Consider the following 55,593-nt stretch of genomic DNA (forward strand, 5'->3'; position numbering starts at 1 on the left):
CGGTATCCTTGGAAAAGGTCAGCCGCGACAGGGCGAAAAGCATGAAGAGCATCATCACCGCCTCGCCGGTGACGCCGACCTGCGCCTCGGCCACGCCGCCGATGGGCGAAATGCCCGAAGTTGCCATGACCGACATGGCATGGCAAAGCGCCACCAAGGCCGTCTCTCCCCCGATGACGAGCAAGAGCCACAGCAGAAGTGTCAGCCCGAAGTAGATCGGCAGCAGCGCTTGGGTGGTGCGCAGCAGCCGTTGGCGCGGGGTGATCCGGCCCATCCGCGTGTTGATCCGGTCGTCGGGCCGCCCCGGTTCGGCCTGCGCCGTAACCTCAAAGCCCCCCAAATGCAGCGGGGCAAGGATGGCCGAAGCCGTGACCCACATCAGCAGCCCGCCCATCCAGCCAACCTGCGCGCGCCACAGATGCAGCGTGTCGCTCAGCCGTTCGGGGTTGAACATGGTGGCCCCGGTGGTGGTCAGGGCGCTGACCATCTCGAAATAGACATTCACGAAACGCGTCGTCGGCAGCGCCTCAAGAAAAGGCACCGCAAAAAAGACCGGCAACAACACAAAGGCCGAGAGCAGCGACAAAAGCGGCCCGAGCGCCCCGTCCAAAGGTTTGCGCCCGGCATGGGCGATGGCGATGAGCGTAAAGGCCACAAGCCCTAGAAGCCCGGCATAGAGAAAGGCGCGGCTGGCCAGATGATCGTTCATCACCAACCCGTGGATCGACGGCAGGATCATCGACAGGGCGGAGACGCCGAACAGCTGCAAGAACAGCGGCAGCTGCACGATCTCCCGGCGGATGCCGGTCGGGCCTATGCGGGTCGGTTGCGTCACAAAGGCGCTCCTGCGCTTAGAAAAAGTCGATCGAGACCTGCAAAAGCTGTTCGACCCGCGGCACATCCTCGGCCAGAGCAAAGAGGGCGACCACATCGCCTTCGTCGATCCGCGTGCTGCCCAAGGGGCGAATGACCTTGCCTTCTTTGCGCAGCATGCCGATCAAAACCCCTTCGGGGAAGTCGATTTCCGAGACTTTCTTGCCCGCAAGGGGCGAGGTTGACAGCACTTCGGCCTCAATCACCTCAGCCTCGGCGTCGCCGATGGAATAGACCGCCCGCACCCGGCCATGGCGGATGTGACGCAGGATCGAGCTCACGGTCGTGGCGCGCGGGTTGATATAGGCGTCGATGCCAAGGTGGGTCATCAGCGGCACCAGCGTCGGGTCGTTGATCAGCGCGATGACATAGGGGCAGCCCTCGGCCTTGGCCCGGACGCAAGACAGCATGTTGGTCTTGTCGTCGTCGGTCACCGCCAGCATCGCATCGGCGCGGCTGATGCCCGCCTCGGCCAGCAGCGCGGCGTCCAGCCCGTCGCCATTGAGCACGATGGTCCGTTCCAACCCTTCGGCGGCGCGTTCGGCGCATTTGCGGTTCTTCTCGATCATCTTGGTGCGCACGCGCAATGGCCCGCTTTCCAGATGCTGCGCCACGGTCAGGCCGACATTGCCCCCGCCCACGAGCACGACACGCTCTTGCTTGGTGGTTTGCTTGCCGAAAATCTCCATCGTGCGGGCGATGTCGTCGTGATGCGAGAAGACATAGCAATCATCGCCGACGAAAAGCTGGTCCTTCGCCTCGGGCGCGAAAAGCGTGCCATCGCGGCGCACGCCCACGACCACGGCGCGCAGGGTCGAGAAGAGATCGGTCAGCTGCCGCAGCGGCGTGTTCACCACCGGGCAATCGCTGTCGATCGAAATGCCCAGAAGCTGCGCCTGCCCCTCCATGAAAATCTCGGTGTCGAAAGCGGCGGGCGCGCTGAGCCGTTGAAGCGCGGCGGTCGCGACCTCCTTCTCGGGGGAAATCACCACGTCGATCGGCATGTGATCGCGGCGGTAGAGATCAGAGTAAATCGCGTCGAGATAGGACTGGCTGCGCAGCCGCGCGATCTTGCGGTTGATGCCAAAGACCGAATGCGCGACCTGACAGGTCACCATATTGACCTCATCGGAATGGGTCGCCGCGATGATCATCTCGGCGTCGCGCGCGCCTGCACGGTCCAGCACATCGGGGTAGCTGGCGAAGCCGGCGATGCCCTGCACATCCAGCGTATCGGTGGCCCGGCGGATCAATTCGGCATTGCTGTCGACCACGGTCACATCGTTGCGCTCTCCGCTGAGGTGACGGGCAATCTGCCACCCCACCTGCCCTGCGCCGCAAATGATGATTTTCATGAAGGCTTCCTTACCCTGAGCAAAGATCGTGTGAGGGTTGTCTTGGGTCGGTTAGAGGGCATGACAGATGGGTTGGCAAGGGTCAAATCAATTGTCTTTGCCCCGCAACGGCGGCATGATGGGGCCATGAAACCGATATCTCCCCGCCCCTCCCGCGCCGCTTTTGCCTTGACCTTTGTCGGCTTGGCGGCGGCGGCCTGTGCGCCGCTCAACACCTATTACAAACCGGGCGCGAGTGTCGCGCAGGTCAATCGCGCCACCACCGCTTGCGAGGTTCAGGCCCTGCGCGACGTGCCGATCTCGACGCAAATACGCCGCGAACCGCCACGCTATGTGCCCGCGCGGCGCCACTGCGATGCCGATAACAATTGCACCACGCGGGGCGGTTTTTACGTGCCGGGGGAATTGGTGACATTTGACCCGAACGAAGACCTGCGCAACCGGGTCGAGGCGCAATGTATGGCCGACAAAGGTTTCGCGCCCGTGTCGATCCCCGCCTGCCCCGGCAACGTCGCCCGCGCCGCACCGACGCGCGCGACGACCACGCTGCCCGCGCTCAACCCCAAGTCCTGCGTGATCCGCAACAGCGATGGGTCATTCCAGATCGTCACCCAAGGGTAACGCAAGCGCGCGCGGGGCAGCCCCCCGCGCGCAACCGGCGGGGTTTAACCCGCCGCTTCGACTTCCTCGTCAACATGGGCCACGCGCACGCCCGCTTTGGCCGAGGTCACGACGCCGAGCGATTTCAGCTTGCGGTGCAGGGCGCTGCGCTCCATCCCCACGAAATTCGCGGTGCGGCTGATGTTGCCGCCGAAACGGTTGATCTGGGTCAGCAGATATTCCCGCTCAAACGCCTCGCGCGCTTCGCGCAGCGGCAGCGTCGCCAAGGCGCCTGAAAGCACCACACGCCCCTCATCGCTGCCATTCTCTTCTTCGCCCGGCAGTTCCCGCGCTTCGATCGGGCCGGTGCCCTCGCCAAGGATCAGCACCCGTTCGACAAGGTTCTTCAGCTGGCGCACGTTGCCGGGCCAGACCATCGTCTGCATCAGCGCCACGGCGTCTTCGGTCAACGCACGCTGCGGCAGCCCTTGGGAGGCGTTGAATTCGGCGATGAAATGTTCGGCCAGCAGCGGGATATCCTCGCGACGTTCTTCAAGCGAGGGCACGGCGATCGGCACGACGTTTAGACGGTGATAGAGTTCCTGCCGGAAAGTATCTGCCTTGATCGCCTGATCCAGATCGCGGTTCGTCGAAGAGATCACCCGCAGATCGACCCGGACCTTATCCGTCCCGCCAACGCGGGTGAATTGTTGATCGACCAGCACGCGCAGGATTTTGGACTGGGTGCCAAGCGGCATGTCGGCGACCTCATCAAAGTAGATCACCCCGCCATGGGCCTGCTCCAACAGCCCCGGCTCAACCCCGCGGTCCGGCGTCTCGCGGCCAAAGAGCACCTCTTCCATCCGGTCGGGCGCAACCCCGGCGCAGTTGACGGTGACGAAGGGTGCGGAGGCGCGGACGGAATGGGCGTGAATATAGCGCGCAGCCACTTCCTTGCCCGATCCAGCGGGGCCGGTCAGCATCACGCGGCCATTGGATTTGGTCACCTTGTCGAGTTGGCTCAACAGTGCACGATAGGGCGCGGAGGTGCCGATCATCTCGGAGGTCGCCACATCGCGGCGCTTGAGGTTCTGGTTCTCCCGGCGCAGGCGCGAGGTTTCCATCGCGCGGCGGATCACCACCAGCAACTGGTCGATGTTAAACGGCTTTTCGATGAAATCGTAAGCGCCCTGTTTGATCGCTGCCACGGCAATCTCGATATTGCCATGGCCCGAAATGATCACCACCGGCACATCCGGGTTGTCGCGTTTGACCGTCTTGAGGATGTCGATCCCGTCCATGCGGCTGTCTTTCAGCCAGATATCGAGGATGATCAGCGCCGGTGCCTCGGTGTTGATCTCGGCCATCGTCTCATCCGAATTGCTGGCCAATCGCGTGGCAAAGCCCTCATCCTCAAGGATATCCGAGATCAACTCACGGATGTCGCGTTCGTCGTCTACAATCAGAATGTCACTCATCTGCCTTATCCCCTTGGTCTGTCGTTGCGTCGATGGCCAAGGGCAGCGAAATGACTGCCATGGCACCGTGATGGTCTTGCCCGTCGAATGCGGGCGCGGTTTCGAGCGTCAGGCTGCCGCCGTGTTCCTCGATAATCTTTTTGACGATCGGCAGGCCAAGCCCCGTGCCTTCGCTGCGCGTGGTCACATAGGGCTCGAACAGCCGGGCGCGGTCTTCGGGCAGGCCGATGCCATTGTCGGCAATGGTCAGCCGCAAAAGCCGGTTCTCGGGCGTGAGCGTCACGCGGATCTGCGGCTCGTGCCCCTCGGGCGCACCCTGTTTCTTCAGGCTTTCAATGGCTTCGCCTGCGTTCTTGATCAGATTGGTCAGCGCCTGCGAAATCATCGTGCCGTCGATATTGGCCATCACCGGCTCTGCGGGCAGGTCGAGTTTGATCGCCACGTCTTCCTGTCTGCTCTGCTGAAGCATCACCGCGTCGCGCAGCAACTGCCGGATGTCCTGACGGCTGGTTTCCGGCTCGGGCATCCGCGCGAATTTCGAGAATTCGTCGACGATGCGCCGCAGGTCGCCCGTCTGGCGAATAATCACGCCGGTCATCTGCTCCAACGCGTCGTCATCCCCCTCGGCCATCTTGGGGCCGAACTTGCGGCGGATGCGCTCGGCACTCAACTGGATGGGCGTCAGCGGGTTCTTGATCTCATGCGCGATGCGGCGTGCGACGTCACCCCATGCGGCCATGCGCTGTGCCGAGACCAGATCGGTCACATCGTCAAAGGCCACCACATAGCCCTCAAGATCGCCATCCTTGGACCGGCGGGTCGCCATGCGGACCAAGAGGTTCTCCATCGCCCCTTGGCGCGAGACCTTAACCTCGGCCTGCGCCACCTCATCCGAGGCGGCCTTTACCGTCTCGAACAGCGGGCCAAACTCCGGAACAGCAAGGGTCAGCGGCAGGCTTTGCTGATCTTCGGACCAATCCAGCAGCCGCATGGCCGAGCGGTTGACGAAGGTCACGCGCCCCTCGGGGTCGAGCCCCACCACGCCCGAGGTCACCGAGCTTAGCACGGAATCGAAAAGGCGGCGGCGGCGTTCGATCTGGTCGGTATTCTCCAACAGCGTCTCCCGCTGGCCCTTCAACTGCCGGGTCATCTGGTTGAAGTAACGGCCCAGCATGGCGATCTCGTCATCGCCCTCTTCCTCGCGGACCTGCACGTTCAAATCACCCGCGCCCACCTGCTGCGCAGCCCCCGTGAGCCGCCCGACCGGGCCGGAAAGCCGCTCGGCAAACCACAGGCCCAGCCAAACGGCGGCCAGAATGAGGATCACCGCAAAGCCCAGATAAACAAGGGCGAATTCGAACAACAGCCGCCCGCGCTCGGATTCAAGCTGTTGGTAGAGGCGCACCGTTTCCTTGGTTTCATCCAGCAGGGCGAGAATTTCACCATCCACCGCACGGGAGACATAGAGAAAACGATCGACATAGGCGTCCATCGGCACCAGCGCGCGAAATTCATTGTTGGGCCAGTCCTCGACGACCAAAAGCCCCTCTTCGCTGGCGGTTTCCAGCTGCGCCTCGGTGGGGGCCTCAAAATCAAAGAGATAGGACCGATCTCCCCGTGCCCGGATTTGCGCGGTGCTGTCGATCAGAAAGGCTTCGCGCAGGCCCCGTTGGATTTGGCGCTGGCCCTCGCCCAAAAGCTCACTGTCGCTCAGGTTAATGCCTTGTGCGCGGGCGCTGTCGATGCTGCGGGCAAGGGTCTGCGCGTCCAAGATAAGCGCCTCGCGCTGCTCGGCCTCGTAAGCCTCTGCCGCTGCTAAAGACGAGCCGACCACGCCGCTGACCCGGTCGGAAAACCAGCCTTCAAGCCCGACATTCACCGTAAGCCCCGCAAAAATCGCCACGGTAACCGTCGGGATCAGCGCCATCAGCGCAAAGACCCCCGTCAACCGCAGGTGCAACCGCGACCCCGCCGATTTGGCGCGCCGCGCCGAGATCAGCCGCCCGACTTGGATCAGCACCAGCGCCGCTACCAGCAGCACATAGACGAGGTCGGACAAGAGAATGAGCCGCAGGTTGAGCGTATCCGCACCCTGCCCTAGCGGCCCGAGCGCCAGATAGGTCGCCAGCGCCAAGACCGGCCCCAGCACCACCAGCCCGAAGGTGGACCAATTGCGCAGCCGCTTGACCCGCCTGAGACGCCCCAACCGCTCGAGCTTGAACCTGCGTGACCGGGTTGCCACCCGCATACCTCACCGATGTTGTGATGCATCGCTGCATCAACCGCCATATTATGTGGTCCTGAACGGAGGAGTTCCCCGATGGCCACTGTTATGTGGCTCTTTTACATCATCTTGCGGCCCCGTGTCACCTCAATATCGAGGTCGGTGATCTTCTTGCGCAAAGTATTTCGGTTAATTCCCAGCAAAGCGGCACATTTCGCTTGGTTCCCTGCCGTCGCGGCAAGGGCGATTTCGATCATCGGCAGTTCAACTTCTCGCAGGATCCGGGCGTAGAGCCCCGGAGGCGGCAGCATGGAGCCGTGCAAATCAAAGTAGCGTTGCAAATGCCGCTCAACCGAGGCGCCCAGCCGTTCGGTATCGGCCTCGGTCTGCATCGGCGCCGGACCGCTTTGCGCCCCCAGCAGTTGCTCGGCCTCGCTGGCCGTAATCTCAGCCGCTTGACTGGCCAGCGCGAGTTGCCGCATCGCATGCTCCAACTGGCGCACATTGCCGGGCCATGGGAATTTCAGCAAGATCTGCGCGGCCTTGTCCGACAGTTTGCGCGGCGAGGCAGGGCCGGGATTGGCGCGGGCCAGAAAATGGTCCGCCAGAAGCGGGATGTCTTCGACCCGATCCCGCAGGGCGGGCACTTCGAGGGTTGCCCCAGACAGACGGTAATAGAGATCGCGGCGCAGCTTGCCCTCTTGCATCGCGGCATCCAGATCGCTTTGACTGGTGGCCATGAAGCGCGGCGCGTCATCGCCCGGCGCGTCCATCATCCGCACCAGACGGGCTTGAATGTCTTGCGGGAAATCCGCGATCTCGTCGATCATTAGGGTGCCCCCGCCGACCCGCGCAAGCACCCGCGAGGGGCCTTCGATATCCGCAAGATCGGCGTCCGTCACGGTCACAAACGGCAGGCTGCGCCGATCAGAGAAGTCGTGAATCGCCCGCGCGATCAGTGACTTGCCCGAACCGCTCTCGCCCCAAATCAGCACCGGCAGATCGGTGTTCATCACCCGCGCCACGGTGCGGTAGAGCGCTTGCATGACCGGGGTGCGGCCAATCATCGGCAGATCATCACGTTCCGCGTCGATCTCGGCACTGTCATCGGCGGCAGCTTTGCGGCTGAGCGACGTGCGCTGCTCCAAGGCGCGCGCCGTGCGTTTCATCAGATCCGGCAGGTCGAAGGGTTTGGGCAGATAGTCAAAGGCTTCGGCCTCTGCCGCCTTGATCGCCGTCATGATCGTGTTCTGCGCCGAGATCACGATCACCGGCAAGCCGGGCCGGTCCTGCGCGATTTTCGGCAGCATTTCCAATCCGTTGCCATCGGGCATGACCACGTCAGAGATCACCGCATCGCCCTTGCCCTCGCTGACCCATCGCATCAGGGTGGTCAGGCTTGAAGTGGCGTGCACCTTGCAGCCCGCGCGGGTCAGCGCTTGGGTCAGAACGGTGCGGATTGTGCGGTCGTCATCGGCGACGAGGATGGTGCCATCCATGTCAATTCTCCTTAAGGGCAGCGGCGCCTGCGCGCGGCAGCGAAATGCGGAATGCGGTTCGACCGGGGGCGGAACTGACAGAAATCCAGCCTCCGTGGTCTGAGATGATCTTGCTCACCAAGGCGAGGCCCAGCCCGGTGCCATTCTCCCGACCCGAGACGAAGGGATCGAAAACATCGGCACGGATATGATCCGGCAGGCCGGGGCCATCGTCGATCACTTCGATCTGGAGGGGCAGCGGCTGGCCATCCCCATCGGCGCGGCGCAGTTGGAAGCCGTGTTCATAGAAACTGCGCAGCCGGATGGTTCCCCCCGCCTCGCCCGCTGCCTCAGCCGCGTTGCGAATGAGGTTGAGCAAGACCTGCAAAAGCTGGTCCTTGTCGCCAAGCGCGGGCGGCAGAGAGGGGTCATAATCCTCGGTGATTTTCATGTGCGAGCCGAAGCCCAGCAAGGCCGACCGGCGGGCGCGGTCCAACACGTCATGCAGGTTCACGGGCTTGCGCTCAGGCGCGGTCAGATTGCCGAATTGTTCGACCTGCTCCAGCAGTTTCACGATGCGGCGGCTTTCGGCGACGATCAGATCGGTCAGTTCCAGATCATTCTTGGACAGGTTCATCGACAAGAGCTGCGCCGCGCCGGTGATCCCGGCCAGCGGGTTTTTGATCTCATGGGCCAGCATCTCGGCCATGCCGATGGCGGATTTGGCGGCGGATTTCACGCTGTGATCTTGGGTGATGCGCCCGGCCAATTCGCGCGGCGTGATCATCAAGACCATCTCGCCTGCGCCGCCCACCAGCGGGGCGATCTGCAAGCCGCATTGCAAGGGCGCGCGCTGCATCGCGCCCACATCAACGTCATTGACGAAAAGCGGCGTGCCTTGCAGCCGTGCACGGGCGAATGCAGCCTCAAGCGGGTGATCCACCGCGATCAACTGCCAGATCGACTGGCCGATGGTGGCGCGGGCGGAGGCATTGAGGAAGCCTTCGGCAGAGGGGTTCAGATCGACGACCGTGTCATCCGCACCGACGATGAAGGCGGGCACCGGCAGAGAGGTCCAAACCTGCCGTTCCGGGGTCTCGCTTCTCATGCTGCGGCCCGGGGTTGGGCGGTGGCGGCGTCATATTGCATGGCCTCCGCGATGAGATCGAAAGTGGTTTTGACCTCGCGCGCCGTGAGCAGAGCGCGGCGCAGATCGGCAGGGGTGGCGCAGTAATCCATATACCAGCCCAGATGTTTGCGCGCGACCTTGGCACCCAGTTCGACGCCATAGAAACGCAGCATTTCGTCGTAGTGCTCGGCCACCATTTCGGCCATCGCCTGCCCTTGCGGGATCACCGGTTTGGGCCGTCCGTGCAGATCATGGGCGATCTGCGCCAGCAGCCACGGTCGGCCCTGCGCGCCGCGGCCCACCATGACACCGTCCGCCCCCGACAGCCGCAGGGCTTGGCGTGCCTCATCGCTGCCAATGATATCGCCATTGGCGATGACGGGGACGCGCACCGTTTCTTTCACCGCGCGGATCGCAGCCCAATCGGCGCGACCCTTGTAGAACTGACACCGCGTGCGTCCGTGGATGGTAATCATCTGCACGCCCGCCTCTTCGGCGCGTTTGGCGATCGGGGCGGCGTTGAGCATATTGTCGTCCCAGCCCAGCCTGGTTTTCAGCGTCACCGGCACCTTGACCGCGCCGACCACCGCCTCAATCAGCCGCAGCGCGTGATCGGGGGTCTTCATCAACGCAGAGCCGGAGGCGCCCTGCGTCACCTTCTTGGCTGGACAGCCCATATTGATGTCGATGATCCGGGCGCCCATCGCCTCGACCATGCGGGCGGCTTCGGCCATCGGTTCGGCCTCGCGCCCCGCAAGCTGGACGGAGGTGCCGATGACATCGAGCCCCAGTTCCGCTTTCTCCCGCGTGCCGGGGCGGCGGCTGAGCAATTCTTGGCTGGCGACCATCTCGGACACGACCAATCCGGCCCCGAATCGCGCCACGAGGCTGCGATAGGGCAGATCGGTGATCCCGGCCATCGGGGCGAGGAATACCGGGGGGTCGAATGTCAGGGGGGCGGCGGTCACATGCTTAATCCTTGTGCGGTCCCTTGCTGTGTAGCTCTGCCACGGGGTGACCTCAATAAAACTACCCTGAAAAGCAGCTATGCGCCAAGGCACTGCCCATTTTTTAGGCAGCCACCCCAGATTGCACCCCGCCGCCGCATTGCCTAGACAGGGCCATGTTCGCCAGCTTTTCCGGATTGCACAAATGAGTATCGCAGCTCTGATCGTTGCCGCAGGGCGCGGCAGCCGCGCCGGCGGTCCGCAGCCGAAGCAATGGCAGGCGCTGGCGGGGGCGCGGGTGATCGACCACACGATCGCCGCCTTTCGCACCCTGCCCCAGATCACCGAGATCGTGTTGGTGCTGAACGCGGACGACATGGATCAGGCAGCGGCATTCACGGCGGACGGCATCACCGTGACCACCGGCGGGGCGGACCGCGCGGCCTCGGTTCAACGTGGGCTTGCGGCGATCCGGCAGGCGACGAAGGTGCTGATCCATGACGCCGCGCGGCCCTGTGTTTCGGCTCAGATCATCTTAGGCGTGATCGACGCGCTTAACCAACATGAAGCCGCTGCGCCGGGGCTGCCGGTGAGTGACGCGCTTTGGCAGGGGCACGAAGGCCGCGTCACCGGCACCCAAGACCGCAGCGCCCTTTTCGCCGCGCAGACACCGCAGGGCTTTGACCTCGCCGCGATCCGTGCGGCGCATGCGTCTTATGACGGCCAAGCGGCGGATGATGTCGAAGTCGCCCGCGCCGCTGGCCTGACCGTTGCCATCACCCAAGGCAGCGCCGATAACCTGAAAATCACCCGGCCCGAGGATTTTGCCCGTGCCGCCCGCATATTGGAGACCCGCATGGACATTCGCACCGGCAATGGATTTGACGTGCACGCTTTCGGCCCCGGAGATCATGTGACCCTCTGTGGGATCGACATCCCACATTCCCACGGGCTGGTTGGCCATTCCGACGCCGATGTGGCGCTGCACACGGTGACCGACGCTATCTACGGCGCGCTCGCGCGCGGCGACATCGGCCAGCATTTCCCGCCGAGCGATCCGCAGTGGAAAGGCGCGCGCAGTGATATCTTCCTGCGCCATGCCGCGCAGATGGCCCGTGATATGGGGTTCACCCTCACCCATGTCGATTGCACCCTGATCTGCGAGACGCCCAAGATAGGCCCCCATGTGCAGCCCATGCGCGCCTCTATCGCCGAGATGCTGGGCATCGAATTGGACCGCGTTTCGGTCAAAGCCACCACGAGCGAGCGCCTTGGCTTTACCGGGCGGGGCGAAGGGATCGCCTGTATGGCCACGGCAACATTGGTGAAATCATGAGTGCAGCACATCTGATCGCGACGCTTCTGGGCGTTGGTCATATCCGCCCCGCGCCGGGCACTTGGGGGTCGCTCATCGCCCTGCCCTATGCCTGGCTTTTGCATGTGTTGGGGGGCTTTCCGCTGCTGGTGATCGGGCTTTTGGTGGCCATTCCCTTGGGCTGGTGGGCCACCGGACGCTATACGGCGGGCGGGCCGGATCATGACCCCGGAGAGGTGGTGGTCGACGAATTGGTCGGCCAGTGGATCGCGCTTTTGCCGCTGTCCTATGCCGCTTGGTCGATGCAAATCCCGATCCTTGCCATGTGGCCCGGTTGGATCGCCGCCTTCGCGCTGTTCCGGCTGTTCGACATCACCAAACCGCTGATCATCGGCTGGGCCGACCGTTTGGGCGGGCCTTGGGGGGTGATGCTCGACGATATCTTTGCCGGGGTTTTCGCAGCGCTCGGCGTCATGGCGCTGGCCGCACTTTATCACGGGGTGCTGTAAATGAGCCTTGCCGCGCAACTGTTGGAAAAGGCCCGCGAAACCGGCGCGATGGTCGCCTGTGCGGAAAGCTGCACCGGCGGCATGCTCGCCGCCGCGCTTACCGATCTGCCGGGGTCATCGGCGCTGCTGGACCGGGGTTTCGTCACCTACACCAATGCGGCGAAGATGGCGATGCTGGGCGTGTCGGAGGAGACGCTGACACAATGGGGCGCGGTGTCTGAGCAGGTCGCCGAAGAAATGGCGGCGGGCGCTTTGGCGCGGTCCGAGGCGCGGATCGCCGTCTCGATCACCGGCATCGCAGGCCCCGGCGGGTCAGAGCACAAGCCCGAGGGCCGCGTCTGTTTCGGCCTTGCCACGGCAGCCGGGGTTCAGACCGAAACGGTGGAGTTCGGCGCGCAGGGCCGTGATGCCGTGCGCTTGGCCGCCCGCGACCATGCGCTCGGCCTTTTGCTGCGAGGCTACGCGGCGCTTTAACCCTTGGGACCGTAAAGCTCTTTCGCGCGGTTCTCAAAGGCGCGCACGATGCGTTGCATCGCCTCGTTGAAAACCACGCCGATGACCTTTTGCAGGATGGCGTTGCGGAATTCGAAATCGACGAAGAAATGCACCTGACAGCCTTCGAGATTATCCTCGAAATGCCAGTTTGATTTCATATACTTGAAGGGTCCGTCGAGGTATTCCGTGTCGATCTTCTTGGCCTCGGGCCACAGCACGACGCGGCTGGTGAACCGCTCCCGAAAGACTTTGAACGAGATGACCAGATCGGCGTCCATCACCCGATGATCGCCGCGGTCCTCGTCGCTGCGGATGCGCGCGGCGGCGGTCCAAGGCAGGAATTCAGGGTAGCGGCCCACATCGGCGACAAGATCATACATCTGTTGCGCGCTATAGGGCAGTTGGCGGGTCTCTGAGTGCGTAGGCATTGCGTTCCGTAGCGTTGCGGGTTAACCCCCTATTTCACGTCTCAACCCCGCAGATTCAAGGGCAAAACCATGGCACACGGGCCTTATGTCATCGACGAAATGATCTCGGCCAAGGCCATCGCGGCGCGGATCGAAGATCTTTGCCGTGAGATTCACGGTGAATTCAACGGCACCGATAAATTGGTCGTGGTCGGCCTGCTGCGCGGCTCTTTCGTCTTCATCGCCGATCTGGTGCGCGAGTTGGACCTGCCGATCGAAGTCGATTTCCTCGAAGCCTCCAGCTATGGCGACGGCATGGAGAGCAGCCGAGAGGTACGTATCCTCAAAGACTTGCGCGGTGCCATCGAAGGGCGCGACGTGCTGGTCGTCGAAGATATCGTCGATACTGGCCACACGCTGCATCATGTCACCAACCTGCTGCGCTCGCGTGAGCCTGCGCGGTTGAAGTCCATCGCCCTGCTCGACAAACCCACCCGGCGTGAGGTCGACCTGAAGGCGGATTGGACCGGCTTTGAAATTCCCGATGAATTCGTTGTGGGCTATGGCATCGACTTTGCCCAACGCAACCGCAACCTGCCCTTCATCGGGAAGGTCCGCTTTACGTGATGGACCCGCGGTGGCTGCTGCGCATGTCCCAATGGGCGCGCCATCCACCTTCGGGCAAACGGGTGATCGTGGTCTTCGCGATCATCGCGGCGGCTTTGGCCGTGGGGCTTGTCGAATGGCTGGGCTATTGGCCTGACTGGGCCGCAGCAGAGCGTATCCCCCGCCGGTTCTGACCCTGCCCGCAGCCTTATCCCGCTGATCACATTTTTGTTTTTTGCGACCTGCCCTTGCCATGTTACGCTGCGGCAAGAAAAGGGAGATGACCATGCATTTGACCAAAAGCATTACCGCCATTGGTATCAGCGCCGCTCTGATTGCCACCGCAGGCTTCGCCGCCAGCCATAGTGAGAAAGCCGCCAGTGCGGCGGTGAACGCGCGCCACGCGCAGATGCAACTGATTGCCTATCATACCGGCATTCTGGGCGGCATGGCCAAGGGCGAGACGGAGTATAACGCCGAGACGGCCACCGCTGCCGCGACCAATCTGAACGCCGCCGCCGGTTTCGCGCCGGGCACCCTCTGGCTCGAAGGGACCGAGCAAGGCGCTGTCGAAGGTTCCCGCGCCAAGGCCGAAATCTGGAGCGATCCCGAAGGGTTCAACGAAGCGCTGATGGCGCTGGAAACCGCCAGCGCGGATATGATCGAGGCCGCGGGCACCGATCTGGATGCGCTGAGGGCGGGCATGGGCGCAATCGGCAAGGCTTGCGGCGCTTGCCATGACGATTACCGCGGCCCCAAGAACTGATCCTTGCGACGGGTCATTCCTATACTGCTGGGCTGTGCCGCTCTCGGCGCGGCCCTTGGCTGGGCGCTCACCCGGCCCGATCCGCTTGAGCCATCCTATGGTGCCGGGCTGACACCGGACCCGGAGGCGGGCGCGTTGGTCTTTGCCGCCGGCGGCTGCGTTTCCTGCCACGCCGCGCCCGAAAGTGAAGAAGATGAGAGGCTGGTGCTGGCCGGGGGGCTGCCCTTCGCCAGTGATTTCGGCACCTTCCACGCGCCCAATATCTCCCCCGATCCCGGACAGGGCATCGGTGACTGGACCCTGCCGGAGTTCGCCCGTGCCGTGACGCGGGGCGTCTCGCCCGAGGGGCAGCATTATTACCCTGCCTTTCCATACACGGCCTATCAACACCTCGCCCCGCAGGATGTGGTGGACCTCTTTGCCTATATGCAGACCCTGCCCGCCTCGGATACGCCGAGCCTGCCGCATGAGGTGGGATTCCCCTTCAACATCCGCCGCGGGCTTGGCGCATGGAAGGCGCTGTCTTCACATGATGATTTCGTGATGGCCGACGCGCCCGATGCTGAGGTCGAACGCGGGCGCTATCTGGTCGAAGGGCTTGCCCATTGCGGCGAATGCCACACCCCGCGCAATGCCTTGGGCGCGCTCGACCGGGGCGCTTGGCTGACCGGCGCGCCGAACCCTTCGGGCAAGGGGCGTATTCCCGGCATCACACCGGATCAGCTTGATTGGTCCAAACCCGATCTCGTGGCCTATTTCACCTCCGGCTTCACGCCGGAATACGACAGCGCGGGCGGTGAGATGGCCGAGGTGGTCAGCAACCTCGCCCAGCTACCCGAAAGCGACCGCGAAGCGATTGCAGCCTACCTTAAGGCCCTGCCCGGCGGTTAACGCCGGGCGCGCCTTTTTCGATCAGGCGATACCCAGTTTGCGGTTCCGCGCCTCGCGCAGACGCGCGAAATCGTCACCCGCGTGATAGCTTGACCGGGTCAGCGGCGTGGCCGAGACCATGAGGAAGCCCTTGCCGTAGGCCGCCTTTTCGTAAGAGGTGAACTCTTCGGGGGTGACGAACCGGTCCAGCGCGTGGTGCTTGGGCGTCGGCTGTAGATATTGACCGATGGTCAGGAAATCGATGTCGGCAGCGCGCATGTCTTCCATGACCTGAATGACCGCTTGGCGATCTTCGCCCAAGCCCACCATGATGCCCGATTTGGTAAACATCGATGGGTCCAACTCCTTGACCCGCTGAAGCAGGCGGAGGGAGTGGAAGTAACGCGCGCCGGGGCGCACTTCGGGGTAAAGGCCCGGCACGGTTTCGAGGTTGTGATTGAACACATCGGGGCGCGCTTCGACAACCTTTTCAAGGGCTTCGGGGCCGCAGCGGATGAAATCCGGCGTCAGGATTTCGATCGTCGTATCGGGGCTGCGGTGACGCACGGCGCGGATGGTCTGGGCGAAATGCTCCGCCCCGCCGTCTTCGATATCGTCACGGTCGACGCTCGTGATGACCACATGGTTCAGCCCCAGTTTGGCGACCGCATCGGCCACGCGCCCCGGCTCGAACACATCCAACGCTTCGGGCGGCTTGCCGGTGGCGATGTTGCAGAAGGTACAGGCGCGGGTGCAAACCTCGCCCATGATCATCATCGTGGCGTGACCCTGAGACCAGCATTCCCCGACATTGGGGCAGCCCGCCTCTTCGCAGACCGTAGTCAGCTTGTTGTCGCGCATGATCCGCGCTGTTTCGGCATAGCCTTTGCCGCCGGGCGCTTTGACCCTGATCCAACTCGGTTTTTTCGGCTGGGCGTTGTCGGGCTTGCGCGCCTTTTCGGGGTGGCGCTGTTCGGGTATCTTCAGATCGCGCATCGGGGGCCTCTGATCATTGTGTCGCGGCCTGTTTATCACAGTCCTTGACCCGATGGCCACCTACTGCATACGCCCCCGCGACAAGGCCGCCATGCACAGGCGGCATCGCCCTAGACCGTTGATTTAGAACGTTGATATGTAACTGAAAAATTACAATGCAGTTGCAGCATTGCGAGAGTTGCCGAGGCTTCCTATATGGGCTACCAAGCCACAAAGATTCCAATCCGAGAAAGAGAGACGCGATGAAACCCGGTATCAATGTCCCCAACGTCACCTTCAAGACGCGCGTGCGCGACGAAAGCATCGAAGGGTCCAACCCCTTCCGCTGGGAAGACAAGACCAGCGATGATTTCTTCAAAGGCAAGCGCGTTGTGCTGTTCTCCCTCCCCGGTGCCTTCACCCCGACCTGCAGCACCTACCAGCTGCCCGGGTTCGAGAACAATTTCGCCGCTTTCCAAGAGCATGGCATCGACGCGATCTATTGCCTGTCGGTCAACGACAGCTTTGTCATGAACAAGTGGAAAGAGATGCAGGGCGTCCAGAACATCGACGTGATCCCTGACGGTTCGGGCGAATTCACCCGCCGCATGGGCATGTTGGTCGCCAAAGACAACCTTGGCTTCGGCCCGCGCAGTTGGCGCTATGCGGCCATCATCAACGATGGTCAGATCGAAGCATGGTTCGAAGAGCCCGGCATCCGTGACAACCACGACGAAGACCCCTACGGCGTTTCCAGCCCTGAGACCCTGCTGGAATACCTTGAGAACCAGAAACAAACCGAAGCGGCCTAAGCGCCCTTTCATGTGACCGGATCGGGCCATTTGGCCCGGTCCCTTTGACCCCGCGGCCCCGCCCATGCCTAGTATTTCGCGCGAAGCTCTCCGGTCAGCCCCTCCCCCACTTCCTTCAGCGTCTCGGCCAGTTGCGCCGCCCAACCGCTGCCCGGCGTGCCCGCCCGGCGGACGAGCCCGATTTGCCGCGCAGGTTCCGGCGCGCCGAAACGGTGCAGGCGTAGGCCCGGCGCGGCATCAAGCTCGGTCTTGGCGGCGATTTCGGGCATCAGGGTCATGCCAAACCCCGCCTCCACCAGCCGCGACAGCGTGGCGAGGGAGGACGCCCCGGTGTGAATGCCCGCCTGCGTGCGGTCGCGCTGGCAAACCTCCAGCGCCTGATCGGTGAGGCAATGACCATCCTCCAACAGCATCAGCGGCGTGCGGGCCAAATCGGTCGGGCGGGCGACATCCGCCCCCGCCATCCGGTCGGCGGACCCGGCCAGCAGAAACCGATCCTCGAAAAGCGGCACCTCGGCCAGGCCCGTTTCGCCCGAGGGCACCGCCATCACCGCCGCATCCAGCGCCCCGGCGCGCAGATCGGCCAGCAATTGATCCGTCTGCGCCTCGCGTACCTCGACTCGAAGCGAGATATCCTGCGCCCGCAACGCGGCCAGCACGCCGGGCAACAGATAGGGCGCCACGGTCGGGATTAGACCGAGATTCAACGTGCCCGCCAGCCCCACCTGCTCCCGCGCCGTGGCCTCCAACAGCTTGGCGCGGCGCAGGATATCCTCGGCACGGGTCAGCACCTCGCGGCCCAAGGGCGTGAGCACCGAAGCGCGGCTCTGCCGTTCGATCAGCCGCCCGCCGAGCGTTTCCTCCAAAGTGCGGATCTGCACCGAAAGCGCGGGCTGGGAGATATTGCTCGCCTCCGCCGCCCGCCCGAAGTTGCCCAAGGTCGCCAGCGCGCGAAAGTATTCGAGTTGTTTCAGGGTAAAGTTCATAACTTTTACCTATCGCAATTTTACAAAACTGCAATTGGAAATTATGGGCGGAATCGATCATCTTGCTGTCAGACAGTAACCGAGGGGAACCCAAGATGAGCAAGCGTCTCACCACCACCGCCGGCGCACCGATGCCGACAAACGACACCAGCAAGACCGCGGGCGCCCGTGGCCCGGTCCTGCTGGACGACTACCAATTGATCGAGAAGCTCGCTCATCAGAACCGCGAGCGCATTCCTGAGCGTGCCGTGCACGCCAAGGGCTGGGGTGCCGAGGGCACCTTCACCGTCACCCATGACATCAGCCAATATAGCTGTGCTGCGATCTTCTCCGAAGTGGGCAAGACCTGCGAGATCATCTCGCGCTGGTCCACCGTGGCGGGGGAGCTTGGCGCCGCCGACAGTGAGCGTGACGTGCGCGGCTTCTCGGTGAAATTCTACACCGAAGAGGGCAACTGGGACGTTGTGGGCAACAACACACCGATCTTCTTTGTACGCGATGCCTATAAATTCCCGGATTTCATTCGCACCCAGAAACGCCACCCGCGCACCAACCTGCGCTCGCCCGAGGCGATGTTCGACTTCTGGGCGGCGCAGCCCGAATGCGTGCACCAGGTCACCATCCTGATGTCCGACCGCGGCATTCCGGTGAACCCGATGCATATGCACGGCTACGGCAGCCACACCTATTCGATGTGGAACGCCAAGGGCGAGCGTCACTGGGTGAAGTTCCACTTCCGCTGCCAGCAGGAAATCCGCAACCGCACCAATGAGGATGCGGAAAAGCTGATCGGGTCCACCCGTGAGAACTTCCAAGAGGATCTCTTTAACGCGATCGAAGGCGGCGACTACCCGAAATGGGAGCTGAACATCCAAGTCATGCCCGAGGAAGAGGCCGAGACCTGCGGCTTCAACCCCTTCGACCTGACCAAGGTTTGGCCGCATGCGGATTACCCGCTGATCCCCGTTGGCATGTTGGAGTTCAACCGCAACCCTGACAACTACTTCCAGAGCATTGAGAACGCTGCCTATTCGCCGTCGAACAAAATCCCCGGCATCGGCTTCTCGCCCGATAAGATGTTGCAGGCGCGGGTATTCTCCTATGCGGATGCGCACCGCTACCGTCTTGGCACGCATTACGAGGCCCTGCCCGTGAACGCGCCCAAGGCCGCGCCGATGCATCACTACCACAAGGACGGCGCGATGCGGTTCTTCCCGCAGCAGACCGGCCACCCGGATGCCTATTACGAGCCGAACCAATACGAAGGCTCGGCCCGTCCCGATCCATCGGTGCAAGAACCACCGCTGCGCATCTCGGGCGATGCGGACCGCTATGTGCAGGAAGAGGCGGATGCCGATTACGTCCAGCCGCGCAAGCTCTATACCGAAGTGTTCGATCAGGCGCAGCGTGACCGTCTGCACGAGAACATGGCCGGTGCCATGGCGCCCTGTTCGCAATCGGTGAAAGAACGCTGGTATGCGGTGCTTGAGAAAGTGCACCCCGACTATGCCGCCGGTGTGCGTGCCGCTTGCGAGAAAGACGAAGTCGCGATCTCGGTCACAGATGAGACACCGGTAAAGGTCGCAGACTAAACAACCGGGGCGGCAGGATTATCATCCTACCGCCCCTTCTTTACCCGACCCGCATTTACCCGATCATCGGGCCGCCCGGCCCCACGGTTTCATCGTAATGCCGTTTCAGCCGCATGAGTGCGATCCGAAGCACGATCTTGCCCGAACGCGCGGACCAACCGAGCCGCTTCTCGGTGGTCTCCAACCCCTCCAGATAGCAGCAACAGCGCAGCACCACGTCCGACAGGCCGGGGCCGAGGTCGGCCATGGCATAGGCCACCCTCTTGCGCGCCTCCGCCGCGGCCATGGCGCCTGCCCCATCTCGCCCGCCGCTAGGCTTTGCGCCGGGGGTCAGGAAATGGTCCCAATTCTGCGTAACCTCACCGCCCATCTGCGCCAGTTCGAAATCTTCGCGCAGCCTTTCGCCCGCATGGACCAGCCCCTCGTTCAAGAAGGGCGCGCCGGATTTGTCGCGCCGCCTTGCGAGGGTCGAAAGCGGGCTTTCTGACAAGCAATAGCGGCCACGGCGCGGGGCCGTATCTTCATCTGCGCTCAGGTCTGCGGCGGGCGCATCGGACCCGCCCAAAAAGGCGGCCTGATCTTCGGCAAAGCCGTCTACGGCCGCGCCCTGCTCTTCGAGCATCCGCCGCAGCGCCGCGCGCCCCGCGCTGGTGATATGATAGCGTGTCACCCGGCCTGTGCTGCCCGGCGCGATCCAATCTTTCAATGCCATCGCCTGCGCCACGGCGCTGTCCACCACGGCAGTGCGCGCGCCGGGGCCGGTGTCCGTCTCGCGCAGGACGACGGCCTTTTCCATCCCTTCGGCCACGGCAAGGATCGCGCCTGCCTCATGCAGGCGCCGCAGGACGCGCAGCGCCTCGGCGGCGAAAGTGTCTTCGTCAAGAAGGGGGGCGGCGGGTTTGGTCATTGTCGCTGTCTTTCCTGCTGGGGGGCCAGCAGTACAATCCAAGGCACGCCGCACCGCCCCGAGCCTGCGCAGGGCGGCATCCACCAGCGGATCGTCGCGCCGTGTCTCGATACGGCGGATTTGGCGCATGATGGTCGAGGCATGACAGCCTGCTTGGCGTGCCAAGGCCCGGATCGGGGCGCCGGTCTCCGTATGTGCGAGGTAATGCAGGGCTCCGTGCGGCACCCATCCCGGCAGGACGGACTGTTGAATTTGGTGATGCGCCTTCAATTGACTGCCACTTCCATTTTGGCGGGTCCCCAAGCTGGGTGAGTTATCCCCAGAGTTATTCACAACCTATGGATGTTTTGGTTACCCGTTCGTTAAAATCGTCGCATTTGGCAATGATTGTTTCCAAAAGGTAAACGCCATCGAAAGGCGCCGTGCGCCGGGAACCCGCAACACGCAACACCCGGAAAGGTTGTGCAACACTTCGCCGATCCGGGGTGATTCACCCCCTGAAATTGGAGAGTGTGATGCAAGATCTACTGACCATGTTGCAAAAACTTCACCGCCCGCGCCTGCTGATGCGGGCCGCCCGCATCGGGGCCGAAGACTACCGCCGCGGCACCCATCTGCCACGGATACTGGGCTTTGGCATATTGCCACGCCACGGCACCGCGCTGATCAAACTGATCGAGATCGAGGCCGCGTTGGACACCCAGCGCAAGACGGCGGATGCAAGCTATAGCCTGATCCGCCATGTAGATGTTCTTATTGCCATGGTTGGCGAGGCACGGTTCCTGAAGGCCGCTATGATGCCCAGCGCCTGATCTCCGATGCGGGGGATCGCCCCCGCCGCAAAGCTTTAGCTAAAGCTATCGGGTTCCGCCGCCTTACGGGTCGCGACAAAGCCATCGAGCGCTTCGCGAATGGCTGGATCCAGCGCAGGCTGCTGATAGTCGGCCAGCATCTTTTCGACCCGCGCGGTGGCAAGGCTCTGCGTGTCGCGGGCGCCCTCGTCCGACCAAGTCTCGAAGGGTTTGTAGTCCAACAGATCCGACTTCCAAAAGGCATCGCGGAAATTGCTCTGCGTATGGGCGCAGCCAAGGTAATGCCCCCCCGGCCCCACTTCGCGGATCGCGTCCATGGCCTGCGCGTTCACGTCGATCTCCACCCCACGGGCAAGGTGATGCAACGTGCCCAGTTGATCCGCATCCATGACGAACTTCTCGAAAGAGGAAACAAGGCCCCCTTCCAACCAGCCACAGGCGTGCAGCATGAAGTTCACCCCCGAAAGCAGCCCAATGTTCAGGCTGTTCGAGGTCTCATAAGCCGCCTGCGCATCAGGCAGTTTCGAGCCGGTGAAAGACCCAGCGCTGCGGTACGGAAGGTTGAGCCGGCGGGCCAGTTGCCCAGCGCCATAGGTGATATGCGCAGCCTCGGGTGTGCCGAATGTGGGCGCGCCCGAGTTCATGTCGATGGAGGTGACGAAAGCCCCCATGATCACCGGCGTCCCGGGGCGGACCAGTTGGCTATAGGCGATGCCCGCCAGCGTCTCAGCCAAGACCTGTGTCAGCGTGCCCGCCACGCTCACCGGGGCCATGGCACCGCCTACGATGAAGGGCGAGATGATGCAGGCCTGATTGTTCTCGGCATAGACCTTGAGCGCGCCCATCATCACATCGTCAAACGTCATCGGCGAGTTGATATTGATGAGCGAGGTCATCACCGTGTTTTCCTGCACGAAGTCCTTACCGAACAGAATACCGCACATATCGACGGAATCCTGCGCCCGGCTGGGTTCGGTCACCGATCCCATGAAGGGTTTGTCGCTCAGCGTCATATGGGCATGCAGCATATCGAGGTGGCGTTTGTTCACCGGGATGTCCGTCGGCTCGCATACCGTCCCCCCCGAGTGATGCAGCCACTTGGACATATAGCCCAGCTTCACGAACTTCTCGAAATCAGCCATCGTGGCATAGCGCCGCCCCCCTGCGGCATCGCGCACGAAGGGCGGGCCATAGACGGGGGCGAGCACAAGGTTCCTCCCCCCGATTACCACATCCCGATCTCGGTTGCGTGCCACTTGGGTAATCGTCGAAGGCGCGGTGGAACAAAGCTTGCGTGCCAGCCCCCGTGGGATACGCACCCGCTCTCCCTGAACATCGGCCCCGGCCTCACGCCAAAGCGCCAATGCCTCGGGGTTGTCGGGGAAGTTCACGCCGATCTCTTCCAGCACCGCATCGGCGTTCTGTTCGATGATCTCCAGCGCCTCTTCGGTCAGCACTTCGAAGTTCGGGATATTCCGTTCGATATAGCGCGCTGTCTCGAAAGAGACGGCTGTGCGTGCCGCGCGTCTTGCCGCACCACCACCGCCGCGTGCCCGTCGTGCTGATTCCGCCATTGCTCTATCCTTCCCGCAAGTCTTGGCCCGTCACTACCCCATTCCCGGCAGGGGCTTCGCGCGGATAACGCCCCCTAGCGGCAAAAAGCGACATCGCGTGCCGCCGTCGCGCCACTTGCGCGAATTAAACGCGGGCGGCACCAGTCTTCGGCCTGCTAGAGACTTGCCAGAGCGTGCGCACGGGCCTAATCACAGCCCCATGACAGATATCACCCATGACCGCCTTCTCATCATCGACTTCGGCAGCCAGGTCACGCAGCTTATCGCGCGTCGCCTGCGGGAGCTGAATGTCTTTTGCGAAATCCACCCGTTCAACACGGTGGACGAAGCCTTCCTCAAGGAATTCGCGCCTAAGGCGGTGATCCTGTCGGGTGGCCCGTCCTCGGTGTTTGCCGAAGGCGCGCCGCGTCCGCCGCAGGCTGTTTTTGAACTGGGCGTGCCGATCCTTGGCATCTGCTATGGCCAGCAGGTGATGATGCACTGCCTTGGCGGCCATGTGGAGCGCGGCCATGGCACCGCTGAGTTCGGGCGGGCCTTTGTCACCCCCACGGGCCAACAGCTTGATCTGCTCGAAGGCTGGTTCGCCACCGACCGCGAACAGGTCTGGATGAGCCATGGTGACCACGTCAGCAAAATCGCCCCGGGGTTCGAGGTCTATGGCACCTCCCCCAACGCGCCTTTCGCCATCACCGCGGATGTGGAGCGACACTTCTACGCGGTGCAGTTCCACCCCGAGGTGCATCACACCCCCAACGGCCCGCGTCTTTACGAGAACTTCGTGCGTCTGGCGGGCTTCAAGGGCGACTGGACCATGAGCGCCTATCGTGAAGAAGCCATTGCCGCGATCCGCGAGCAGGTCGGCGACCAAAAGGTGATCTGCGGCCTTTCAGGTGGCGTCGACAGTTCCGTGGCCGCCGTGCTGATCCATGAGGCCATCGGCGACCAGCTAACTTGCGTCTTCGTTGACCACGGTCTGCTGCGCAAGGGTGAGGCCGAAGAGGTCGTCACCATGTTCCGCGACCACTACAACATGCCGCTGATCCACGCCGACGAGCAGGAGCTGTTCTTGGGCGAGCTGGACGGCGTCTCGGACCCCGAGACCAAGCGCAAGATCATCGGCAAGCTCTTCATCGACGTGTTCCAGAAACACGCCAAGGAAGTGGGCGATGCCACCTTCCTCGCCCAGGGCACGCTCTACCCGGACGTGATCGAGAGCGTTAGCTTCTCCGGTGGCCCCTCGGTCACCATCAAGAGCCACCACAACGTTGGCGGGCTCCCCGAGAAGATGGGCCTCAAACTGGTCGAGCCGCTGCGGGAGCTTTTCAAAGACGAGGTGCGCGAGTTGGGCCGTGAGCTGGGCCTGCCGCCCTCCTTCATCGGTCGCCACCCCTTCCCCGGGCCGGGTCTTGCGATCCGCTGTCCTGGTGAGATCACCCGCGAGAAGCTCGACATCCTGCGCGAAGCCGATGCGGTCTATATCGACCAAATCCGCCGTCACGGCCTCTATGACGATATCTGGCAAGCCTTCGTGGCGATCCTGCCGGTGCGTACCGTGGGCGTGATGGGCGATGGCCGCACCTATGACTTCGCCTGCGCCTTGCGCGCGGTGACCTCGGTCGACGGGATGACAGCGGACTACTACCCGTTCACCCATGACTTCCTTGGTGAAACCGCCACGCGGATCATCAACGAGGTGCCGGGCATCAACCGCGTGACCTATGACATCACCTCGAAACCTCCGGGCACCATCGAGTGGGAATAAAAATGCGGGTGGCCCTGACCGGCCACCTTCGCTGCGCCACCCGGGCCGAGGCGGACCGGGTGCGCGCAGGGCTTGACGCGCATCTGCGTCTCACCCGGGCCGAGCCGGGCTGCCTTGGCTTCGACGTGACCCCGACCGACGATCCCCTTGTCTGGCAGGTATCGGAGCTCTTTACCGACCGGGCGGCCTTTGAGGCGCATCAGGCCCGTGCCGTAGCATCGGACTGGGCGCGGCTCACCGCCGGGATCGCCCGCGACTATCAGATCACAGAAACCACATGAGCCCCACCTTTCGCGCCGCACTCTGGATGATCGGCTCCATCGGGTCATTCTCCACCATGGCCGTGGCGGGGCGCGAACTCTCGGCGCGGTTCGACACTTTCGAGGTGATGCTTTACCGCAGCGTGATTGGCGTGATCATCGTCCTGTCGCTCGCCGGGGCCACGGGCGCGTGGCGGCAGATCAACACCCGCAACTTCGGCCTTCAACTGCTGCGCAACCTTGCGCATTTCACCGGGCAGAACCTGTGGTTCCTCGCCGTGTCGCTGATCCCGCTGGCGCAGGTCTTCGCGTTGGAGTTCACATCGCCCCTATGGGTCATCGCCCTGTCGGTTTTCCTGCTTGGCGAACGGCTGACCGCGACACGGGCGCTGGCCGCCGTCCTGGGGTTCATCGGCATCCTGATCGTGGCGCGCCCCGATATCGGCAACCTCAACACCGGCATTCTGGCGGCGGCGGGCTGTGCCCTCTTCTTTGCCCTGACCAATGTGCTGACCAAACGGCTGACGCGGACACAAGGGATTACCACGATCCTGTTCTACCTCACCACGCTGCAATTGATCTTTGGCCTGATCTCGGCGGGATACGACGGCGACATCGCCGGACCCACGGTTGAGACGATGCCCTTTCTGCTACTGGTCGGCGCCTGCGGGCTGCTTGCGCATTACTGCCTGACCAACGCGCTGAGCCTCGCCCCCGCGACGGTGGTGGTGCCGATCGATTTTGTCCGCCTTCCGGCCATCGCCGTGGTCGGGATGCTGCTCTATGCCGAAGCATTGGATGTCTGGGTCTTCGTCGGGGCCGCGATCATCTTTGCTGGCAACTACCTCAACATCTGGTTTGAGACCCGCAAAGCACACCCAAGGTAATGTTTGCGCAGATTTTAACCTGACCCAAGGTCAGTGATTGACGCAAACGGCAGCAATCCGCTTAGATCGTTTCTAACCTGTGCCGGGGAGGAACCGCACAGAAGTCTTGGGAGGAAAGCAAATGAAAACCTATTTCTTGGCAATTCCGGCACTGTTGGCATCTACGGCAATCGTTCAAGCTGGCGGCATCGATCGGTCGGGCCAATCCATCAATGCCCTGTTTGAAAGCGGCCGCTATGCGGAGTTCAGCTTTGGGCATATCTCGCCCGATACCTCGGGCACATCGGTCACGCTTCTTGGTAGCCAGGATTCTGGCAATGCCACCGACAGCTACATGCAGTTTGGCGCCGCATATAAAGCCGACATCAACGACAAACTGTCCTATGCGATCATCTATGATCAGCCGTTTGGAGCAGATGTCGACTATCCCACTTCCACGGGTTATTTTGCAAGAGGTTCGCAAGCCGACTTAGATAGCCACGCCTTGACCGGCCTGCTGCGCTACCGCATGAATGACAACTTCAGCGTCCACGGCGGTGTCCGCGTGCAGAGCATTGAAGCCAGCGCTGCAATACCGTTCATTCCCGGAGGTGGTTATACTATTGATAGTGACCGCGACGTAGGCGTAGGTTATTCGGCCGGTGTCGCCTACGAAAGACCTGATATCGCTCTTCGCGTCGCACTGACCTATAATTCCAAAATTGACCACGATATTACCGCCGTGGAAAGTTACCCCTCCCGTACATCCGCCACCGGTCGAGCCACGACTACGGAAGAATTCGACGTAGAAACGCCGCAATCGATCAATCTTGATTTCCAGACAGGCATTGCTGCTGACACACTTCTGTTCGGCGGTGTGCGTTGGGTAGATTGGTCATCCTTCGATATCACTCCTAATCAATACCCCCCAGGTGCCCTCGTCAGCTACGATGACGACGTTTTCACCTACTCGCTCGGCGTCGGCCGCCGCCTGAACGACAACTGGTCAGTCTCGGCCTCCGTCGGCTATGAGAAGTCCAACGGCGGGTTCGCCTCCAACCTCGGGCCGACCGATGGCAACAAGAGCCTTGCACTGGCTGCCGTCTATACCCGCGACAACATGAAGATCACTACCGGCGTGCGCTACGTCAACATCGGCGACGCGCAGACCGCGATCCCGGGCTTCGCCCCGGCGGCGGACTTCGAAGACAACGATGCTCTGGCCTTTGGCGTGAAAGTAGGCTTCACGTTCTGATCCACACCAGACCCGTCGAGATTACGCCGCCCGAGGTCCTCGGGCGGCGTTTTTTATGCATGCGCATCTTTCGGGTCGTGCCGATCAACGGAACAGCCTAAACCCAAGCCATGATCACACAGAAAACCATCCCCCCGCGCGCTTGGATCGAAATGGGCTTTCTCGCCCTGCTCTGGGGCGCGTCCTTTGTCGCCGTGCGGGTGGCCTTGGATGAGATCGGACCGCTGACCTCGGTCGCGCATCGGGTGTTCTGGGCGATGCTGGTGCTTTGGGCCGCCGTCGCCACCATGCGCCTGCCACTGCCGCGCGACCCGCGCATCTGGGCGGCCTTCCTGCTGATGGGGCTTTTGAACAATGTGATCCCCTTTTCGCTGATGGCATGGGGGCAGCTGCACATCCCCTCGGGGCTGACCTCGATCCTCAATGCCGCCACCGCGATCTTTGGCGTTCTGGCCGCGGCGACCTTTCTGGCGGATGAGCGGATCACCCCGCGCAAGGCGATTGGCGTCTGCCTTGGCTTCGCGGGTGTCAGTACCGCCATCGGTCTGGAAAATCTCACGAATTTCGACCTCGGCAGCCTTGCACAACTGGCCGTGCTGGGCGGGGCGATGTCCTATGCGATGGCCGGGGTCTGCGCGCGCAAACTGCTGCCGGGCCAGCCGCCGCAATTGGCCGCCGCCGGGATGCTGACAGGGGCCACGCTGATCATGCTGCCGTTGGCATGGGTGGTCGAAGGGCCGCTGACGCTCGACCTCGCCCCCGCCACCCTCGTCGCCATCGCCTATTACGCGCTTGCCGCGACGGCACTGGCTTATCTGCTCTATTACCGCGTGCTCGGCATGGCGGGCAGCAGCAACCTGATGTTGGTGACACTGCTGGTCGCCCCCGTGGCGATCCTGCTGGGCGCTTGGCTGCGTGATGAGACCCTGCGCCCCGCTGCCTATGGCGGTTTCGCCCTTCTCGCACTTGGGCTTCTGGTGCTCGATGGCCGCATCTGGCGTCTGGTGAAACACTGGGGTAGTCAGGGGAAACGAAGCACTTAACCTTGGTGATACATGCTCTACCCCACGGCTGACGATTGGCGCGCGGCGCCGCGGCGCAAAGTTCTGATCTTCGGCATGTCGGGCTTGGGCAAGACCCATCTCTCCAGCCTGCTGCGCGCCAGCGGGGATTGGTTTCACTACTCCATCGACTACCGCATCGGCACCCGCTACTTGGGCGAACTCATCGCCGACAACGCCAAGGCCGAGGCGATGAAAGTGCCCTTCCTGCGCGACCTGCTGCTGAGCGATAGCATCTACATCGGATCGAACATCACCTTCGACAATCTTTCGCCCGTGGCGACATGGCTGGGCAAACCGGGCGACCCGGAGCGCGGCGGGCTGCCGATGGCCGAATACGCCAAACGTCAAGAGGCTTTCCGCCGGGCCGAGATCAACGCGCTGGAGGATACCAGCTATTTCGCCACCCGCGCCGAGGCGCTCTATGGCTATCCGCATTTCATCTGCGACACCGGTGGCTCGATCTGCGAATGGCTCGACCCCGAAGACCCGAACGACCCGTTGTTGCAGCAATTGGCCGAGGAATGTCTGCTGGTCTGGATCAAGGGTGACGAGGCCCATACCGAGGAACTCATCCGCCGCTTTGACAAAGCGCCCAAACCGATGGCCTATCAGCCAGAATTCCTCGCCCGGGCATGGGCCGATTATCTGGCGGAAAAGAACATTACAGAGGACGCGGTGAACCCCGACGACTTCATCCGCTGGACCTATGCTGCTGCCCTGTCGCACCGCCAACCCCGCTATGCGGCGATGTCGAAATGGGGTGTCACCATCACCCCCGCCGACATCGACGCACTGAACGCTCCCGAAGACTTTACCGATCTGATCGCCCGCCACCTGCCCGCGGGCGGTTGAACCCGCCCCGCCCAAGATTATCTGACTGCACTGGCCACCCCTGAAAGACCTGTCTCATGCCCATCAAGATCCCCTCCCGCCTGCCTGCCTTCGACGTTCTGCGCAACGAAGGGGTCATGGTGCTGGACGAGGAACTGGCCTCGCGGCAAGACATCCGCCCGCTGCGCATCGCCCTGCTGAACCTGATGCCCAAGAAAATTCAGACGGAAAACCAATTTGCCCGGCTGATCGGCGCGACACCCCTGCAGATCGAGCTTAGCCTCATCCGCATGTCCGATCACCAGGCCCGCAACACCGCCGCCGAGCATATGGAAAGCTTCTACCGCCCCTTCGAGGAAATGAAGGCCGAGAAGTTCGACGGGCTGATCATCACCGGCGCGCCGATTGAGCATCTTGAGTTTAACGAGGTGACCTATTGGGACGAGTTGGGCGAGGTGATGGAATGGACCCAGACCAACATCCACTCCACCTTTGGCGTCTGCTGGGGCGGCATGGCGATGATCAACCACTTCCACGGCGTCAAGAAACACATGCTGAGCGCAAAGGCTTTCGGCTGTTTCCGGCACCGCAATCTCGCGCCCGCCTCGCCCTATCTGCGCGGCTTTTCGGATGATTGCACCGTGCCCGTCTCGCGCTGGACCGAGATGCGCCAAGACGAGGTTGACGCCCACCCCGGCCTGACCACGCTTTTGGGCAGTGATGAGGTTGGCCCCTGTCTGATCGAAGACCCCGCGCACCGCGCGCTCTATGTCTTTAACCATTTTGAATACGACCGCGACACGCTCAAGCAAGAGTATGATCGCGATGTCGAGAATGGCGTGCCGATCAACGTGCCCTGCAACTACTACCCCGAGGATGACCCCGCGCGCACGCCGGTGAACCGCTGGCGCAGCCACGCGCATCTGCTTTATGGCAATTGGATCAACGAGATATACCAAACCACCCCCTTTGATATGAATGAGATCGGCCATTAAACTGCTGCTTGCCCTCCTCCTCGGGCTGGCGCTGCTCACCGCGCTCGTCCAATGGCGCGCCGCGCGGCATGAGGCGCGGGCCGAGGCAAGCCATCCGCCTGAGGGTGAGATCATCACGGTGGACGGCCTGCCAGTCCATGCCAAGATCATCGGCAGCGGGCCGGATCTGGTGTTGATCCACGGGGCCAACGGCAACCTGCGCGATTTCACTTTGGGCTTCGCTGAGCGGTTGAGCGACCGCTACCGCGTCATCATGTTCGACCGTCCCGGCATGGGCTATACCGCCCGCCTGCCCGGCGCGCGCGGGCCTTGGAACCCGCGCGGCGAGTCACCGCAGGAACAGGCCGCGCTTTTGCAGAAAGCGGCGGATCAACTGGGCGTCGAAAACCCCATCGTGCTGGGCCATTCCTTTGGCGGGGCCGTGGCGCTGGCTTGGGGGCTGCAACGCCCCGATGAGACCGCAGCGCTGGTGCTGGTCTCTGCCGTGTCGGAGCCATGGCCCGGCGGTCTGGGCTGGCTCTATAACGTCAGCGCCTCACGGCTTGGCGGTGCGCTCTTTATCCCCGCCGTCACCGCCTTTGTGCCAGACAGCGTGGTGCAAAGCAGCATAGCGGCGATCTTTGCGCCACAGCAAGCGCCCGAAGGCTATGCCGATCACATCGGCACGGGCCTCACCCTGCGCCGCAGCGCCAGCCGCGCCAATGCGCAACAGGTCCACCAGCTTCGCCCGCATGTGGTTGAAATGGCGGCGCAATATGACCGCCTGACCATGCCGGTCGAGATCATTCACGGCGATGCTGATACCATTGTCCCCATGCATATCCATGCCGAGGAACTGATCAAAGACATCCCCAACGGCGCCCTGACCCGCCTGCCCGGCATGGGCCATATGCCCCATCACGCCGACCCGCAGGCAGTGGTCGATGCCATCGACCGCGCCGCCGCCCGTGCCGGTTTGCGTTAACCGCCTTAACATCCCATATTGAAACAAGAACAATCCGCAAGGAGCGCCCATGGACCTGCCCTTTGACGGCGCGATCAGCGCCTTTTACGAGAACGACGCCCCCGAGGACATCCGCCAAGCGATCCAGCGGGCCGACAAGGACGATATCCTTTCGCCCAGCTACCCGCATGACGAACGTCTGTCGCGCAAGACCTATGAGCGCGACTATGACCGGTTGCAGATCGAAATGGTCAAACTGCAATCCTGGGTGCGCGAAACCGGGCAGCGCGTCGTCATGGTTTTTGAGGGGCGCGACGCCGCTGGCAAGGGCGGCACGATCCGCCGTATGCGTGAAAACCTGAGCCCCCGTTCCGCCCGTGTGGTGGCCCTGTCGAAACCCACCGAAACCGAGCAGGGCGAGTGGTATTTTCAACGCTATATCAAACACTTGCCCACAGCGGGCGAGATGGTTTTTTATGACCGCTCTTGGTACAATCGCGGGGTGGTGGAAAAGGTCTTTGACTTCTGCACGCCCGAACAGCGCGCCCATTTCTTTGAACAGGTCACCCCGTTTGAGCAGATGCTCGTCGAAGACGGCATTCACCTGATCAAGTTCTGGCTCAACGTGGGCCGGGCCGAGCAGTTGCGCCGCATGTTGTCGCGCGAATCCGATCCGTTGAAACAGTGGAAACTCAGCCCCATCGACGTCAAAGGTCTCGCGAAATGGGAGGAGTATTCCGCCGCCATCGCCGAGACACTGCTGCGCAGCCACACGGATGAAACCCCGTGGACGGTGATCCGCTCTGACGACAAACGTCGCGCCCGTCTGGCGGCCATGCGCCATCTGCTGCACCGTTTCGACTATCCCCAGAAAGACACCAAGGCGATCGGCAAGATCGACGATGAGATCTGTGGCGGGCCGGACATCTGGGATGCCTAAGCGCGGCTACCATCACGGCAACCTGCGCCAAGCGCTGATCGACGCGGCGCTTGAGTTGATCGAGCAGCGCGGCCCCACGGGTTTCACCCTTTCCGAAGCCGCCAAACGCGCGGGCGTCACCCCGGCGGCGGTCTATCGCCATTTTGAGGGCCGCGAAGACCTCATCGCCGAGGCCGCGCATCAAGGCTATGATATCTTTGCCGATTTGATGGAATTCGCCTATCAATCCGGCCAGCCCTCGGCGCTCAAAGCCTTTGAGGCGACGGGCCGCGCCTATCTTGCCTTCGCCCGCAAACATCCCGGCCATTACATCGCGATGTTCGAATCCGGCATCTCGGTCAACCGCACGCCGGAATTGGCCCATGCCGCCAACCGCGCCAATGCGGTGCTGGAACGCGCGGCGACCGACCTCAGCCAACATATCCCGGCGGACAAACGCCCGCCCGCTTCGATGTTCTCGGCCCATATCTGGGCGATGAGCCACGGGGTGGTTGAGCTATTTGCCCGCAACTCGCCCGGTCGCGCCTCGCCCTTCCCGCCCGATGACCTGCTGGAAACCGGGATCGGGATTTATCTGCGCGGCTTGGGGCTGGTCAGCCCTGACGAGTGAGGGCGGCGGCCCTTAGGCCGCCACTGTCATCTCCTGCAAGACATCCGCCGCAATCTCGAACGAGCGCAGGCGCGCTGAGTGATCGTGGATTTGTCCGGTCAGGATCAACTCATCAGGCCGATGTTGCGCGATCAGCGTCTCAAGCTGGCGTTTCACCGTCTCTGGGCTGCCAACGGCAGAGATGCGCAGCGCATGGTCGACACCTTGACGCAGCCCCGCGCCGATCTCGGCATCGATGTCGCGCACCGGGGCCGGAAGCTTGCCAGGGCGGCCTGTACGCAGACGGGCGAAAGCCTGCTGCATGGTGGTCCGCAGATAGGCGCCTTCCTCATCCGTCTCAGCGGCAAAGACGTTCACTGCCAGCATGAAGCGCGGTTCGGGGCAGGCTTCGGATGGTTTGAAATCGCGGCGATAGATCGCCGTGGCCTCTTCCAAGGCATCCGGCGCGAAATGCGAGGCAAAGGCATAGGGGAGCCCGAAATGCGCCGCCAATTGCGCACCATAGAGCGATGAGCCGAGGATCCAGATCGGCACATGCGTCCCCTCACCCGGATGGGCGCGCACCGGCGCGCGGGGATCGGGCGCGCCCAGATAGGCCATCAACTCGGCCACGTCATCGGGGAATTGATCGCCCGCGCTCATGCCGCGGCGCATGGCGCGCATCACCGCCTGATCCCCACCCGGCGCGCGGCCAAGCCCCAGATCGATCCGGTCGCCATGAATCGCCGCCAGCGTGCCGAACTGTTCGGCAATGGCCAAGGGCGCATGGTTGGGCAGCATCACCCCACCCGCGCCGACGCGAATTTCTTTCGTGTGATCCGCCACATGCCCGAGCAGAACCGAGGTCGCCGCCGAGGCGATGCCGGGCATATTGTGATGCTCCGCCATCCAAAACCGGTGATAGCCCTTGGCCTCGGCCAGTTGCGCCAGAGCGACCGAATTGGCGATGGCGGTGGTGGTGTCCGACCCTTCGGGCACGGGCGCAAGATCAAGAACTGAATACTGCATGACTGTCTCCTGTGTTGGGGCTGATATAGGCAGGCACAGCCCCGCCCGGAACCACGTCGCCCCAGAAAAACCAACGGCTTGGGCGAAATTTCCGTCGATCACAATGTTATGTTCTAACGCATGCCAGATATGCGCAATCGGGCCTTGCCGCCCCCCGGTGAGCGCCCTATCCGAGGGGCCTTCACAACCTGACCTCGCCAGTCGCAGACAAGCTATGGTCCAAAACTAGGCAAATGCCATGAATATCAAACATCTTATCGGGTTCGGCCTCACCGCCGGGCTGCTCTCCTCTGCTGCCTATGCGCAGGAAAACGTCACCACCGGTTTCGACCCGGTCATCGAAGACCGCAGCATGACTTCCATGGTTGGCTGGACCGCCGGCGTCTCTGCCGCGACACGGTTCAACACGTCGGATGATTTCGATCACCTCGAAAACGAAGTCGAAGGTTTTGTCGAACTGACCTACGGCGGCTTCCACACCGGGCTGAGCGCGACTTCGCTTTACCAAGACCCCAGCGATGACGTCGAATTCGAAGCAAACCTCGGCTACGGCGCGGACTTCGGTCAGGGCCTGAGCTGGGATCTGACCTATGGCTACATCTGGCTGAACGATTCCAAAGACCACAGCGAAGAGATCACCGCGACGCTGGGCTTCCCCATCGGGCGTGACGCCTCGGGCGCATTCGCCGTGATCATCGACCCCGACAATGGCGAAAGCGATCAGGAAGTCGCGTTTGAAGCGCCCCTGTCCGAGCGTTGGACCGCCGTTGGCCTCATCGGCAACAGCGACCGCGACGACAACATCTATGCCGAAGCCGGTGCCGTTTATGACTTCGGTGACGGCGTCACTTTCGAAGCGCTTTACGAAGACACCAACGATGGCGACGGCGTGCTGGGCTTCACCGTGAGCTACGAAATCGGCGGCTAAGCCGTTTCAGGATCAATCGCGATCCGGACCTAAGGCCGCTGCGGGAAACCGCGGCGGCCTTTTTCATGTGCCACGGCCAGCCCTGCCCACCGCAACGAAAAAGGGCCACCCCGGAGGGCAGCCCTTTCGCAAACTTGATCGGTAAGCTTAACGCTTGGAGAACTGGAAGCTCCGGCGCGCTTTGGCCTTACCGTATTTCTTACGCTCGACGACACGGCTGTCGCGGGTCAGGAAGCCTGCCGCTTTCAGCGCACCGCGCAGGGAGGGATCGTAGAGTTGCAGGGCTTTGGAGATGCCGTGCTTGACCGCGCCCGCTTGACCGGACAGACCGCCGCCTTTGACAGTCGCGATCACGTCGAACTGGCCTTCGGTGTTGGTGATGCCGAACGGCTGCGCGAGGATCAGCTGCTGCACGGGGCGCGCGAAGTATTCGTTCTGCGGCTTGCCGTTCACGATGACCTTGCCGGAACCGGGCTTGATCCAAACGCGAGCGACCGCGTCTTTACGCTTGCCGGTGGCATAGGCGCGGCCCAGTTCGTCACGAACCGGCTCACGGGGGGTCACTTCGGTCTCGGTGCCCTGCACGCCGCCGATGTTGTCGGTCACGGCTGCTTCCAGACCGTCGAGGGATTTGATTTCGTCAGCCATGCTCATGCACTCCGCGTGTTTTTCTTGTTCAGGGATTTGACATCCAGAACTTCGGGGCTCTGCGCCTCATGGGGGTGTTCGCTACCTGCATAGACGCGCAGGTTGGTCATGATCTGGCGGCTCAGGCGGTTGCCGGGCAGCATGCGCTTGACCGCTTGGGTCACAACACGCTCAGGATGTGCGCCTTCGAGGATCTGTGCCTTGGTGCGCGATTTGATGCCACCGGGGTGGCCGGTGTGCCAGTAGAAGTGCTCTTCGCGCTTCTTGCCGGTCATCTGCACCTTGTCGGCGTTGATGACGATCACGTTGTCGCCGCAATCCATATGCGGCGTGAAGGACGGCTTGTGCTTGCCGCGCAGGCGCATGGCAACGATCGAGGCGAGACGGCCCAGCACGACGCCTTCGGCGTCGATGATGATCCATTTCTTGTCGATATCTGCCGGTGTCGCAGAAAAGGTTTTCATGGATGAATTCCCGTTTGAGGTTGGTCGGAACGAGGAATCCCCGCCCGGTGTCTGATGGAGGCGTTATAAACACCTGCATCGCCGGGTCAAGCGCAGCAATCCCTGATTTTATCAGCTAAAACAATACGTTGTGATTTAGGTATAATAATACCCCATATTTCTACACGCTGATCTGCTCCGGTGGATTGTCCAGAAGGCAGCGCAGCCGCTGCATCGCCGCCTCGAAGGACCGCAGGGAGACATGGGCGTTCACCGCGATGCGCACCGCATGGGGTGCGCGGCCATCGCGCAGGGCGAATTCATCGGCCGAGCGGATCTGCACGCCCTGCGCCTCTGCCGCGCGGCAGAACCCGGCGGCCCGCCACCCCGGCGGCAGTTGCAGCCAGAGGAAGGGCACATCGCGCGACCATTCCAAGGCATGGCCGCCCAGATGGTTCACCGCCACTTCGACATATTCCGCCAGTCTTTCGCGAATATCCGCGCAGATCGCCTTGAGCCGCGGGTCGGTCAGGAGGATCCGCGTCGCCTCGGCCAAGGGCCGGGCAAGGCCGAAATACCCGTATTCCGCCACCCGCCGCAGATCCGCCGAGCGCCCCGCCGGGGCCAGTGCAAAGCCGACGCGCAGGGCGGGCGTCAATTCCTTTGAGATCGAAGAGACATGCCAGACATGCTCGGGCCAAAGCGAGCGGTAGCTCGGCGCGCGGGCGTGGCCCATGCGGTAGCAATCATCCTCCAAAATCTCCAACCCATGCCGTTTGGCGACTTCCAACAGCGCACGCCGCCGTTCAAGGCTGGTGTGGCTGCCCGTGGGGTTATGCACCTCCGGCGTTGTGCAAAAGACCTGCGCCCCGCTGTCGCGCGCGGCCTTGTCCAGCGCCTCTGGCAGCACGCCCTCTGCGTCCATCGCCACGCCGACCACCTCGGCGCGCAGCACTTCCGCCGCGCGGCGAAACCCGGCGTAGGAGAGGTCTTCGACCAGCATCACCGGCTTCGGCCCCGAGAGGATCGCTTGCAGTACCAATACAATCCCGCTCTGCCCGCCATGCGACAGCACGACGTCACGCTCGCTCAGCGGCCCGAGGGCGAGATGCGACAGCCAGTCGACCACCGCTTGCCGCACCGGGGCATAGGCGTCGCGGGTGGGATAGTTCATCAGGTCTTCGCCCGGCACATCCGCCACCTGTCGCAGGGCGCTGCGGATCAGCGCCACCTGCCCCATGTCCGGCAGTCGTGGGCTGAAGAGGCTGACCGCATCCGTATCGGCAACCTCCAACTCCTTGATCCAACTATCTTGTTCGCGATTCCAGACATCTTCGCGAATGGCCGCCTGCGGCGGGGCGACAAAGGTGCCACGGCCCACCTCGGCCTCCAACAGACCCTCATCCGTGAGGATGGTATAGGCCCGCGCCACGGTGCCGGGGGTAATCCCCAATTGCCACGCCAGTTCCCGTACCGGCGGCAGCTTATCCCCCACCGCCAGAGCCCCAGAGACGATCCCCTGCCGGATGGTCAGCGCGACGAGCTTGTACTTCGGCCCCTGCCCCTCGGCCAGTGCCGGCTGCCAAATTGTACCCATTACAATATTCCTGTGGTCAAATTGTATCGCGCTTTGTACCGTTGTATCTGTAGGCATTCTACACTTTGTGTCAATACAATTTCGCCAATACAATTTCAAGGAGTTCCCCCATGACACAGGCACGCCCCCTTACCGCTGATGCAATGACATTGATGACATACCGCGCCCTGCCGGTCCCTGCGGTGATTGCGCTGCGCTTTGCGGCGGTCGTGACCACATGGGCGGCCCGCCGACGCACCCGGATCGCGCTTGCCGCGCTTGAACCGTGGGAGCTTGAAGATGCGGGACTTACACCGGAACAAGCCTCGGCCGAGGCTTCCCGCGTGTTCTGGCAGGCGTAGCTTCCCTGTGGCGACTGCCAGACCTCTTCCTCGGGCCGGGTTTTCCCGGCCCTTTTTTGTGGCCTCTGAGAATTCCTCGGCCCGGAATCAAGCCGCGGGCGCCGGGCCATCGCCTGCCCGTCCCGGCGGGCTGGCGATTTGGTGTTGGGCGCATTTGCGAGAAGGCGCATCACGGCTGCGCCATAAAGTGGCATGGACCGGCGTCGCAATCGCCACCCCACGGTCAGGCGCTGGCCCTAAACTCTGCCCCTCACCCCATCGACGCTGGCGGAATCGCATAGGTCAGCCCGGCCCGCGCCACGGGCTTGTCCGACCCTTCGGAATAGATCAACACATCCGTCACCGACAGCTGCCGCCCCAGCTTCAGCAGCTTGGCATGGGCCACCAGCGGCACATCCGCCAGCGGTTTGCGCATGAAATCAATAGAGCAATTCGTCGTCACCGCCAGCGCCTTGGGCCCGATCATCGCCAGCGTCACCAGATAGGCCGAGACATCCGCCAGCGCGAACATCGACGGGCCCGAAACGGTCCCTCCGGGCCGCAAATGGCGGCGGCTGGTCAGCAAACGCATGGTGATCTCGTTCTCGGCCACATGATCTACGGCGAAATCATCCGCCACCTGATCGAACACCTCCCGCATGAAGGCTTCCAACGCCTCCGCATCCATCACCACGGCCATACTTGTCCTCCCTGCTGTCCTCGGCGTAACGTTGGCGTGATCAACCGGGGAGGGCAAGGTGGCAATTCTTGACGTTACGGCACGCGGGCCGGTGACCCATCTGCGCATGAACGCGCCCGAACGGCTGAACGCCCTGTCGGACGAAATGCTGGCCGCCCTGCACGCGCGCTTCGACCAATTGGCCCAAGACCGCGCCACGCGGGTCATCGTCCTTTCCGGCGCTGGCAAAGCCTTCTGCGCGGGCCACGACCTGCGCCAAATGACCGCCATGCGCCAAGCCGAAGACGGGGGAGCGGCGGGCTTCAAAGACCTCTTTGACCGCTGCGCCGCCCTCATGGCCCGCACTCAAAGCCTGCCGCAGCCCGTCATCGCCCAAGTGCATGGCATCGCCACCGCCGCGGGCTGCCAATTGGTCGCCACCTGCGATCTGGCCATCGCCGCGGATGACTGCCGCTTTGGCGTCAACGGCGTGAACATCGGCCTCTTCTGCTCGACCCCCATGGTCGCCCTGACCCGCAACATCCCGCGCAAGCAGGCGTTTGAGATGCTCACCACCGGCGAGTTCATCTCCGCCCCCCGCGCTGCTGAACTGGGCCTGATCAACCGCGCCGTGCCGGGGGACCAACTGACCCAAGAAACCGAGGCACTGGCCGAGAAGATCGCCGCCAAACTCGGCACCGCCGTCGCGCATGGCAAAGGCGCCTTCTACCAACAAATGCAGATGCCCACCGAACAGGCCTACGCCTTTACTGGCGAGGTCATGGTCCGCAACATGCTCGAGACGGAAACACGCGAGGGCATCGACGCCTTCTTGGAAAAACGCCGCCCCGATTGGCCCCAATGATTGTTTCCAAAACCGCCAGCCTTTGTTGCCACGCTCGGGCTGGCAAATCTGGCGAAATCACGGCATAGTTATGTTAGGGCACAGAAACCCTGATGATTTTGGGTCGCCGCAGGCGGAAGGTCCCTCCGGGTCAGCCTCTCACTGACCGACCATTCCCGCCGCGGCGACCCCAAAACCATTCCTCTCCCGCAGCCTCATCGCGCCTTCTTGCCTGTTGCGTGCGGCGCTGCCCTGCCCTACATCGCCCCCATGACAGATACATTGCACATCATCGGCGGCGGCATGGCCGGATCAGAGGCGGCTTGGCAAGCGGCGAACGCGGGCGTGAAAGTCGTGATCCACGAAATGCGCCCCAAAGTCGAAACCTTCGCCCACCAAACCGGACTTCTGGGCGAGATGGTCTGCTCCAACTCCTTCCGCTCGGATGATGACGAACAGAACGCCGTCGGCCTGCTGCATTGGGAAATGCGTGCCGCCAACGGGCTGATCATGGCCTGCGCTGACAAGAACCGCCTGCCCGCAGGCGGCGCATTGGCGGTGGACCGCGACCCCTTCGCGCAGAGCGTCACCGACACGCTGCTCGCACACCCCAACATCACCGTCGAATATGGCGAGATCACCGAACTGCCGCGCGATGGCAAATGGATCATCGCCACCGGTCCGCTGACCTCGGGCAAGCTGGCCGAAGCCATCGCGGCTGAAACCGGCGCCGAGGCGCTGGCCTTTTTCGACGCCATCGCGCCCATCGTCTATTTCGACAGCATCGACATGTCCAAAGCCTGGATGCAGTCGCGCTATGACAAGGGCGAGACCGAGGAAGAGCGCACCGCCTACCTCAACTGCCCGATGGACAAGGAGCAATACGAGGATTTCATCGACGCGCTTTTGGCCGCCGAAAAGACCGAGTTCCGAGAGGGCGAAACCGCAGGCTATTTTGACGGCTGCCTGCCCATCGAAGTGATGGCCGAACGGGGCCGCGAAACCCTGCGCCACGGCCCGATGAAACCCGTGGGGCTGACCAATCCGCACCAGCCCGAGGTCAAGGCCCATGCCGTGGTGCAATTGCGCCGCGACAACAAACTGGGCACGCTTTACAATATCGTCGGCTTCCAGACCAAGATGAAGTACGGCGCGCAAACAGATGTTTTCAAACGCATTCCGGGACTGGAGAACGCGCGCTTCGCCCGTTTGGGCGGCATTCACCGGAACTCCTTCATCAACTCGCCGACACTGCTTGACGACCAGATGCGCCTGCGCAGCCGCGACAATATCCGCTTTGCGGGTCAGATCACCGGTGTCGAAGGCTATGTCGAAAGCGCCGCCATGGGCCTGCTGGCGGGCCGTATGGCCGCCGCCGAAATCAAGGGCGGCAGCCTGCCCACCCCGCCCGACAGCACCGCCATGGGCGCGCTGATCACCCATATCACCGGCGGGGCCGAGGCAAAGACCTTCCAACCGATGAACGTGAACTTCGGCCTTTTCCCCCCGGTCGAAGGGCTGAAATCGGGCCGCCGTGGCCGCAAGGACCGCTACAAAGCCTATACCGACCGCGCTAAGGCCGATTGGCAGACGTGGCTTAATCAAGGTTAACGCGGCGGGGGTTAACACTGGATCCTCCTGCTCATCCCCCATATCCTAAGGGCATGACACAGCATTTTTTTGACAAGGCCTATGCGGCGCGGGACACGAATGTGATCCGCAGCCTCTATGACGAATGGGCAAGCAGCTATGACGAGGACATCAAGGCGCAGGGCTATGCCACGCCCGATCGCGCCGCTGCCACGCTCGCAGAATTCCTCGGCGACAAAGAGCAGCCGATCTTCGACATCGGCTGCGGCACCGGGCTGTCCGGCGCGGCGCTAAAACAGGCGGGTTTCACCACCATCGACGGCGGCGACGTTTCCGCCGCCATGCTGGAGCAAGCGCGCAAAAAAGACATATACCGCAACCTATTAGAACTCGAAGTTGACGCGCCACTTCCCTTTGCGCCCGGGGCTTATGCAGCGATCAGTGCCATCGGCGTGATCGGCCCCGGTGCGGCCCCCATCAGCCTCTTCGATACGCTGATGCATGGGTTAGAAAAGGGCGGTAAGCTCCTATTTTCACTTAATGAAAAGGCGCTGGAAGATCGCGGTGCTTTAGGCATGATCCACGAATGGACCGATTGCGGCGCGGCGATCCTTCTCTTTGCCGAGGAAGGGCCGCACCTGCCCGGGATCGACATGAAGTCTACCGTCTATCTGATTGAAAAGAATTGACTCTTACCATCAGATTCGCACCATCTCCGACCGGACCACTGCACCTTGGCCACGCCTATTCCGCACTCTTGGCCTATGATCTGGCAAAGGCCGCAGGCGGCGATTTTCTGCTGCGGATCGAAGACATAGACCAATCCCGCGCGCGTGCGCATTGGGAGGCGCAGATCTACGAAGACCTCACGTGGCTGGGCATCGACTGGCCGCAACCCGTCATGCGGCAATCGGATCGAATGGCGGCCTATGAAGCCGCCATAGATGTCCTCTGGTCGCGCGGTCTGCTCTATGCCTGCACCTGCAACCGCCGCGACATTGCCGCTGCCACCAGCGCGCCGCAAGAGGGGGCAGAACCCGTCTACGGCCCCGATGGCCTCATCTACCCCGGCACCTGCCGCACGGCAGGCCACTCCAAAGGCTCCGGCGCGCTGCGCCTCGATATGCGTAAGGCACTGGAAACCCTTGGCAATACCAAGCTAAGCTTCACCGAAAACGGCCAGGGGCCGAATGCCGAAACTGGGAAGATCACCCTCTCCCCTGATGAGTTGATCGGCACGGTCGGGGATGTGGTCTTGGCCCGCCGCGACATGGGCACGTCCTATCACCTTTCGGTCGTGCTCGACGACGCCGCGCAGGGGGTGACGCTGGTCCCGCGCGGGGCCGATCTGTTCGAGGCGACCTATATTCATGTGGTGACACAGGCATTGCTGGACCTGCCGACGCCGCTCTATCATCATCACCGGCTGATCCGCGATGACAGCGGCAAGAGACTGGCCAAACGTGATGACGCCCGCGCCATCGCGCTCTATCGCGAAAACGGCGCCACCCCCGGCGAAATTCGTGAAATCGTCGGGCTTTAGCGCACGCTCTTAATCCATCGGCTTCATCAGTTCGACCTCTTCACCGTCCTGAATGCCGGTGTAAAAGCAGCTCCGCCGCCCGGTATGACAGGCCGGCCCGGTCTGATCCACCATCACCAACAGGCAATCCCGGTCACAATCGACGCGCATCTCGACCAGCTTTTGCGCATTGCCGCTGGTTTCGCCCTTCACCCAGAACGCCTGCCGCGAACGGCTCCAATAGGTGACCTTGCCGGTCTCGAGGCTGCGCGCGATGCTCTGCGCATTCATCCACGCCAGCATGAGCACCTCATGGGTCTCGGCGTCCTGCGCGATGGCCGGGATCAGACCCGCTTCGTTAAACTGAAGGCTTGCAGGATCAAATGTCATCGGGCACCTCGTGGAAATATTTGCATCTGTCTCTGCGGCGCTTATGTAGGGTTTCAGCACGAAAAGGAACAGCCCATGTCGGATGAGACGGACCTCATCAAGCTCTACTCCGCGCGCATTCTCGCGCTCGCGGCCGAGATCCCCCACTTGGGCCGCATGGAGGCCCCGCAGGCCAGTGTGAAACGCCGCTCACCGCTCTGCGGCTCCACCGTGACGGTCGATGTGCGGGTTGAGGATGGGCATCTGGCCGAGATGAAGCAGGACGTGAAAGCCTGCGCCTTGGGGCAAGCCGCCGCCGCCGTGGTGGGCGATGCCGCCCCCGGCAGGTCGCTTGCGCAGATCACAACCGCACGCGATCAACTGCGCGCCATGCTCAAGGGCGAAGGCCCGGTGCCGGATGCCCCTTTCGACGGTTTCGAAGTGCTGACCCCCGCCACGGCCTATAAAAACCGCCATGCCTCCATCATGCTCAGCATCGAAGCATTGACGGAAGCGATGCAAGAGGCCGAAGCACCTGCCGAAGCGGGCGAACGCTGATCGCGGCCAACCTCAGCCTGCCTCCCCCCCCCTGAAAAGCTAAAAAAACGCCGCACATCCTGCGAAGGATGGCGGCGTCAGTCGGCGTGCCTCATGTGGGACCCACTTTGCCGAAACCCGACGCGGACAGGCAAGTCGGAGCATCAAATTGGGACGGATGCAGCGGCAAAGCGGCATGAGAGCCTTGGCAGAACTCAGATAAAGGCGGGCAGATGCAGACCCACCACCAGCATCACGATCAAAGCGGCGGCCCCTGCTGCATCTTGCAGCAATGTGGCCTGTGATCTGACGGCGATAGATTTCAGGGCAGTGTAAGTAATCATCAATACCTCCTTATCTGTGTTGCTTCTTTGTTCTCATTTCCTCACCCACAAGTAAAGAACTTTTTGAGAACATCCGCGAACATAATGAGGTTTCGATCGCTAACCCACTGTTATCAAACGGATCGCCTCATCCTGCCGCATGAGCCACAAAAGCAGTCTCACGGCCTTGCCGCGCGGCCCTTCGAGGCTGGGGTCATCGACCAAAAGCTTGCGAGCGTCTGATTGCGCCACCGCCATCAGCCCCGCCTGACGCTCCAAATCCGCCACGCGGAAACGCGGCACGCCGGACTGCGCCGTGCCAATCAGATCCCCCGTGCCGCGCATCTTCAGGTCGGTTTCGGCGATGACAAACCCGTCCTCTGATTCGCGCAGCACCTCAAGCCGCTGGCGGCCCGTCTCACTCAGCGGCGCTTGATACATCAAAAGGCAGGTCGAGGCGCCTAAGCCCCGCCCGACGCGACCCCGCAACTGGTGCAGCTGCGCGAGGCCGAAAATTTCGGCACGTTCGACCACCATGATTGTTGCATTGGGCACGTCGACACCCACTTCGATCACTGTCGTGGCCACCAGCACCTTGGTCTCCCCCGCTTGGAAGGCGCGCATTGCCGCGTCCTTCTCGGCAGGTGGCATCTGGCCGTGGACCAACCCGACGATCCCTTCGCCCAAGGCCGCACGCAGCCGCTTAAACCGGTCCTCCGCCGCGGTGAGATCGCTGACTTCGCTTTCCTCAACCAGCGGACATACCCAGTAGCACTGCCGCCCCTCGCTGATCGCATGGCGCATCCGGTCGATGACCTCATCCATCCGTGAGGTCGAGACGAGCGCTGTGCGAATGGGCTGCCGCCCGGGGGGCTTTTCATCCAAAATCGAGACATCCATATCGCCGTATTGCGCCAGCGCCAGACTGCGCGGGATCGGCGTGGCGGTCATCACGAGCACATCAGGGAGCTTCCCCTTACGGCCCAGTTCCAACCGCTGCCGCACGCCGAAACGGTGCTGTTCGTCAACCACGGCGAGGCGCAGATCGGCAAAGCTGACATCGGCCTGAAAAACCGCATGAGTGCCGACGAGGATTTGGATATCACCGCGCTCCAGCGCCGCGAGCTTGGCCCGTCGCTCGCCCCCCTTGTCGCGCCCGGTGAGCAGTTCCAGCACAACGCCCGCCTGTTCCGCCAGCGGTTGCAGCCCCATAAGGTGCTGACGGGCAAGGATTTCCGTCGGCGCCATCAGCACCGCTTGTCCCCCCGCCTCAACCGCGCGCAAGAGCGCCATAAAAGCCACCAGCGTCTTGCCCGCCCCCACATCGCCCTGCAACAGCCGGTTCATCCGCGTCTCGCGGCCCATGTCGGCGGTGATCTCTTCGATCGCGCGCTGTTGCGCACCGGTGGGGCGATAGGGCAAGGAGGACAGCACCCTTTGTTGCAGACGCCCGTCGCCCCGGTTCGCCCGCCCGATCTTGCGCCGCTCATTCTGTCGCGCCAGCGCCAAGGTCACCTGATGGGCGAAAAGCTCATCATAGGCCAGCCGCTCGCGCGCGGGCGCGGTGGCGGTCAGGTCTTCGGCCTTCTGCGGATCATGCGCGGCCTCTGCGGCGGCGGCAAAATCGGGCCAGCCGGCCTGCGCCACCTGCCCCGGATCAGCCCATTCGGCGACCACGGGCAGCCGTTTCAACGCGCCGCGGGTGGCCTTGTACATCAGCTTTTGTGTCAGTCCGGAGGTCAGCGGATAAACCGGCTCAAAATCGGGAATGCTGCTGGCCTGATCCTCCGGCACCGCGAAATCAGGGTGGACCATCTGCGCCATCCCATCGAAAAACTCCACCCGGCCCGAGACGATGCGGCGGCTGCCTTCGGGCAATTGCCGCTGCCAGTAATCGCCCCGCGCGTGGAAATAGACCAGTTGAAAACTGGTCTGCGCGTCCTCGACCATGATGCGATAGGCGCCGCCCTTGTTGCGGGCCGGGCGATGCGCGCCGATGGTGACCGCGACGGTCAATGTCGCGGGCAGATGCGCGTCCTTCACGCTGTCGCGCAGACGCCGGTCGATGCCGGAATGCGGCAGGGTAAAGATCAGATCGCGCGGCGCTTGGATGCCCAATTGCCCCAGCACCTGCGCGGTCTTAGGCCCCACCCCTTCGAGCGTTTCCAGCCCGGCGAAAAGCGGGAAAAGCTGTTCCGGTCTGCCGCTCATTGGCCGTCGATCAGGGCCAGCCAGCCGTCTTCATCCAAGGTCTCGATCCCCAGTTCGGCGGCCTTTTTGGCCTTGGACCCCGCCCCCGGCCCCGCGACCAGAATGTCGGTCTTGCCGCTGACCGAGCCCGAAACCTTGGCCCCCAAACGCTCCGCCCGGGCCTTGGCCTCGGCACGGCTCATCTTCTCCAACGTGCCGGTGAAGACGACCGTTTTGCCCGCCACGGGGCTGCCTTCGGTGTCGGGCCGCTCGGCAGGGACTACGGTCAGATGCGCCACCAACCGGTCGATGGAGGCGCGCTCCGCCTCTTGCGCGAAGGCCGAGACGAGCGAGCCCGCCATAACGCTGCCCACCCCATCGACGCCGATCAGATCGTCCCACGCCGGGCCGTCCAGCCCGCGGGCCTCGGCCATGGCGGCCTCGAAACTCTGCCAATCGCCGTAGTGGAGCGCGATCAGGTTCGACGCCGCCTCGCCCACATGGCGAATGCCGAGGGCAAAGATCAGCCGCGCCATGGGAATTTCACGCCGATCTTCAATGGCTTGGAACAGATTTTCGGCCGATTTCGGCCCCCAGCCTTCGCGGTTCTTCAACTGCTGCACGCCGCTGCCGTAACGCTCTTTCAGGGTGAAGATATCCGCAGGCTCTGCGATCCAGCCGTCGTGGTAGAACTGTTCGACCTGTTTTGCCCCTAGACCGTCGATGTCAAAGGCTTTGCGGCTGACGAAATGGATCAGCTTTTCAACGGCTTGGGCCGGACAGATCAGCCCGCCCGTGCAGCGCCGCACCGCATCGCCCGGCTCGCGGATCGCATCCGACCCGCATTCCGGGCAGGTGGTCGGAAAGACGAAAGGCGCCGCATCCTCGGGGCGTTTCGACAGGTCAACATCTGCCACTTTCGGGATCACATCGCCCGCGCGGTAAATTTGCACCCAGTCACCGACGCGCACATCCTTGCCGCCGCGGATTTCAGCACCCTTGCTGTCGAGCCCTTTGATGTAATCCTCATTGTGCAGCGTCGCGTTGGAGACGACGACACCGCCCACGGTCACCGGTTGCAGCCGCGCCACGGGGGACAATGCGCCGGTGCGTCCGACCTGAATGTCGATGCTTTCAAGCCGGGTCCATGCCAGTTCGGCGGCAAATTTATGAGCCACGGCCCAACGCGGCGTGGTCGACCGAAAGCCAAGCCGTTCCTGAAGCGCGAGGTCATCGACCTTGTAGACCACCCCGTCGATATCATATCCCAGCGTGGCCCGCTGCGCTTCAATCGTCTCGTAATGGGCGACCATATCGCCAGGGCCTTCGCAAAGAGCGGTCAAAGGGTTGGTCGAAAACCCCAATTCCGCCAAGCGGTCGATGGCCCCCTTCTGGGTCTCCGCTAGAGGGGCAGAGAGCGCGCCCCAGGCATAGGCAAAAAACCGAAGTGGGCGGACGCGGGTGATCTCTGGGTCCAACTGGCGCAGCGATCCGGCGGCCGCATTGCGCGGGTTGGCAAAGGTCTTGCCGCCTCTTTCAGTTTGCCGCTCGTTCAGCGCCGCGAAATCGGCGTGGCTCATATAGACTTCGCCGCGCACCTCCAGCAGGTTCGGCGCGTTTTTCAACGTTTGCGGAATGTCTGCAATCGTGCGGGCATTGGCGGTGACATTCTCCCCCACGGCCCCGTCGCCGCGGGTGGCCGCCTGTGCCAGCACGCCTTGTTCATAGCGTAGCGAAAGCGACAGCCCGTCAATCTTGGGCTCAGCCGTATAGGCCAGCGGCGCATCGGCCCCAATCCCGAGATACTTGCGGATCCGCGCGTCGAATTCGGTGACTTCCTCGGCATCAAAGGCATTGGCGAGCGAGAGCATCGGCACCGCGTGACGCACCTTGCCGAAACCTTCGGCAACCGGGGCGCCGACTTGCTCCGAGGGGCTGTCTGCGCGTTTAAGGTCAGGAAAACAAATTTCGATTGCCGCGTTGCGCCGCTTAAGCGCATCATATTCCGTATCCGAAATATCTGGTGAATTTTCCGTATGATAGGCCGTGTTTGCCGCGCTCAGCACTTCGGCCAGCCGGGCCAGTTCCGTCTCTGCCTGCGCTTTGGTCAGCGCTTCAACCTCGATCTGGGATGTCACGATCTGCCCCCGATATTGTCATCTGTCGCTTAGATAGGTGGCGATCAGGGGCAGGTCTAGCGATTTCAGGTCTAATGCTTTCCGGGCTGGGCCGACGGGCGATCAGGCGCTCGCGGCCAAATCCATCTGCGCCGGTTCGGGATCGCGCAGCACATAGCCCCGGCCCCAGACCGTTTCGATATAGCTCTCCCCACCTGTGGCCTGGCTTAGCTTCTTGCGGAGTTTGCAGATAAAGACATCGATGATCTTCAACTCAGGCTCATCCATGCCGCCATAAAGGTGGTTGAGGAACATTTCCTTGGTCAGGGTGGTGCCCTTCCGCAGGCTCAGGAGTTCGAGCATCTGATATTCCTTGCCGGTCAAATGCACGGGGGTATCGTTCACGCTGACGGTCTTGGCATCAAGGTTCACCGCCACTTGGCCCGTCTTGATGATGGATTGCGAATGCCCCTTGGACCGCCGAATAATGGCATGGATCCGGGCGACCAATTCCTCCCGATGAAAGGGTTTCGTCAAATAATCGTCGGCGCCGAAGCCGAAGCCCCTCAGCTTATTTTCCGTATCGTCGGAGCCTGAGAGGATCAGGATCGGCGTCTCAATCCGGGCGAGCCGCAACTGGCGCAGCACGTCATGGCCGTTCATATCCGGCAGATCGAGGTCGAGCAGGATCAAATCATAATCGTAAAGCTTGGCCAGATCGATTCCCTCTTCGCCCAGGTCGGTGGCGTAGACGTTGAGATTCGCATGGGTCAGCATCAGTTCGATACTGCGAGAGGTCGTTGGGTCGTCTTCAACTAACAATACACGCATTTCGGTTACTCCGGCTCATCTTGGACGATGGGCTCACCCTGAGCAAAAAAGGTTAACTACCCGTTACCGATACTCGACAGGATAGATTAACAACTTAAAGTTGTCTATATTTTTTCAAGGCCGTGGCTTTCAGCGCCGCCTCCCCATGTTCGGTAACCGCATGTAACCACTCCATAAATTCTTCGTCACTGATGCCGTAACGCTCCAGCGCTTCGGACTGGGTGATCAGCCCATAGACCACCCCCCGCACCACCGCCGCCTTGCGCGAGGCAACCCATCGGCGGGTATCGGCGCTTGGCAAATCGGCGCGGGACATCACGCTCCCGTCAGCGAGGGTAACAGACCGTGGCCCATCGACTTTTTTCAGGTACATCGCATCATCCGCCATTGTTTTGGCGTCCAATAACCCCCACCTGCCTTAACGCGGCGTGAAGCCCGCCCTTGTGACTAGGTAGGATTTTCCTATATTCGCGCACAAACTCCGGAGAGACCCATGGCCCTTGATCAGACCCCGCCGCTCAATTCGCTTGGCTTTGCCAAAGCGCCTGCCGATACGCGCGTCGTCGTGGCGATGTCGGGCGGCGTGGACAGTTCCGTCGTCGCGGCGATGCTCAAGGACGAGGGCTATGACGTTGTGGGCGTCACCCTACAGCTTTACGACCACGGCGCGGCGCTGGCCAAGAAAGGCGCCTGCTGCGCGGGGGTCGACATTCAAGATGCCCGCCGCGTGGCCGAGGAGATGGGCTTCCCGCATTACGTCTTGGACTATGAGAACGTCTTCAAGGACGCCGTGATCGACGAGTTCGCCGACAGCTACCTCGGCGGCGCCACGCCCGTGCCCTGCATCCGCTGCAACGAGCGGGTAAAGTTCAAGGACCTGTTGGAGACGGCCAAGGATCTGGAAGCCGACTGCATGGCCACCGGTCACTATATCCAGCGCAAGATGGGTGAGAACGGGCCAGAGCTGCATGCCGCTGCCGATGGCAACCGCGACCAGAGCTATTTCCTCTTCTCCACCACCGAAGAGCAGCTGTCCTACCTGCGTTTCCCGCTGGGCCATCTTCCGAGCAAGGACGACACCCGCAAGCTCGCCGCGAAATACGGGTTGGAGGTCGCCGACAAGCCCGACAGCCAAGACATCTGCTTTGTCCCGAACGGCGACTACGCCGCGGTGATCCGCAAACTGCGCCCCGAGGCCGCTGATCCGGGCAATATCGTCGACACTGAGGGTAATGTGCTCGGCAGCCACGAGGGCGTGATCCATTACACCATCGGCCAGCGCCGCGGCCTCGGCATCGGCGGTCTTGCCGATCCGCTTTATGTCGTGAAGCTCGACCCCGAGCGGAAAGAAGTTGTCGTCGGTCCGAAATCCATGCTCGCCACTCGCAAGATCCCGGTGCGCAAGATCAACTGGCTGGGCGATGCGCCCCTGGCCTCACAGGCGGAATGGAACATCGCCGTTCGCGTGCGCTCCACCCGTCCGCCACGCGATGCGATCCTGCGCCCGATCAGTGAGACGGAGGCCGAGGTCGAGCTACTCACCGCCGAGGAAGGCGTCTCTCCCGGGCAGGCCTGTGTTTTCTATGATCCTGAAAGCACGCGCATTTTTGGAGGCGGCTGGATTCACCGCGGCTGACAGCCCTTAAAGCCGCGCCAGCACCGCCCGCGCGGCCCGCAAGCCGGGTGCCTCACCCCCCTGCCCCAAACGCGCCATCGTCAGCGCCATGGCGTCCTTCTGGGCGCCGGGCGCGCGCAGCACTTGCAAGACACCTTCGGCGATCGGACCGGGACGGCAGTTCGCGCCGATGAATTCCGGCACCACGCGGGTTTCCGAGACGAGGTTGACCAGCGTCACCGTATCCACCCGCAGCATCCGACCGATGATCTGGCGGCTGATCCAATTCATGTCATAAGCGATGACCATCGGCGTGTTCACCGCGGCAAGCTCCAGCGATACGGTGCCCGAGGCCGCAAGCGCCACATCCGCCGCGCGGAAGGCGGCGCGCTTGCTGGCGTTGAAAGCCTCGACGCTTTGGTCGCGCGGATCCAGCACCAGCGGGTTGCCCGCCCAGTTGCGCGTGACCTGTTTGACCAAGGCGGCCACAGGGGCCGCCGCAGGGACGACGACACGCAAGGACGGCTCGGCCTCGACCAATCGCGCAACGACCTGCTGGAACACCGGCGCCAGCCGCGAGACCTCCCCCCGACGCGAACCGGGCAAGGCAAGCAACAAGGGCGCATCGGCGAGGCGGTGTTCGGCACGGAACGACGCCGCGGCGGCGTCATCGGCTACAGGCTCGGCCACCACCGGGTGGCCGACGAAATCACAGGCCATGCCCGCCGCTTCCATATAGGGCGGCTCGAAGGGGAACAGGGCGAGGACATGATCGACGGAACGGGCCATCTTCTCGGCCCTGCCGGGGCGCCATGCCCAGACGGTTGGGGCCACGTAATGCACTGTTCTGATGTCGGATTTCTCTTTCACCTTGCGCGCCACGCGCAGCGAGAAATCGGGGCTGTCGATGGTGATGAGCACATCTGGCTTGGTTTCAATCACCGCCTGTGCCGTCTCATTGATCCGGGCCATCAGCGCGCGGTATTTGGGCAGGATCTCCGCCAGCCCCATGACGCTAAGCTCATCCATGTTAAAGCGGCTTTCCAGCCCCTCAGCCGTCATCTGCGGCCCGCCGATGCCGTCGAATGTCACCTCGGGGCTGAGTTCTTTCAACCCGGCCATGAGCGCGCCGCCCAACCGGTCGCCCGAAGGCTCACCTGCCAGAATGAACACCTTCATCCCGCGTCCCCCTCTCGGACCCAAAGTACCAATCCCAATTCATCGGCCAGCGCCACGCAAGCGTCCCGCTCCAGCAGCATCACCCCGCCCGCCTTGACCACCACGCCCGCCAGCCCCGCCGCATGGGCGGCGCGCAGCGTATCGGGGCCGATGGTGGGCAGGTCGATCTCACGGATCTGGCCAGTTTTCGGGCCTTTGCAGAGCACTGCGCGCGCGCCCTGCACCGCTTCTGGCAGGGTCGCAAGCAGGTGATCCGTGCCCCCAATGGTCTCGACCCCATAGACCTGTTCGCGCCCGATCACGCAGGCCTGCCCGATGTCCAAGCTTGCCAACCCGTCCAGCACCGCCGTGCCGCGCGCCGCATCCCGGCGTATCTGATCGTCGGGCAGCTCGCGGGACAGCACACCGCTGTCGGCCAGCAGGTCCGGGACCAGTTCGTCAGCGCCAACCACCCGCAGGCCATGATCTTCGAAAATCGTCTTGATCACCTCAAGCGCGCCATTGTCGCCCGCCCCAAGGGCGGCTTTGAACTGCGGCACCAAGGGCGCCGTGCGCATGTCGAGCTTGGCAGGATCGAGCGTAGGCCGGTCAATCGCACCGCAGAGGCAAACCTCGCGGATGCCAAGGCCCAGAAGATGCGCAAGCAGGCTACCCAAAGTCTCCAACCGGAAGGTCAGATCGGCCTTCAGCCCATCGGGCGCGCAGCCCTCATAGGCGCAGACCAAAGGCGGCACGTCCTGCGCCGCCGCCACCCGCGCGGGCAGGCCGCCGCGCCCGGCGATCAGCGCAAGGCTCATTTCGGCGTCAGGAAATGGCGGCCCGTGTCGGCCATAACGAAATCGACGATCTGGCGGACGTAATCGCTTTGGGTCTCGTCCCCCAAACGCCGCGCCCGGTCCGAGAATGTCCCCTCGCCCTGCGCCAGCATCTGGAAGGCGGCCCTGAGCGCCGTGATGTCGCTGCGCGCCACGCCCGCGCGTTTCAGGCCAACGAGGTTCAGCCCGTCGAGATCACCGCGCGGCGCTTGCACAAGGCCGTAGGGGATCACGTCATTCGTCACCATGGTCACCGCGCCGATGATCGCGCCTTGCCCGACGCGAACGAATTGATGAATGCCAGACAGCCCGCCGATAATCACGTCATCTTCAAGCACGCAATGCCCGGCGACGGCCGCGTTGTTCACCACGATCACGCGATTGCCAACAACAGCGTCATGGGCGATGTGGCAGCCGGCCATGAAGAGCCCGTCATCGCCCACGCGGGTCACCCCGCCGCCCCCTTCGGTGCCGCAGTTCATGGTGACATGTTCGCGGATGCGGTTCCGCTCCCCGATGACCAGTCGGCTGGCTTCGCCCTTGAACTTCAGATCCTGCGGGATCTCACCGATGACCGCGAAAGAGAAGATCACCGTGCCTGCGCCGACCTCGGTCCGGCCGGTGACGACGACATGGGATTTCAACTCCACATCTGCCTTCAGCACGACCTCGGGCCCGACCACGCAGAAGGGGCCGACGCGCGCCGAAGGGTCGATCTGCGCGCCCTCTTCGATCACGGCACTGGGGTGGATATTGCTCATGCCGCGTCCTGCGGGAGATCCAACATCGCCATGAACTCGGCCTCGGCGGCCATTTCACCCTCAACAGTGGCCACGCCGCCGAACTTCCAAATCTTCGCACCCGGCTTGCCGCGCAGGGTCTTGAGGTCCATCCGCAGCACATCGCCGGGGCCAACCTTGCGGCGGAACTTACATTTGTCGATGGACATGAAATAGATCAGCATGTCGCGGTCCTGCATGCCAAGGGCCGTGCCCACCATCACACCCGCAGTCTGGGCCATCGCCTCCACAATCGTCACGCCCGGCATGATCGGCGTGCCGGGGAAATGGCCCTGAAAATGCGGCTCGTTCATGGTGACGTTCTTATAGCCGACAGCACTCTCGGTGCCCGCGATCTCTTCGACCTTGTCGACCAGCAAAAAGGGATAGCGGTGCGGCAGGATGCGCTGGATCATTTGGATATCGGCGCGCAGCAGCTCTTCGGTCATGGACTGTCCTTTGTCTCAGAAGGTTGCTGAAGGGCTACCAATTCGGGCGGCTGGGGGCAAGCATCCCGGCAGCGCAGAGCGCCTACTCGGCGTCCGTCAGCCCGCTGCCGATCGTCTCGTTGAGAAGCGCGATCGCCTCATCCGTGACCTCGATCGCGGAGGAAGAGACGAAGACACGCCGCCGTTCCAGAATGACCGCTGCATCGGAATTGCGCATCAACTGCTCAAGCACCGGAGCCGCAGCGGCCAGAAACCGCTCGCGCTCAAGGTCCAGCGCCTCGCTCAGCGCCCGGTTCTTTGCCGCCTGCTCTGCCCTTGTGCGCTGCACCTTCTCGTCAAAGGCATCGGCCAAAAGCCGGAACTGCGCCGGTTTCAGCTGAGAGCGTTTTTCGGTGAGTTCGCGTTCTTCCGCCTCAAGCGCCGCTTCGATCTCGCGGTTCTCAGCGGCAAGCTCCTCGCTCTGGGCTTCGATTTCGCGGCTGACGCGCTGGCCAAAGGCACTGTCGCGGAACAGGCGTTCGGAATCGATAGTCAGCACTGGGCTGATCACACCGCCCCCCGTGGGGGCGGCTGTATTTGTCTGAGGTTTCGCCGCAGGCGCCTGCTGCGCAAGGCCGGGGGTGACCCCGGCCAGCATCATCACCAAGGGGATGAAGGCGCGGCGCATGGGTTTAGAACGTGGTCCGCAGGGTGACCTCAAAGCTTTGCTCTTTGTCAAAGCTCTCTTTCTTCAGCGCGTCGGAGACGTTGAACTGAAGCGGGCCAAGCGGCGTGTCCCAGAAGACCGAGACGCCGATCACATGACGGAACGAACCGCTCTCGCCGACGATGGTGCCGCCAGAGGTGTCGACATCGCTCAGGTCCCACAGGTTGCCCACGTCGTAGAAGACGCCGCCGGTGATGCCATATTCCTCAGGCAGGCCCAGCGGGAACTCCGCCTCGAAACGGGCCACGGCAAAAAGGTTACCGCCAAGTGCGTCGTCCACCCCGTTGCTCTGGTCGCGCGGCCCGATGCCGCCCGGCTCAAAGCCGCGCATGATCGACGGGCCGAGGATAAAACGGTCAACCGCACGGTTGGTACCGCTGTTCCACGTCAGCGCCCCGCCTTCGAGCGTGGCACGCAGGGTGACTTCCTCGTTAAAGATACGCTTCTCGCCCGCGACTTTGGCCGTGGTCTTGATATATTCGTTGTCCCCGCCAAGCCCGGCAAAGTCCTGTCCGAACTCGAACAGAACGCCCTGTGTCGGGTCCAGCCCGCTACGGCGGGTGTCGTAGGTATAGGTATAGCCAACGGAGGAGGAGAAGAGCGCGCCCTCGGCGATTTCATTCGCGATGGTGGCGCTGTTGTCCTCGTCGTCCCGCTCCAGCATCTCGATCCCTTCGAGGGTATAGCGCGTCGACAGACGGCCATTCTCGCTGACCGGGAAGGTCAGGCTGGGCTGGAAGACCAGACGTTCGGTGTCATAGCTAGTGTAGGAGGAATTGGTTTCCGCGTAATCCAGCTTGAGGCCAAGCGCCACGTCGCGGCCAAGGAAGCGCGGCTCGACAAAGGTCACGCCATAGCGGGTGGCATCCTCGGCGGTGGAGATCGACAGGTTCAGCCGCTGACCGCGCCCGAGGAAGTTTTCCTCTTGGAAGCTGACCGCCACACCGAAACCGTCGTTGTTCGAGAAGGAGCCGCCGAAGTTCAGCGAGCCTGTGGGCTGTTCTTCCACATCCACGTCGATCACGACCTGTTCGGGGCTGGAGCCTTGGCGGGCGTTAACCTCTGCCGTCTCGAAATACTGCAACGCGCGGATGCGTTCCGCTGCTTGGCGGATTTCGCGCGGGTTGAAGGGGTCACCCTCCACGCTGTCGAACTCACGCCGGATCACACGGTCAAGCGTGGTGGTGTTGCCTTCGATGTCGATGCGCTCAACAAAGATACGCTCCCCACGGGACAGCTTGTAGGTCACGTTGAGCGACAGATCGCGGTCATTGCGGTCGATCACCGGCTCGACGCGCAGGAAATCGACACCATCACGGATCGCTTGGCGCTCGATCCGGGCGATGTCATTCTCGATCAGGGTCGGGGAATAGATCACGCCAGGGCGGATCTTGAGCAGGTCGCGATAGGCCGCCGCATTCAGGCCGGGCACTTCGGATTCCAGCGTCACCTCGCCGAAACGGAACTGCTGCCCTTCGGTGATGTTATAGGCCACGAAGACGCCATCACGCTCTTCGGTCAACTCGGCATTCACCGCCTCGGTGCGCATGTCGACATAGCCGCGCGACAGGTAGAAATCCCGCAGCAACTGTTTGTCGGCCTCGACGCGGCCCTCGACATAGGTGTCACGCTTGACCAAACGGCGGAAGAGACCCGCCTGTTTGGTGCCCAGCACGCGGCGCAGGCGACGGTCGGAATAGACGCGGTTGCCGACAAAGCTCAGACGCTCGATCTCAACATTGTCGCCTTCGAAAATCTCGAACACCAGATCGACGCGGTTCTGACCGCGGCGGATGATGCGCGGCTGCACGCGGGCCGACAGGCGCCCCTCGTTGCTATAAGCCTCCGCGATGGCGGCGGCGTCTTGC

58 protein-coding genes (2 of these 58 cut by a window edge) are annotated in these 55,593 nt (G+C 62.7%); 29 read left to right on the top strand and 29 right to left on the bottom strand.

Annotated features, from left to right (window positions below):
- Positions 1–835: the 5' portion of a TrkH family potassium uptake protein gene (locus ACGYLD_RS03550; protein ID WP_394401208.1), read on the bottom strand. It extends 716 nt beyond the left edge of the window; 835 of the gene's 1,551 nt are visible here — the first part of the coding sequence; the start codon lies at positions 833–835; the stop codon falls past the left edge of the window.
- A 16-nt stretch (positions 836–851) separates the two neighbouring features.
- On the bottom strand, positions 852–2,228 hold the full coding sequence (gene trkA / locus ACGYLD_RS03555) for a Trk system potassium transporter TrkA (RefSeq protein ID WP_067264064.1): 1,377 nt from the start codon (positions 2,226–2,228) through the stop codon (positions 852–854).
- Positions 2,229–2,354: 126 nt separating this feature from the next.
- On the opposite strand from trkA, the gene ACGYLD_RS03560 reads away from it, so the two are divergent.
- Positions 2,355–2,849 carry a hypothetical protein gene (locus ACGYLD_RS03560; protein ID WP_276154011.1) on the top strand — a complete coding sequence of 165 codons (495 nt, stop codon included), beginning with the start codon at positions 2,355–2,357 and terminating at the stop codon, positions 2,847–2,849.
- A 44-nt stretch (positions 2,850–2,893) separates the two neighbouring features.
- Here the strand turns inward: ACGYLD_RS03560 and ACGYLD_RS03565 are convergent, their stop codons facing one another.
- From ACGYLD_RS03565 to dusB, 5 genes are all read right to left on the bottom strand, one after another.
- Positions 2,894–4,306, bottom strand: coding sequence for a sigma-54 dependent transcriptional regulator (locus ACGYLD_RS03565; RefSeq protein ID WP_271693655.1), 1,413 nt, complete (start codon positions 4,304–4,306; stop codon positions 2,894–2,896).
- Positions 4,299–6,554: an ATP-binding protein gene (locus tag ACGYLD_RS03570; protein ID WP_394401212.1), complete on the bottom strand. Its 2,256-nt coding sequence runs from the start codon at positions 6,552–6,554 to the stop codon at positions 4,299–4,301. The genes ACGYLD_RS03565 and ACGYLD_RS03570 overlap by 8 nt, the downstream gene beginning before the upstream one ends.
- Before the next feature lie 95 nt (positions 6,555–6,649).
- Positions 6,650–8,029, bottom strand: a complete 1,380-nt coding sequence (locus ACGYLD_RS03575) for a response regulator (RefSeq protein WP_394401215.1) — start codon at positions 8,027–8,029, stop codon at positions 6,650–6,652.
- Between the two features lies 1 nt (position 8,030).
- Positions 8,031–9,116: a nitrogen regulation protein NR(II) gene (locus ACGYLD_RS03580; RefSeq protein ID WP_394401218.1), complete on the bottom strand. Its 1,086-nt coding sequence runs from the start codon at positions 9,114–9,116 to the stop codon at positions 8,031–8,033.
- Entirely contained in the window at positions 9,113–10,105 is a 993-nt protein-coding gene (gene dusB / locus ACGYLD_RS03585; RefSeq protein ID WP_271693651.1) for a tRNA dihydrouridine synthase DusB, read from the bottom strand. The genes ACGYLD_RS03580 and dusB overlap by 4 nt, the downstream gene beginning before the upstream one ends.
- 184 nt (positions 10,106–10,289) lie before the next feature.
- On the opposite strand from dusB, the gene ACGYLD_RS03590 reads away from it, so the two are divergent.
- Genes ACGYLD_RS03590 through ACGYLD_RS03600 form a run of 3 tightly spaced genes read left to right on the top strand, consistent with a single transcriptional unit; the run spans position 10,290 to position 12,382 of the window.
- On the top strand, positions 10,290–11,420 hold the full coding sequence (locus tag ACGYLD_RS03590; RefSeq protein ID WP_271693650.1) for a bifunctional 2-C-methyl-D-erythritol 4-phosphate cytidylyltransferase/2-C-methyl-D-erythritol 2,4-cyclodiphosphate synthase: 1,131 nt from the start codon (positions 10,290–10,292) through the stop codon (positions 11,418–11,420).
- Entirely contained in the window at positions 11,417–11,908 is a 492-nt protein-coding gene (locus ACGYLD_RS03595; RefSeq protein WP_271693649.1) for a phosphatidylglycerophosphatase A, read from the top strand. The genes ACGYLD_RS03590 and ACGYLD_RS03595 overlap by 4 nt, the downstream gene beginning before the upstream one ends.
- Positions 11,909–12,382 carry a CinA family protein gene (locus tag ACGYLD_RS03600; RefSeq protein ID WP_271693648.1) on the top strand — a complete coding sequence of 158 codons (474 nt, stop codon included), beginning with the start codon at positions 11,909–11,911 and terminating at the stop codon, positions 12,380–12,382.
- On the opposite strand, the gene ACGYLD_RS03605 is transcribed toward ACGYLD_RS03600, so the two are convergent.
- Positions 12,379–12,831 (bottom strand): type II toxin-antitoxin system RatA family toxin, encoded by a 453-nt coding sequence (locus ACGYLD_RS03605; protein ID WP_168613460.1) that lies wholly within the window; start codon positions 12,829–12,831, stop codon positions 12,379–12,381. The two genes, ACGYLD_RS03600 and ACGYLD_RS03605, sit on opposite strands and share 4 nt — an antisense overlap.
- Positions 12,832–12,900: 69 nt before the next feature.
- On the opposite strand from ACGYLD_RS03605, the gene hpt reads away from it, so the two are divergent.
- The 4 genes from hpt to ACGYLD_RS03625 all read left to right on the top strand — a co-directional run bounded on the left by hpt (position 12,901) and on the right by ACGYLD_RS03625 (position 15,073).
- Positions 12,901–13,437 (top strand): hypoxanthine phosphoribosyltransferase, encoded by a 537-nt coding sequence (hpt, locus tag ACGYLD_RS03610; RefSeq protein ID WP_271693647.1) that lies wholly within the window; start codon positions 12,901–12,903, stop codon positions 13,435–13,437.
- On the top strand, positions 13,434–13,610 hold the full coding sequence (locus ACGYLD_RS03615; protein WP_271693876.1) for a hypothetical protein: 177 nt from the start codon (positions 13,434–13,436) through the stop codon (positions 13,608–13,610). Before hpt ends, ACGYLD_RS03615 begins: the two co-directional genes overlap by 4 nt.
- 92 nt (positions 13,611–13,702) lie before the next feature.
- On the top strand, positions 13,703–14,182 hold the full coding sequence (locus tag ACGYLD_RS03620) for a cytochrome c (protein ID WP_271693645.1): 480 nt from the start codon (positions 13,703–13,705) through the stop codon (positions 14,180–14,182).
- 3 nt (positions 14,183–14,185) lie between these two features.
- Positions 14,186–15,073, top strand: coding sequence for a cytochrome c (locus ACGYLD_RS03625; RefSeq protein ID WP_271693644.1), 888 nt, complete (start codon positions 14,186–14,188; stop codon positions 15,071–15,073).
- Between the two features lie 21 nt (positions 15,074–15,094).
- Here ACGYLD_RS03625 and lipA read toward each other — a convergent pair whose 3' ends face one another.
- Positions 15,095–16,048 (bottom strand): lipoyl synthase, encoded by a 954-nt coding sequence (lipA, locus tag ACGYLD_RS03630; RefSeq protein ID WP_271687409.1) that lies wholly within the window; start codon positions 16,046–16,048, stop codon positions 15,095–15,097.
- Between the two features lie 242 nt (positions 16,049–16,290).
- Here lipA and ACGYLD_RS03635 point away from each other — a divergent pair, with 242 nt between their 5' ends.
- Complete coding sequence (locus ACGYLD_RS03635; RefSeq protein WP_067266850.1) at positions 16,291–16,839, top strand: peroxiredoxin; 549 nt, start codon at positions 16,291–16,293, stop codon at positions 16,837–16,839.
- A gap of 68 nt (positions 16,840–16,907) precedes the next feature.
- Here the strand turns inward: ACGYLD_RS03635 and ACGYLD_RS03640 are convergent, their stop codons facing one another.
- Entirely contained in the window at positions 16,908–17,825 is a 918-nt protein-coding gene (locus ACGYLD_RS03640) for a hydrogen peroxide-inducible genes activator (RefSeq protein WP_209218869.1), read from the bottom strand.
- 95 nt (positions 17,826–17,920) lie between these two features.
- Between ACGYLD_RS03640 and ACGYLD_RS03645 the strand changes: the two genes are divergently transcribed.
- The gene (locus ACGYLD_RS03645) at positions 17,921–19,417 is read left to right on the top strand and encodes a catalase (RefSeq protein WP_209218870.1); all 1,497 of its coding nucleotides are present in this window, start codon (positions 17,921–17,923) and stop codon (positions 19,415–19,417) included.
- Between the two features lie 55 nt (positions 19,418–19,472).
- Here ACGYLD_RS03645 and ACGYLD_RS03650 read toward each other — a convergent pair whose 3' ends face one another.
- Positions 19,473–20,561, bottom strand: coding sequence for a DUF6456 domain-containing protein (locus ACGYLD_RS03650; RefSeq protein ID WP_271693811.1), 1,089 nt, complete (start codon positions 20,559–20,561; stop codon positions 19,473–19,475).
- A 278-nt stretch (positions 20,562–20,839) separates the two neighbouring features.
- Between ACGYLD_RS03650 and ACGYLD_RS03655 the strand changes: the two genes are divergently transcribed.
- Entirely contained in the window at positions 20,840–21,136 is a 297-nt protein-coding gene (locus ACGYLD_RS03655; RefSeq protein WP_271687411.1) for a DUF6477 family protein, read from the top strand.
- 35 nt (positions 21,137–21,171) lie between these two features.
- Here the strand turns inward: ACGYLD_RS03655 and ACGYLD_RS03660 are convergent, their stop codons facing one another.
- Positions 21,172–22,710, bottom strand: a complete 1,539-nt coding sequence (locus ACGYLD_RS03660; protein WP_271693643.1) for a trimethylamine methyltransferase family protein — start codon at positions 22,708–22,710, stop codon at positions 21,172–21,174.
- A 199-nt stretch (positions 22,711–22,909) separates the two neighbouring features.
- On the opposite strand from ACGYLD_RS03660, the gene guaA reads away from it, so the two are divergent.
- From guaA to ACGYLD_RS03710, 10 genes are all read left to right on the top strand, one after another.
- Positions 22,910–24,472, top strand: coding sequence for a glutamine-hydrolyzing GMP synthase (guaA, locus tag ACGYLD_RS03665; protein WP_271693642.1), 1,563 nt, complete (start codon positions 22,910–22,912; stop codon positions 24,470–24,472).
- Between the two features lie 2 nt (positions 24,473–24,474).
- Positions 24,475–24,753, top strand: a complete 279-nt coding sequence (locus ACGYLD_RS03670; RefSeq protein ID WP_271693641.1) for a putative quinol monooxygenase — start codon at positions 24,475–24,477, stop codon at positions 24,751–24,753.
- Positions 24,750–25,619, top strand: coding sequence for a DMT family transporter (locus ACGYLD_RS03675; protein ID WP_271693640.1), 870 nt, complete (start codon positions 24,750–24,752; stop codon positions 25,617–25,619). Before ACGYLD_RS03670 ends, ACGYLD_RS03675 begins: the two co-directional genes overlap by 4 nt.
- 121 nt (positions 25,620–25,740) lie before the next feature.
- Complete coding sequence (locus tag ACGYLD_RS03680; RefSeq protein ID WP_271693639.1) at positions 25,741–26,853, top strand: OmpP1/FadL family transporter; 1,113 nt, start codon at positions 25,741–25,743, stop codon at positions 26,851–26,853.
- 110 nt (positions 26,854–26,963) lie between these two features.
- A complete protein-coding gene (locus tag ACGYLD_RS03685) occupies positions 26,964–27,896 on the top strand; it encodes a DMT family transporter (protein ID WP_271693638.1) in 933 nt (310 codons plus the stop codon).
- A 12-nt stretch (positions 27,897–27,908) separates the two neighbouring features.
- A complete protein-coding gene (locus tag ACGYLD_RS03690) occupies positions 27,909–28,769 on the top strand; it encodes an ATPase (protein ID WP_271693637.1) in 861 nt (286 codons plus the stop codon).
- Between the two features lie 56 nt (positions 28,770–28,825).
- Positions 28,826–29,743, top strand: a complete 918-nt coding sequence (metA, locus tag ACGYLD_RS03695; protein ID WP_271693636.1) for a homoserine O-succinyltransferase — start codon at positions 28,826–28,828, stop codon at positions 29,741–29,743.
- Positions 29,727–30,707, top strand: a complete 981-nt coding sequence (locus tag ACGYLD_RS03700) for an alpha/beta fold hydrolase (protein ID WP_271693635.1) — start codon at positions 29,727–29,729, stop codon at positions 30,705–30,707. The genes metA and ACGYLD_RS03700 overlap by 17 nt, the downstream gene beginning before the upstream one ends.
- 49 nt (positions 30,708–30,756) lie before the next feature.
- Entirely contained in the window at positions 30,757–31,626 is an 870-nt protein-coding gene (ppk2, locus tag ACGYLD_RS03705) for a polyphosphate kinase 2 (protein WP_271693634.1), read from the top strand.
- A complete protein-coding gene (locus ACGYLD_RS03710) occupies positions 31,619–32,236 on the top strand; it encodes a TetR/AcrR family transcriptional regulator (protein WP_067266873.1) in 618 nt (205 codons plus the stop codon). Before ppk2 ends, ACGYLD_RS03710 begins: the two co-directional genes overlap by 8 nt.
- Before the next feature lie 12 nt (positions 32,237–32,248).
- Here the strand turns inward: ACGYLD_RS03710 and ACGYLD_RS03715 are convergent, their stop codons facing one another.
- Complete coding sequence (locus ACGYLD_RS03715) at positions 32,249–33,244, bottom strand: LLM class flavin-dependent oxidoreductase (protein WP_394401230.1); 996 nt, start codon at positions 33,242–33,244, stop codon at positions 32,249–32,251.
- Positions 33,245–33,482: 238 nt separating this feature from the next.
- Between ACGYLD_RS03715 and ACGYLD_RS03720 the strand changes: the two genes are divergently transcribed.
- The gene (locus ACGYLD_RS03720) at positions 33,483–34,172 is read left to right on the top strand and encodes a hypothetical protein (RefSeq protein WP_394401233.1); all 690 of its coding nucleotides are present in this window, start codon (positions 33,483–33,485) and stop codon (positions 34,170–34,172) included.
- 147 nt (positions 34,173–34,319) lie between these two features.
- On the opposite strand, the gene rpsI is transcribed toward ACGYLD_RS03720, so the two are convergent.
- From rpsI to ACGYLD_RS03735, 3 genes are all read right to left on the bottom strand, one after another.
- Entirely contained in the window at positions 34,320–34,820 is a 501-nt protein-coding gene (gene rpsI, locus ACGYLD_RS03725) for a 30S ribosomal protein S9 (RefSeq protein WP_067266905.1), read from the bottom strand.
- A 2-nt stretch (positions 34,821–34,822) separates the two neighbouring features.
- Positions 34,823–35,284, bottom strand: a complete 462-nt coding sequence (gene rplM, locus ACGYLD_RS03730) for a 50S ribosomal protein L13 (protein WP_067266879.1) — start codon at positions 35,282–35,284, stop codon at positions 34,823–34,825.
- Positions 35,285–35,444: 160 nt separating this feature from the next.
- Positions 35,445–36,860, bottom strand: a complete 1,416-nt coding sequence (locus ACGYLD_RS03735; protein ID WP_394401235.1) for a PLP-dependent aminotransferase family protein — start codon at positions 36,858–36,860, stop codon at positions 35,445–35,447.
- Positions 36,861–37,003: 143 nt separating this feature from the next.
- Here ACGYLD_RS03735 and ACGYLD_RS03740 point away from each other — a divergent pair, with 143 nt between their 5' ends.
- Complete coding sequence (locus tag ACGYLD_RS03740; RefSeq protein ID WP_333909710.1) at positions 37,004–37,201, top strand: DUF1127 domain-containing protein; 198 nt, start codon at positions 37,004–37,006, stop codon at positions 37,199–37,201.
- A gap of 250 nt (positions 37,202–37,451) precedes the next feature.
- Here the strand turns inward: ACGYLD_RS03740 and ACGYLD_RS03745 are convergent, their stop codons facing one another.
- A complete protein-coding gene (locus tag ACGYLD_RS03745) occupies positions 37,452–37,880 on the bottom strand; it encodes a PaaI family thioesterase (RefSeq protein WP_209218884.1) in 429 nt (142 codons plus the stop codon).
- 58 nt (positions 37,881–37,938) lie between these two features.
- On the opposite strand from ACGYLD_RS03745, the gene ACGYLD_RS03750 reads away from it, so the two are divergent.
- The 4 genes from ACGYLD_RS03750 (at position 37,939) to gluQRS (ending at position 41,836) form a co-directional block, all read left to right on the top strand.
- Positions 37,939–38,724 (top strand): enoyl-CoA hydratase, encoded by a 786-nt coding sequence (locus ACGYLD_RS03750; protein WP_394401238.1) that lies wholly within the window; start codon positions 37,939–37,941, stop codon positions 38,722–38,724.
- 249 nt (positions 38,725–38,973) lie between these two features.
- Positions 38,974–40,314 carry a methylenetetrahydrofolate--tRNA-(uracil(54)-C(5))-methyltransferase (FADH(2)-oxidizing) TrmFO gene (gene trmFO, locus ACGYLD_RS03755; RefSeq protein WP_271693628.1) on the top strand — a complete coding sequence of 447 codons (1,341 nt, stop codon included), beginning with the start codon at positions 38,974–38,976 and terminating at the stop codon, positions 40,312–40,314.
- Positions 40,315–40,415: 101 nt separating this feature from the next.
- Positions 40,416–40,982: a methyltransferase domain-containing protein gene (locus ACGYLD_RS03760; RefSeq protein ID WP_333909709.1), complete on the top strand. Its 567-nt coding sequence runs from the start codon at positions 40,416–40,418 to the stop codon at positions 40,980–40,982.
- On the top strand, positions 40,979–41,836 hold the full coding sequence (gluQRS, locus tag ACGYLD_RS03765) for a tRNA glutamyl-Q(34) synthetase GluQRS (RefSeq protein ID WP_271693626.1): 858 nt from the start codon (positions 40,979–40,981) through the stop codon (positions 41,834–41,836). Before ACGYLD_RS03760 ends, gluQRS begins: the two co-directional genes overlap by 4 nt.
- Before the next feature lie 9 nt (positions 41,837–41,845).
- On the opposite strand, the gene hisI is transcribed toward gluQRS, so the two are convergent.
- Positions 41,846–42,205 carry a phosphoribosyl-AMP cyclohydrolase gene (hisI, locus tag ACGYLD_RS03770; RefSeq protein ID WP_271693625.1) on the bottom strand — a complete coding sequence of 120 codons (360 nt, stop codon included), beginning with the start codon at positions 42,203–42,205 and terminating at the stop codon, positions 41,846–41,848.
- A gap of 75 nt (positions 42,206–42,280) precedes the next feature.
- Between hisI and ACGYLD_RS03775 the strand changes: the two genes are divergently transcribed.
- A complete protein-coding gene (locus ACGYLD_RS03775) occupies positions 42,281–42,742 on the top strand; it encodes an iron-sulfur cluster assembly scaffold protein (RefSeq protein ID WP_271687444.1) in 462 nt (153 codons plus the stop codon).
- Positions 42,743–42,936: 194 nt separating this feature from the next.
- Here the strand turns inward: ACGYLD_RS03775 and ACGYLD_RS03780 are convergent, their stop codons facing one another.
- The 5 genes from ACGYLD_RS03780 to ACGYLD_RS03800 all read right to left on the bottom strand — a co-directional run bounded on the left by ACGYLD_RS03780 (position 42,937) and on the right by ACGYLD_RS03800 (position 48,555).
- Positions 42,937–43,065: a hypothetical protein gene (locus ACGYLD_RS03780; protein ID WP_271693624.1), complete on the bottom strand. Its 129-nt coding sequence runs from the start codon at positions 43,063–43,065 to the stop codon at positions 42,937–42,939.
- 99 nt (positions 43,066–43,164) lie between these two features.
- Positions 43,165–45,255, bottom strand: coding sequence for an ATP-dependent DNA helicase RecG (gene recG, locus ACGYLD_RS03785; protein ID WP_271693623.1), 2,091 nt, complete (start codon positions 45,253–45,255; stop codon positions 43,165–43,167).
- Positions 45,252–47,372, bottom strand: a complete 2,121-nt coding sequence (gene ligA / locus ACGYLD_RS03790; RefSeq protein WP_394401244.1) for an NAD-dependent DNA ligase LigA — start codon at positions 47,370–47,372, stop codon at positions 45,252–45,254. The genes recG and ligA overlap by 4 nt, the downstream gene beginning before the upstream one ends.
- 102 nt (positions 47,373–47,474) lie before the next feature.
- Positions 47,475–48,182, bottom strand: coding sequence for a response regulator transcription factor CtrA (gene ctrA, locus ACGYLD_RS03795; RefSeq protein ID WP_394401246.1), 708 nt, complete (start codon positions 48,180–48,182; stop codon positions 47,475–47,477).
- Positions 48,183–48,276: 94 nt separating this feature from the next.
- On the bottom strand, positions 48,277–48,555 hold the full coding sequence (locus ACGYLD_RS03800; protein WP_067266163.1) for a DUF1153 domain-containing protein: 279 nt from the start codon (positions 48,553–48,555) through the stop codon (positions 48,277–48,279).
- A gap of 120 nt (positions 48,556–48,675) precedes the next feature.
- On the opposite strand from ACGYLD_RS03800, the gene mnmA reads away from it, so the two are divergent.
- On the top strand, positions 48,676–49,818 hold the full coding sequence (gene mnmA, locus ACGYLD_RS03805) for a tRNA 2-thiouridine(34) synthase MnmA (protein WP_394401249.1): 1,143 nt from the start codon (positions 48,676–48,678) through the stop codon (positions 49,816–49,818).
- A 6-nt stretch (positions 49,819–49,824) separates the two neighbouring features.
- On the opposite strand, the gene lpxB is transcribed toward mnmA, so the two are convergent.
- The 6 genes from lpxB to bamA form a co-directional block, all read right to left on the bottom strand.
- A complete protein-coding gene (gene lpxB, locus ACGYLD_RS03810) occupies positions 49,825–50,976 on the bottom strand; it encodes a lipid-A-disaccharide synthase (protein WP_271693619.1) in 1,152 nt (383 codons plus the stop codon).
- A complete protein-coding gene (locus ACGYLD_RS03815) occupies positions 50,973–51,773 on the bottom strand; it encodes an LpxI family protein (RefSeq protein WP_271693618.1) in 801 nt (266 codons plus the stop codon). Before ACGYLD_RS03815 ends, lpxB begins: the two co-directional genes overlap by 4 nt.
- Positions 51,770–52,552 (bottom strand): acyl-ACP--UDP-N-acetylglucosamine O-acyltransferase, encoded by a 783-nt coding sequence (lpxA, locus tag ACGYLD_RS03820; RefSeq protein ID WP_271693617.1) that lies wholly within the window; start codon positions 52,550–52,552, stop codon positions 51,770–51,772. Before lpxA ends, ACGYLD_RS03815 begins: the two co-directional genes overlap by 4 nt.
- Entirely contained in the window at positions 52,549–53,019 is a 471-nt protein-coding gene (fabZ, locus tag ACGYLD_RS03825) for a 3-hydroxyacyl-ACP dehydratase FabZ (RefSeq protein WP_067264885.1), read from the bottom strand. Before fabZ ends, lpxA begins: the two co-directional genes overlap by 4 nt.
- 82 nt (positions 53,020–53,101) lie before the next feature.
- A complete protein-coding gene (locus ACGYLD_RS03830) occupies positions 53,102–53,686 on the bottom strand; it encodes an OmpH family outer membrane protein (RefSeq protein WP_271693616.1) in 585 nt (194 codons plus the stop codon).
- 4 nt (positions 53,687–53,690) lie between these two features.
- Positions 53,691–55,593 carry the 3' portion of an outer membrane protein assembly factor BamA gene (bamA, locus tag ACGYLD_RS03835; protein ID WP_394401254.1) on the bottom strand. The gene runs 431 nt beyond the window's last position, so only the last 1,903 of its 2,334 coding nucleotides appear in the window; its start codon lies off the right edge, out of view; the stop codon is at positions 53,691–53,693.

The organism is Sulfitobacter sp. 1A12056, from assembly GCF_043558125.1.
GTDB classification, from domain to species: domain Bacteria; phylum Pseudomonadota; class Alphaproteobacteria; order Rhodobacterales; family Rhodobacteraceae; genus Sulfitobacter; species Sulfitobacter faviae.

Coding starts and splice junctions, on each gene's coding strand:
- rplM (WP_067266879.1), bottom strand. CDS start 35,284: ATGAAAACCTTTTCTGCGACACCGGCAGATATCGACAAGAAATGGATC.
- ACGYLD_RS03590 (WP_271693650.1), top strand. CDS start 10,290: ATGAGTATCGCAGCTCTGATCGTTGCCGCAGGGCGCGGCAGCCGCGCC.
- ACGYLD_RS03800 (WP_067266163.1), bottom strand. CDS start 48,555: ATGTACCTGAAAAAAGTCGATGGGCCACGGTCTGTTACCCTCGCTGAC.
- ACGYLD_RS03635 (WP_067266850.1), top strand. CDS start 16,291: ATGAAACCCGGTATCAATGTCCCCAACGTCACCTTCAAGACGCGCGTG.
- recG (WP_271693623.1), bottom strand. CDS start 45,255: ATGAGCGGCAGACCGGAACAGCTTTTCCCGCTTTTCGCCGGGCTGGAA.
- ACGYLD_RS03720 (WP_394401233.1), top strand. CDS start 33,483: ATGAATATCAAACATCTTATCGGGTTCGGCCTCACCGCCGGGCTGCTC.
- ACGYLD_RS03680 (WP_271693639.1), top strand. CDS start 25,741: ATGAAAACCTATTTCTTGGCAATTCCGGCACTGTTGGCATCTACGGCA.
- ACGYLD_RS03575 (WP_394401215.1), bottom strand. CDS start 8,029: ATGGATGGCACCATCCTCGTCGCCGATGACGACCGCACAATCCGCACC.
- ACGYLD_RS03815 (WP_271693618.1), bottom strand. CDS start 51,773: ATGAGCCTTGCGCTGATCGCCGGGCGCGGCGGCCTGCCCGCGCGGGTG.
- ACGYLD_RS03740 (WP_333909710.1), top strand. CDS start 37,004: ATGACATTGATGACATACCGCGCCCTGCCGGTCCCTGCGGTGATTGCG.
- trkA (WP_067264064.1), bottom strand. CDS start 2,228: ATGAAAATCATCATTTGCGGCGCAGGGCAGGTGGGGTGGCAGATTGCC.
- metA (WP_271693636.1), top strand. CDS start 28,826: ATGCCCATCAAGATCCCCTCCCGCCTGCCTGCCTTCGACGTTCTGCGC.
- ACGYLD_RS03580 (WP_394401218.1), bottom strand. CDS start 9,116: ATGAGAAGCGAGACCCCGGAACGGCAGGTTTGGACCTCTCTGCCGGTG.
- ppk2 (WP_271693634.1), top strand. CDS start 30,757: ATGGACCTGCCCTTTGACGGCGCGATCAGCGCCTTTTACGAGAACGAC.
- guaA (WP_271693642.1), top strand. CDS start 22,910: ATGACAGATATCACCCATGACCGCCTTCTCATCATCGACTTCGGCAGC.
- ACGYLD_RS03710 (WP_067266873.1), top strand. CDS start 31,619: ATGCCTAAGCGCGGCTACCATCACGGCAACCTGCGCCAAGCGCTGATC.
- lpxA (WP_271693617.1), bottom strand. CDS start 52,552: ATGAGCAATATCCACCCCAGTGCCGTGATCGAAGAGGGCGCGCAGATC.
- ACGYLD_RS03780 (WP_271693624.1), bottom strand. CDS start 43,065: ATGATTACTTACACTGCCCTGAAATCTATCGCCGTCAGATCACAGGCC.
- ACGYLD_RS03745 (WP_209218884.1), bottom strand. CDS start 37,880: ATGGCCGTGGTGATGGATGCGGAGGCGTTGGAAGCCTTCATGCGGGAG.
- ACGYLD_RS03570 (WP_394401212.1), bottom strand. CDS start 6,554: ATGCGGGTGGCAACCCGGTCACGCAGGTTCAAGCTCGAGCGGTTGGGG.
- ctrA (WP_394401246.1), bottom strand. CDS start 48,182: ATGCGTGTATTGTTAGTTGAAGACGACCCAACGACCTCTCGCAGTATC.
- ACGYLD_RS03655 (WP_271687411.1), top strand. CDS start 20,840: ATGCAAGATCTACTGACCATGTTGCAAAAACTTCACCGCCCGCGCCTG.
- ACGYLD_RS03600 (WP_271693648.1), top strand. CDS start 11,909: ATGAGCCTTGCCGCGCAACTGTTGGAAAAGGCCCGCGAAACCGGCGCG.
- ACGYLD_RS03775 (WP_271687444.1), top strand. CDS start 42,281: ATGTCGGATGAGACGGACCTCATCAAGCTCTACTCCGCGCGCATTCTC.
- ACGYLD_RS03645 (WP_209218870.1), top strand. CDS start 17,921: ATGAGCAAGCGTCTCACCACCACCGCCGGCGCACCGATGCCGACAAAC.
- ACGYLD_RS03660 (WP_271693643.1), bottom strand. CDS start 22,710: ATGGCGGAATCAGCACGACGGGCACGCGGCGGTGGTGGTGCGGCAAGA.
- ACGYLD_RS03560 (WP_276154011.1), top strand. CDS start 2,355: ATGAAACCGATATCTCCCCGCCCCTCCCGCGCCGCTTTTGCCTTGACC.
- fabZ (WP_067264885.1), bottom strand. CDS start 53,019: ATGACCGAAGAGCTGCTGCGCGCCGATATCCAAATGATCCAGCGCATC.
- ACGYLD_RS03735 (WP_394401235.1), bottom strand. CDS start 36,860: ATGGGTACAATTTGGCAGCCGGCACTGGCCGAGGGGCAGGGGCCGAAG.
- ACGYLD_RS03640 (WP_209218869.1), bottom strand. CDS start 17,825: ATGAACTTTACCCTGAAACAACTCGAATACTTTCGCGCGCTGGCGACC.
- lpxB (WP_271693619.1), bottom strand. CDS start 50,976: ATGAAGGTGTTCATTCTGGCAGGTGAGCCTTCGGGCGACCGGTTGGGC.
- lipA (WP_271687409.1), bottom strand. CDS start 16,048: ATGCGCGATCTGAAGATACCCGAACAGCGCCACCCCGAAAAGGCGCGC.
- ACGYLD_RS03830 (WP_271693616.1), bottom strand. CDS start 53,686: ATGCGCCGCGCCTTCATCCCCTTGGTGATGATGCTGGCCGGGGTCACC.
- ACGYLD_RS03675 (WP_271693640.1), top strand. CDS start 24,750: ATGAGCCCCACCTTTCGCGCCGCACTCTGGATGATCGGCTCCATCGGG.
- ACGYLD_RS03700 (WP_271693635.1), top strand. CDS start 29,727: ATGAGATCGGCCATTAAACTGCTGCTTGCCCTCCTCCTCGGGCTGGCG.
- rpsI (WP_067266905.1), bottom strand. CDS start 34,820: ATGGCTGACGAAATCAAATCCCTCGACGGTCTGGAAGCAGCCGTGACC.
- ACGYLD_RS03685 (WP_271693638.1), top strand. CDS start 26,964: ATGATCACACAGAAAACCATCCCCCCGCGCGCTTGGATCGAAATGGGC.
- ACGYLD_RS03565 (WP_271693655.1), bottom strand. CDS start 4,306: ATGAGTGACATTCTGATTGTAGACGACGAACGCGACATCCGTGAGTTG.
- ACGYLD_RS03715 (WP_394401230.1), bottom strand. CDS start 33,244: ATGCAGTATTCAGTTCTTGATCTTGCGCCCGTGCCCGAAGGGTCGGAC.
- ACGYLD_RS03595 (WP_271693649.1), top strand. CDS start 11,417: ATGAGTGCAGCACATCTGATCGCGACGCTTCTGGGCGTTGGTCATATC.
- mnmA (WP_394401249.1), top strand. CDS start 48,676: ATGGCCCTTGATCAGACCCCGCCGCTCAATTCGCTTGGCTTTGCCAAA.
- trmFO (WP_271693628.1), top strand. CDS start 38,974: ATGACAGATACATTGCACATCATCGGCGGCGGCATGGCCGGATCAGAG.
- hpt (WP_271693647.1), top strand. CDS start 12,901: ATGGCACACGGGCCTTATGTCATCGACGAAATGATCTCGGCCAAGGCC.
- ACGYLD_RS03605 (WP_168613460.1), bottom strand. CDS start 12,831: ATGCCTACGCACTCAGAGACCCGCCAACTGCCCTATAGCGCGCAACAG.
- ACGYLD_RS03690 (WP_271693637.1), top strand. CDS start 27,909: ATGCTCTACCCCACGGCTGACGATTGGCGCGCGGCGCCGCGGCGCAAA.
- hisI (WP_271693625.1), bottom strand. CDS start 42,205: ATGACATTTGATCCTGCAAGCCTTCAGTTTAACGAAGCGGGTCTGATC.
- ACGYLD_RS03670 (WP_271693641.1), top strand. CDS start 24,475: ATGCGGGTGGCCCTGACCGGCCACCTTCGCTGCGCCACCCGGGCCGAG.
- ACGYLD_RS03620 (WP_271693645.1), top strand. CDS start 13,703: ATGCATTTGACCAAAAGCATTACCGCCATTGGTATCAGCGCCGCTCTG.